Raw genomic sequence first — 57,671 nt, 5'->3', positions numbered from 1 at the left:
GCAGGTGCAGGTCACACGGGTGACCACGTACTCGGGGTGAACGTTGGACTTCAAGGGGTTCTCCTAGGTTTCGGGAGGGCGCCGGGTCGGCGGCTGGAGCGCCGCACGTGAACCGGGACCGACGGACCAGTCTGCCAGGACCGGCCGCATCTTCCCAAACCGGGTCGCGTTCCGGGATATTCCGGGCGCCCCTCAGTGCGCCGTTCCGGCCTTCGGGGTGGCCTTCCCGGTGTCCCGTGCGGCCGTCGAGGGGGCCGCCGAGGGGGCGGCCGTGGGAGCCGCCTGGGCGGGGTTCTCCGGCTGCGCGGAGACGACCGCCGGCGGGAACGCCTGGTCGGCCTTGAGCGCCCCCCAGACCTGCCCGGCCTGCGGCTGCTGCTCGACCACCCGGTTCGGGTCGCTGGGCGCCGTCTCCACCGGCAGGGTGACCATGCTCAGCTGGTCCGGGCCTATCCCCTTGAGCTCCTGGGCGAGCCCGACCAGCGAGTTCACCGAGCCGAGCGCGGAGTCGGTGGTGATGCTCCTGGTCACGGTGTCGCCGATCGACCACAGCTTGACCGGGTTGGTGAGCATCCCGTTCCCCCCGACCTGCTGCAGCAGCGACTTCACCATCTGCTTCTGGAGCTCGATCCGGCCGAGGTCGCTGCCGTCGCCGACGCCGTGCCGGGTGCGCACGAAGGCCAGCGCCTGCCGGCCGTCCAGGTGGTGCTCGCCGGGCGGCAGGTCGAGCCCGCTGTCCTGGTCGTGGATGGCCACCGCGGTGGTCACGGTGGCCCCGCCCATCGCGTCCACGACCCGGGCGAAGCCGGCGAAGTCGATCTGCAGGTAGTGGTCCATCCGCAGCCCGGTGAGCTGCTCGGTGGTCCTGACGGCGCAGACCGCGCCGCCGCTCTCGAAGGCGCTGTTGTACATCGCGCGCTTGGCGCCGGGCACGGTCCGGCCGCTCGGGTCGGTGCAGTCGGGGCGGGTGACCAGGGTGTCGCGCGGGATCGAGACGACCTGGGCGCGGGAGTGGTCCTGGTTGATGTGCACCACCATCGCGGTGTCCGAGCGGGCGGTGTCGCCGGTGTCCCCGCCCGCGATCGAGCCGTTGTCGCCGCCGCGCGAGTCGGAGCCGAGCACCAGGATGTTGAAGGAGCCGTCGGTGGCGGCCGGCGGCCGGGCGTCGCCGAGCCGGGCGTCGATGTCGACGCTCTTGATGTTGCCGTTGAGCCTGAACCAGGCGAAGAGGGCCGCGCCGGCGCCGAGGACGACGAGCGCGACGAACGCGCAGGCGGCCGTCCGCAGGACTCTGCGGCGGCGCCCTGGAACCCTCTTGTGTTCGGCCATACGGTCCAGAGTAAATCGGACAACATGATCCAAACGCCCTCAAGTTGTCCCGACTCTGGAACAAACCGGGCCGGACGCACGGAACCCCGGACCGCTCGCGCGATCCGGGGTTCCGTGCTCGGACAACCGTCCGGCTACGGTCAGTCGTTGGAGCCGGGGGTGGTCTTGGCGATCTGCATCAGGAACTCGGCATTGCTCTTGGTCTGCTTCATCTTGTCCAGGAGCAGCTCGATCGCCTGCTGCGAGTCGAGCGCGTGCAGCACCCGGCGCAGCTTCCAGACGATGGCCAACTCCTCGCTGCCGAGCAGGATCTCCTCCTTGCGGGTGCTGGAGGCGTCCACGTCGACGGCCGGGAAGATGCGCTTGTCCGAGAGCTTCCGGTCGAGCTTGAGCTCCATGTTGCCGGTGCCCTTGAACTCCTCGAAGATCACCTCGTCCATGCGCGAGCCGGTCTCGACCAGCGCGGTGGCCAGGATGGTCAGCGAGCCGCCGTTCTCGATGTTGCGCGCGGCACCGAAGAACTTCTTCGGCGGGTACAGCGCGGTCGAGTCGACACCACCGGACAGGATGCGGCCGGAGGCCGGCGCGGCCAGGTTGTAGGCGCGGCCGAGACGGGTGATCGAGTCCAGCAGGATGACCACGTCGTGGCCCAGCTCGACCAGGCGCTTGGCGCGCTCGATGGCCAGCTCGGCGACGGTGGTGTGGTCCTCGGCCGGGCGGTCGAAGGTCGAGGAGATGACCTCGCCCTTCACCGACCGCTGCATGTCGGTGACCTCTTCCGGACGCTCGTCGACCAGGACGACCATCAGGTGGCACTCGGGGTTGTTGTGGGTGATCGCGTTGGCGACCGCCTGGAGCACCATGGTCTTGCCGGTCTTCGGCGGCGCGACGATCAGACCGCGCTGGCCCTTGCCGATCGGCGACACCAGGTCGATGATCCGGGTGGTCAGCACACCCGGGTCGGTCTCCAGGCGCAGCCGCTCCTGCGGGTAGAGCGGGGTGAGCTTGTTGAACTCGGGGCGGCCGCGGCCGCTCTCCGGGTCCATGCCGTTGACGGAGTCCAGCCGCACCATGGCGTTGAACTTCTCGCGGCGCTCGCCGTCCTTGGGCTGGCGCACCGCGCCGGTGATGGCGTCGCCCTTGCGCAGGCCGTTCTTGCGGACCTGGGCGAGCGAGACGTAGACGTCGTTCTGGCCCGGCAGGTAGCCGGAGGTGCGCACGAACGCGTAGTTGTCGAGGATGTCGAGGATGCCCGCGACCGGGATCAGGACGTCGTCCTCGCCGATCTGCGGCTCGGCGGGGCCGGCCTCGAAGCCGTCGCGGCCGCGACGGCCACGGCGGTCGCGGTAGCGCCCGCGCCGGCCACGGCGGCCATCGCCGAACTCGTCGTCCTCGTAGCCGCCCTGCTGGATCTGCGGCTGCTGGGCCTGCTGGGTCTGGCGGCCCTGCTGGTCGGCCTGGCCGCCCTGCTGCTGGCCGCCGCCCTGCTGGGACTGGCGGTCGGTGCGGTCGGTGCGGTCGGTGCGGTCGGTGCGCTCGCGGCGGTTGCGGCGGTCGCGGCGCGACTCGCGGCTGTCGGCGTCCTGGGCCTCGCCGGCCTCCTGGCGCTCGGTGCGCTCCGTACGCTCGGTGCGCTCGCCGCCCTCGCGGCGCTCACGCCGCTCACGGCGGTCGCGACGGCTCTCACGGCCGTCCTCACGGCCCTCGAAGCCGCGGGTCTCGGCCGGGCGGGCCTCGGCCTGCTTCGGCTCGGCGACCGCGACGGTGGCGGCCTCGGCCGGGGCCTCCGCGACCGGGGCGGTGGGCGCGCCGGCCGCCGAGGTGGCCCGGCGGCGGGTGCGCTCGGTACGGGCGGGCGCGGCGGTCTCGGCGGCGGCCTGGACCGGGATCTCGATCTGGGCCTGCGGCTCGGCGGCGGCCGGAGCCTCGGCCGTCTTGGCGGCGGCCTTGGTACGGCGGGCCGGCTTCTCGGCCGGGGCCTCGGCGTCCGCCTTGGCGGCGGTGCGCTTGGCGGCCGGGGCGGCGCCACCGGCGGCGAGCAGCGGGTCCCCGCCGCTCTTCTCCTTGATGGTCTCGATCAGCTGGCTCTTGCGCATGCGTCCGGTACCGGTGATGCCAAGGTCCGCGGCGAGCTTCTGCAGCTCGGCCAGGACCATGCCGTCCAGGCCCGCGGCGGCGCTGCGGCGGCGCCGGGCCGGGGCAGCGGGGGCGGCGGCTGCGTCCGACGCCTCGGCGTCCGGGCGCGCGCCCATCAGATCGGTGGAGTCGCTCACTAAGGGTCCTTCCCTGGAGCGGACGTCGGCCTGTCTGGCTCGGCGACCGGTTGTGCTGTCCTGACCAACGCTCGACTGCGTCGGTCCGAGGCGGTGATCCCTCGAATGGCGGGAGCCCGTCGAGGGAGAGCTACGTACGAGGTGCGGTGCTTGAAGCACGGTGGTGCTGAGTGGCGCGTGGGCCGGTCGTGTGTCGACCTCCCCTGAGGGCGTAACCCCCACGCTCCCTGCGAATCCCGGGCCCCCGTCGCGTGACGGTGGCCCGCGCTCCGCCCGTCCTGGCCTCAAGGTGGGAGGCCGCGGGTGGGAGTCAGGTGCCGTCACGGCTTCGGGATGCGGCCGCGTGTCGCGCAGGCAGGCTGCGTACGCGCTGCGGTGGGCTCCCGGAGAATCGTCGCCCCGTGCATCGCCGGGACTCCACTGCCGTGGAGTGCTGGGATCGGGACGCGGCGCACCTAGCCCCGGAGGGCACCTGGTGCAGCAATGAGGTTAACACTACCGACCCCCTCAGACATTCCCCAGCCTTGCGCTTGCCAATCGTGTCCGCCGGACCCGGCTCGGCAGGGTGCCGGCGCCGGGTCCCGAGCGGCCCGTTCGGGCTGCTCAGACGTCCAGCGGGAGCACGACGGCCCCGGTGCGGTCGACGTCCAGCCGGTGCGCGGCGAACGCCGGGTCGCCGCCGTGGCCGTGGTGCCCGGCGAAGGAGAGCACCTTGTCGGCGCCCGCCTCGTCGGTCAGCGCCAGGACGGTCGGGCCGGCCCCGGAGATGACCGCGGGGACGCCCTCGGCGCGCAGCGCGCCGACCAGGGCGGCGCTGTCCGGCATCGCGGAGGCGCGGTAGTCCTGGTGCAGCCGGTCCTCGGTGGCGGCGAGGAGCAGCTCGGGGCGCCTGGTCAGCGCCTCCACCAGCAGTGCGGAGCGGCCGGCGTTGACGGCCGCGTCGGCCAGCGGGACGGTCCTCGGCAGCAGTCCGCGCGCGGTCTCGGTGAGCACTTCGCCGGCCGGTACGAACACCACCGGGACGACCTGCTCGGACGGCTCCAGCGCGACCGCCTTGGCCGACTCCTCGTCGGTCCAGGCGATGGTGAAGTTGCCGCGCAGGCAGGCCGCGACGTTGTCCGGGTGGCCCTCCAGCTCGGAGGCGAGGGCCAGCAGCGCGTCGTCGTCCAGCGCGGACGGGCCGCCGATGGTCACGGCGCGGGCGGCCACGATGCCGGCGCAGATGGCGGCCGAGGAGGAGCCGAGGCCGCGGCCGTGCGGTATCCGGTTGGCGCAGACCACTTCGAGGCCCCGCGGCTGGCCGCCGAGCCGGTCGAAGGCGGCGCGCATCGAGCGGACCAGCAGGTGGCGCTCGTCGCGCGGCAGCGTGTCGGAGCCCTCACCGGCGATGTCGACGGAGAGGCCGGAGTCGGCGACCCGGACGACGACGTCGTCGTAGAGACCCAGCGCGAGCCCGAAGGCGTCGAAGCCCGGGCCGAGGTTGGCGCTGGTCGCGGGAACCCTGACCCGGACGGCGGCGGCACGGAACGCAGGACCGGCCATGCGGTGGACTCTCCTGGGGAAATCGGGCGGCGCGGAGCGCGTCGTCGGTGCGAGGGTGGGGAACGGACCGCGGCCCCTCGGGGGGCGGGCGGTCGCGACGGTCGGCGCGGCCCGGACCCGCCGGGCCCGGGGCATGTGCCGCACGGCCGAGGCCAGAGTATCGAAGAGAGGTTCCCCAGCGGTACACCCCGTGGGCCTTCGATCTGGTGTGTTGCCGGTTCTGGCCGGAATGCACACCCCCCTCCGTCAGAGGGAGGGCTGGAAACGGATCGCAATGCGCAGCCCAATTGACACAAAAGTGTCAGTCGAGAACTCCGACGGGCCGACCCCCGAAAGGGTCGGCCCGTCGACGTGCCGGCGCCCGTTACCGGTCGAGCAGTCCGAGGCTGCGGGCGGCCGCCTCCGGGTCGATCGGGACGATCTGCGGCTGCGGCGCGCCGGCCACCGCCCAGTCCGGGTCCTTCAGGCCGTTGCCGGTCACGGTGCAGACGATCCGCTGGCCCGGGTCGACCAGGCCGGCCTCCGCCTTGGCCAGCAGACCGGCCACCGAGGCGGCCGAGGCCGGCTCCACGAAGACGCCCTCCTGCGAGGCCAACAGCCGGTAGGCGGACAGGATCTGACGGTCCGTCACCTTGTCGATGAGGCCGCCGGACTCGTCCCGCGCGGCGAGCGCGAAGTCCCAGGAGGCCGGGTTGCCGATCCGGATCGCGGTGGCGATGGTCTGCGGCTTGAGCACCGGCGCGCCGTCCACGATCGGGGCCGAGCCGGAGGCCTGGAAGCCCCACATCCGCGGGGTGCGGGTGGCGAGGCCGTCCGCGGCGTACTCGCGGTAGCCCTTCCAGTACGCGGTGATGTTGCCCGCGTTGCCGACCGGCAGGACGTGGATGTCCGGGGCGTCGCCGAGCATGTCGACGATCTCGAAGGCCGCGGTCTTCTGGCCCTCGATCCGCACCGGGTTGACCGAGTTGACCAGCGCCACCGGGTACTTCTCGGACAGTTCGCGCGCGAGGGTGAGGCAGTCGTCGAAGTTCCCGTCGACCTGCAGGATCCTGGCGCCGTGCACCAGCGCCTGGCCCATCTTGCCGAGGGCGATCTTGCCCTGCGGGACGAGCACCGCGCAGACCATCCCGGCCCGCACCGCGTACGCGGCGGCGGAGGCCGAGGTGTTGCCGGTGGACGCGCAGATGACCGCCTGCGCGCCCTCCTCCTTGGCCTTGGAGATGGCCATCGTCATCCCGCGGTCCTTGAAGGAACCGGTCGGGTTGGCGCCCTCGACCTTGAGGTAGACCTCGCAGCCCGTGCGCTCGGAGAGCACCTGGGCGGGGACCAGGGGCGTGCCGCCCTCCAGCAGGGTGACCACCGGGGTGGCCGCGGTGACCGGCAGGCGGTCCCGGTACTCCTCGATCAGGCCGCGCCACTGGTGGGTGTGCGCGCCTCGGACGACGTTCTCGGCAACGGCGTTCATGGCTGGTTCCTTATTCCCCTTCGACCCTCATGATGCTGGCCACGTCCCGCACGCTGTCCAGCGCGCGGAGCTTGTCGACCGTCGCCGACAGCGCGGCGTCGGTGGCACGGTGGGTGACCACGACGAGCGAGGCGTCGCCGTCGCGGCCCTGCTGGCGCACGGTGTCGATGGACACGCCGTGCTCGGCGAAGACGGACGCGACCTGCGCGAGCACGCCCGCGCGGTCGTCCACGTCCAGGCTGACGTGGTAGCGGGTGACCACCTCGTCCATCGGCTTGGCCGGCAGCCGGGTGTACACCGAGTCACCGGGACCGGTGGCGCCGGCCAGCTTGTTGCGGCAGACCGCGACCAGGTCGCCGAGCACCGCGGAGGCGGTCGGCGAACCGCCCGCGCCCGGGCCGTAGAACATCAGCCGGCCGGCCGCCTCGGCCTCGACGAACACCGCGTTGTACGCCTCGCGGACGGAGGCCAGCGGGTGCGACAGCGGGATCATCGCCGGGTGGACGCGCGCGGTGACGGACTCGCCGTCCGCGGCCCGCTCGCAGATCGCGAGCAGCTTGACCACGCAGCCCATCTCCTTGGCGGAGGCGATGTCGGCCGCGGTCACCTCGGTGATGCCCTCGCGGTAGACGTCCGCCGCGGTGACCTTGGTGTGGAAGGCGATGCCGGCCAGGATCGCGGCCTTGGCGGCGGCGTCGAAGCCCTCGACGTCGGCCGTCGGGTCGGCCTCGGCGTAGCCCAGCGCGGTGGCCTCCTCCAGCGCCTCCGAGTAGCCGGCGCCGGTGGTGTCCATCTTGTCGAGGATGAAGTTGGTGGTGCCGTTGACGATGCCCAGCACCCGGTTGACCTTGTCACCCGCGAGGGACTCGCGCAGCGGACGCAGCAGCGGGATCGCGCCCGCCACCGCGGCCTCGTAGTACAGGTCCACCCCGGCCGCGGCGGCCGCGGCGTGCAGCTCGGTGCCGTCCTTGGCGAGCAGCGCCTTGTTGGCGCTGACCACCGAGGCGCCCTGCCCGAAGGCGGACAGGATCAGCGATTTGGACGGCTCGATGCCGCCCACCACCTCGACCACCACGTCGATGTCGCCCCGGTTGACCAGGGCCTCGGCGTCGGTGGTGATCAGGTGCTCGGGGACGCCCGGGCGGGTCCGCCCGGCGCGGCGGACCGCGATCCCGGCCAGCTCGACCGGAGCACCGATGCGAGCGGCGAGGTCGTCGGCCGTCGTCGTCATGATGCGCGCCACCTCGGAGCCCACCACACCACAACCCAGCAACGCCACCTTCAGCGGGCGCGTACGCATCATCCGACTCCGCTCTGCATTCATCAGCTTCGGTAATTTCCGGCGGGTTTTCCTGGACCGCCGGGAACTTCGGTCCGTACCAGTCTCCGGGACTTTCCGTACGGATCTACGGTCGTTCCATGATCTGAGACAAGGATTTCGTCATCCGATATCCAGACGCAGGAGATCCTCCTCCGTCTCGCGCCGGACGATCACCCGCGCCGCACCGTCCTTGACGGCGAGCACGGGGGGCTTGAGGGCGTGGTTGTAATTGCTCGCCATCGAACGGCAGTAGGCGCCGGTGGCGGGCACCGCGATCAGGTCGCCGGCGGTCAGGTCGGCCGGCAGGAAGGCGTCCCGGACGACGATGTCGCCGGACTCGCAGTGCTTGCCGACCACCCGCACCAGCATCGGCTCGGCGTCGCTGGTGCGCGACACCAGGGCCACCGAGTACTCGGCGTCGTACAGCGCGGTGCGGATGTTGTCGGACATCCCGCCGTCCACGCTGACGTAGGTGCGCAGGCCCTCCAGCGGCTTGACGGTGCCGACCTCGTACAGCGTGAACGCCGTCGGGCCCACGATCGCCCGGCCCGGCTCCACGCTCAGCCGGGGGGTGTCCAGGTTCGCGGCGGCGCACTCGCGGCGGACGATGTCGGCCAGCGCGGCCGCGATCTCGGCCGGCTCGCGCGGGTCGTCCTCGCTGGTGTACGCGATGCCGAGGCCGCCGCCGAGGTCGATCTCGGGCAGCTCGACGCCGTGCTCGTCGCGGATCCCGGCCAGCAGGCCGACCACCCGGCGGGCGGCCACCTCGAAGCCGGCCATGTCGAAGATCTGCGAGCCGATGTGCGAGTGGATGCCGCGCAGCTCCAGGCTGTCGTGGCCGAGCACCCGGCGCACCGCCTCGGCGGCCGCGCCCCCGGTGAGGGACAGGCCGAACTTCTGGTCCTCGTGCGCGGTGGCGATGAACTCGTGGGTGTGCGCCTCGACGCCGACGGTGATCCGGATCAGCACCTGCTGGCGCACGCCCTGGCGGGCGGCGATCGCGGCCAGGCGCTCGATCTCGTCGTAGGAGTCGACCACGATGTGCCCGACGCCGGTCCTCACCGCGTGTTCGAGCTCGTCCGCCGACTTGTTGTTGCCGTGCAGCGCGATCCGCCGCGGCGGCATCCCGGCGGCCAGCGCGACCGCCAGCTCGCCCGCGCTGCACACGTCGAGGTTGAGGCCCTCCTCGTGCAGCCAGCGCACGACGGCCTTGGAGAGGAACGCCTTGCCGGCGTAGTAGACGTCCGCCTCGGTGCCGAAGGCGTCCCGCCAGGCGCGCGCCCGGGAGCGGAAGTCCTCCTCGTCCAGCACGTAGGCGGGGGTGCCGAACTCGGCGGCCAGCCGCTTGACGTCGACGCCGCCGACGGTGGCCACGCCCTCGGCGTCGCGGGCGACGGTGCGCGACCAGACCTTGGGGTCGAGCGCGTTCAGGTCGGCGGGCGGGGCCTGGTAGTGGCCCTCGGGCAGGACGTCGCCGTGGCGGGGGCCTGCCGGGTGTGCGGAGCGGCTCATCTTCGTAGATCCTTCGAGACCTATGGCGAGGGGCGGCGACGGTCCCCGTTGACCGTCAGCCGCCCCCGCTGTGCGCTTGGGGGTGGTGCCTACATCCGCTCGGGCGCCGTCACGCCCAGGAGCGTGAGGCCGTTGGCGAGCACGGTGCGCGTCGCCTCGACCAGCCAGAGGCGGGCGCGGTGCGTGTCGTTGAGCTCCTCGTCGCCCTTGGGCAGGAACATGCAGTTCTCGTACAGGCGGTGGTATTTGCCCGCGAGCTTCTCCAGGTACACGGCGACCCGGTGCGGCTCGCGCAGCTCGCCGGCCGTGGCCAGCACCCGCGGGAACTCCGCGAGGTGGCCGAGCACGTCGGACTCCCATTCGGTGGCGAGCAGCTCGGGCTTGAACTGCTCGACCGTGCCCTTGTCCACGCCCAGCTCGGCGGCCTTGCGCGCCACGCCGCACATCCGGGTGTGCGCGTACTGGACGTAGAAGACCGGGTTCTCGTTGGTCTGGCTGGTCAGCAGGTTGATGTCCAGCGTGATCGTCGAGTCCGTGGAGGAGCGCGCCAGGGTGTAGCGGGCGGCGTCCACGCCGATCCACTCGACCACGTCGTCGATCGTGATGATGTTGCCGGCCCGCTTGGACATGCGGACCTCTTCGCCGTCGCGAAGCATCTTCACGAACTGGCCGATCTTCACCTCGATGTTGTGGTTCATGTCGTCGCCCGCGCAGGCCGAGATGGCCTTGAGGCGGTTGACGTAGCCGTGATGGTCGGCGCCCAGCATGTAGAGCGCGACCTCGGCGCCGCGGTCCCGCTTGGACAGGTAGTACGCGGCGTCGGCGGCGAAGTAGGTCTTGTCGCCGTCGGCCTTGATCAGGACGCGGTCCTTGTCGTCACCGAAGTCGGTGGTGCGCAGGAAGACCGCGCCGTCCTGCTCGAAGACGTGGCCCTGCTCGCGCAGCCGGTCGATGGCCTTCTCGACCGCGCCGGAGTCGTGCAGCGTCTTCTCCGAGAACCACACGTCGAAGTGGGTGCCGAACTCGTCCATCGAGCGCTGGATCTCGGACACCATGAGCTTGAGGCCCTCGGTGCGGAAGACCTGCAGCTGCTCGTCCTCGGGCAGGTCGAGCACGCCCGGGACCGCGTCGGTGAGCGCCTTGGCGATGTCGACGATGTACTCGCCGACGTACCCGCCCTCGGGCACCTCGCGGCCGTTCGCGGCGGCCTGCAGCGAGGCGGCGAACTTGGTGATCTGCACACCGGCGTCGTTGAGGTAGTACTCGGTGGTGACGTCGGCACCGGAGGCCCGCAGCACGCGCGCCAGCGAGTCGCCGACGGCGGCCCAGCGGACGCCGCCGATGTGGATCGGGCCGGTCGGGTTGGCGGAGACGAACTCCAGGTTGATCTTCAGGCCGCCGAGGGCGTCGTTGCGGCCGTAGGCCTCGCCCGCCTCGACGATGGTGCGCGCCAGCGCACCGGCGGTGGCGGTGTCCAGGGTGATGTTCAGGAAGCCCGGACCGGCGATGTCGACCTTGGCGACGCCGGTGATCCCTCGCAGTCGCTCGACCAGCAGCTCGGCAACGGCTCGCGGCGGCTTGCCGGCCGCCTTGGCGAGCTGGAGGGCCACGTTCGTCGCGTAGTCGCCGTGGTCCCGGTTCTTGGGCCGGTCGACCGTCACGTGCTCGGGCACGGCGACGGCCAGCTCGCCCGCCTCGACGGCGGAGCTCACTGCGGCCTGGATTGCCTGGGAAAGGTCTGCGGGGGTCACGACGCCAAGCGTAGGCGAGACGGGGTGCCCGCCCGCCACTCGGTTTACCGGTTGAGACGCCGGGGTGCCGTCGTTACGGGGTCTCAGCCGCGATCGGTGCGCCCTGTTCGCTCAGGGCGAACTGCGGCGGCGGCTTCACCGGCCCTGTCGCCGGCCTGCTCGCCGCCCTCCTCGCCGGCCTCTTCGCCGGGCGGCCCGCCGGGGTGCCCGGTGAGCCGCATCAGACGTCGCACCAGGTCCACCAGGTCGGCCGGATCGAAGGGCTTGCCGAGGTAGCCGTCCACCCCGACCGTCTCCCCCAGGTCGAGGTCCGCCGGGGTGCAGGCGCTCACGATCGCGATCGGCAGCCGGCTGGTGTCCGGGGTCGCGCGCAGCCGGGCCGCCGTCCGCAGGCCGTCAAGCCGCGGCATCACCACGTCCAGCGTCACCACGTCCGGCTGCACCCGGCGGATGACCTCCAGGCACTCGGCGCCGTCGGCGGCGGTCACCACCTCGAAGCCTTCGAGCTCCAGGTTGACCCTGATCAGCTGGCGGATCACCTCGCTGTCGTCCACCACGAGGACCCGCCCGGACACTCCCGACACCTCACCGAGGGTATCGGCGGCCCCGCCGCCCCGTCCGGCCTTTGGGCACTTCCGCTCCCCCGCCCGCCGGGCCGCCGCGACGATCTTCGGGGAAACCCGTGCACGGGCCGCGTCCGAAGCCTGGTAGTGTTCTCCACGTCGGAAGCGCGAGCGACCGACAGGCCAACAGGCCCCCGTAGCTCAGGGGATAGAGCACCGCCCTCCGGAGGCGGGTGCGTAGGTTCGAATCCTACCGGGGGCACTCACGCAGTGATGGCGAGAGTGTAATCAGGGCCCAGATCAGTGGAGTTGATCCACGATCTGGGCCTTTGTCGTGTTCCGGGCCCGGTGGGGCCGGACGGGGCCCGGCGCGGAACCGGGCCCGACGGGCTCAGGAGGCGGCCGCCTCCGCCTGGGCGTACAGGTCCGCGATGGTGTGGTCGAAGTAGGCGCTGTAGGAGATGTCGTCGGTGTCGCCGCCCTGCTGATAGCCGCCGATCGCGCCGATCACGTCGCCGGTGGCCGTGTTGATCCAGGGGCCGCCGCTGGTGCCGGACGGGTAGGCCGGGCAGTGCACCACCCGCTGGTAGGCGCTCTGCTGCCCGGTGCTGTTGGTGCACAGCAGGGGCGTCTCGGAGTCGGCGGGGTAGCCGTAGAGCCGGACGGTGGCGTCGAACGGCTCGTCGGCGCCCAGCCGGTTGCCGCCGACCACGTCCTCGACGTTGCGGCCGTTGCTGGGGGCCGTCTCCAGGATCGCGAAGTCCTCGTCCACGTCGCCCTTCCGGGCCCAGCCGGCGGTGGTGTGGATCGCGGTCACCTGCCAGGTGCCGTACGGGGCGGAGCCGTCGCGGTAGCCGGGGGCGAAGGTGACGCCGTCGGTGCTGCTGAGGCAGTGCGCGGCGGTCAGCAGCAGGTTGGCGGTGGCGCTGTGCAACACGCTGGCGGTGCAGAAGTGGTTGCCGGCCGCCAACGCGCCGCCGAACAGCGCACCGACGGTCCCGGCTTCACGGTCGCCGGCCGGGGCCGGGCCGGTGGTGCCGAGGGCGACGTCGGAGGCGGCGGGGGCGGCGGAGGTGGCGGCCGCGGTGGACGGGTCGACCGGCGGCGGGGCGGCGGTCGGGGTCGCGGGCGCGGGCGCGGGCGCGGAGGACGCGGGGGCCGCGACCTGGGTGGCCGCCGCCGGATCGGTGGCCGGGGCGGGCGCGGCGGCGGCACGGGTGCTGCGGGCCGCCTTCCCGGCGGCCGTCGCGTCCGACAGGTCCAGCCCGTGCGTCCCGCTCAGCAGGGCGGCGACCGCCACCGCGGACAGCACGGTGAACAGGGACGGGGCCAGGAGTCTGCGGCGGCGCGACCTCTGGCGGCTGTGCTTGCCCATGCCTGTTTCTCCTGCCGGGGCGATCGGGGGCGGCGTTCGGTCAACGACTATGCCGCCTCAGCCTGGTAGGGGCGTGACCGGCTCCTTGGAGCTCGATGAGAAACCCGCCACCCGGCCGCACCCCCCGGCGTCACGGCCCGGCGAGCACCGCATCCAGTTCGGCGGCTCCGACGAAGGCGGTGTGGGTCCCGGCGGCGGTGCAGGCGAAGGCCCCGGCCACCGTACCGGCCCGGGCGCAGTCCAGCGGCGAACGGCCCTGGAACCAGGCGTACAGGAAGCCCGACACGAAGGCGTCCCCGGCGCCGTTGCTGTCCACCACCGGGCGGCCCGGGTCGACGGCCGGCAGGTGGCGCGGCGCGGGGTCGTCCCGGGTGAGCAGGTGGCAGCCCTCGGCGCCGGCCGTGGCGACGACCACCCGCGCGCGCCCCTCGGCGAGGATCGCGCGCATCACCTCCTCGTGCCGGCCGGGGCAGCCGGCCGCGGAGAGGAAGACCAGGTCGGAGCCGAGCGCGTACGCACGGCGGTACGGGTCGACGCCGTCCCAGTCGTGCAGGTCGGTGGAGGTGGTGCGGCCGAGGCGGTGGAGGTCGCCGTACATGTCCCGGTTGACGCCGGTGATGGACAGGTGGACGTGCCGACTGCGCTCGGCGTACGGCAGGTAGAGGTCGCGCGGCAGCCGCAGGTCGGCGGGGTGGCGGGCGTCGAAGAAGGAGAACCGGCGGCCGGCCGCGTCCACCAGGTTGACCCCGCGCGGGGTGCCGTGCGGGCTCACCAGGTGCGCGAAGTGCAGGCCGTGGCGCGCGTAGTGGGCGCGGATCAGGTCGCCCTGGGCGTCGTCGCCGAGGAAGTCGATGAACGCGGTGCGCAGGCCGAGGTGGTGGGCGCCGAGGGCGACGCCGTTGCCGGTGTGGCCGACGTAGTCCCGCACCGGTTCGACGAGCTGCGAGTCGCCGGGCGGGACTTCCAGCCGCTCGACCCGGACGATGGTGTCCACGCCGGCGCCACCGACGACGAGCAGGTCGAACTCGGGCTGCGCGGCCCCGGACGGCACGTTCTCGGGCGGCACGTTCTCGGACAGCACGGCGGCGCCTCCTTGATCCCTGGACGGTGGCCAGGAGTCAAGCAGGCGCCGGAGGTTGACTGCAAGACCTTGCTGCAAATTTCAATCGATCGACGGCCGCTCCGCTCCGGTCTCCACCCCGGCCTCCGCCCGCCCCTCGCCCGCGGGGCGGACGTTGGCCCTGACATCGGCCGCGGCCGCCGCCCGCAGATCCGTCGGACGACCGTCCCCGGCCGGTACGGCCGCAGCCGGCGCCTCCGCCCCGGAGGCGCCGCCCTCGACGGCGGTGGCCTCACCGGGCGCCGGCCGGTGGTTGATCATCAGCACCGCGACCAGCGCGGCCGCCAGCAGGACGCCCGTCGCCACCCAGGTCGCGACCACGTAGCCGTGCACCGCGCCCTCGGCCCGCACCGCCGGGTCGGAGGCGATCCGGGTGGCCAGGAAGCTCGCGGTGGCACTCGCCGCGATCGTGTTCAGCAGCGCCGTGCCGACCGAGCCGCCCACCTGCTGGGCCGAGTTGATGGTGGCCGAGGCCGCGCCGGTCTCGTTCGGGGCGACCCCGAGGGTGGCCAGGCTCATCGCCGGCATGAACACCAGGCCCATGCCGAAGCCGAGCAGCAGCTCGGCGGGCAGCACCATGCCGGCCCACGCGCTGTCCACCCGCATCTGGGTCAGCCAGGCCATCCCGGCCGCGGCGAGCAGCAGCCCCGGGCCGATCAGGTTCCGGGACGGCACCCTGGTCATCAACCGGGCCGCGACGCCCGTCGAACTCAGCACGATGGCGGCCGTCATGGGCAGGAAGGACAGGCCGGACATGATCGGCGAGAAGTGCTTGATGGCCTGCAGGTAGTAGGTCAGGAACAGGAAGAGGCCGAACATGCCGACCATCGCCAGGCCCACCGAGAGCGCGCCGCCACCGCGGTTGCGGTCGGCGACGATGTGCAGCGGCAGCAGCGGGTGCGCGGTGCGCCGTTCGACCAGCACGAAGGCCGCGAGCAGCGCCACGCCCAGGACCAGCGAGCCGATCACCAGGCCGTCGCCCCAGCCCCGGCTCACGGCCTCGGAGGTGCCGTAGACGATCGCCAGCAGGCCGCCGCAGCCGAGCAGTGCCCCGGGCAGGTCCAGCGGCGTCCGGCGGCCCTTCCCGACGTGGTCGCGCTTCAGCACGTTGAACGCCGCGAAGGCGGTGACGACGGCGATCGGCACGTTGACGAACAGGCACCAGCGCCAGTTCAGGTACTCGGTCAGCAGCCCGCCGGCGATGAAGCCGATCGCGGAGCCTCCGGCGGCGATCGCACCGAAGATGCCGAAGGCCGTACTGCGTTCCCGTGGATCGGAGAAGGTGGTGGAGAGCAGCCCCAGCGCGGAGGGGGCGAGCAGGGCGCCGAACGCCCCCTGCAGGGCACGGGCGCCGAAGAGCATGGCCGGGCCGACCGCCGCGCCGCCGAGGGCGGAGGCGAGGGCGAAGCCCAGCAGACCGACGGTGAAGACGCGCTTGCGGCCGAAGAGGTCGCCCAGCCGGCCGCCGAGCAGCAGCAGACCGCCGAAGGCGAGCGTGTAGGCGGTGATCACCCACTGCCGGTCGGCGTCCGAGATGCCCAGGTCCCGCTGGGCGGACGGCAGTGCGATGTTCACGATGGTGATGTCGAGCACGATCATGAGCTGGGCGGTGGCGATGACGGCCAGCGCCCACCAGCGGCGGCGATCCGCGTCCTCATGACCGGTGACGGTTTGCGAAGTCACTGATCGAGCCTTCCGGAGTGGGGCGGAGAGGTCACGCAGTCGCCTTCCAGCCAAACTCCGCTCCGGACGGATGGCAAGGAAAAACCTCACCAAATCGGACTTGGGGGACAAAAGAACCAGGCCCCCGGGACTCCGGACCGAGTCCCGGGGGCCCGGTTCCCGGCCCCGCGGCCACCGCCGGCGCCGCGCCGTGCCCGACGCGCGCTCGACGGAGCACGGCCGTCAGAGCGCCGAGAGCTCCTCGACCAGGTCGTCCAGGCCCAGCGAGCCCTGCGAGAGCGCCGCCATGTGCCAGGCCTTGAGGTCGAACTCCTCGCCGCGCGCCTCGTGCGCCGCCTTCGCCGCCGCCCGTCCGCGCAGCCAGGCGCGCTCGCCGAGCTTGTAGCCGATCGCCTGGCCGGGCAGGCCCAGGTAGCGGACCAGCTCGCTGTCCAGGAAGTCGGCGGACAGGCCGCAGTACAGGCCGAAGAACTCCCGGGCGTTCTCCGGGGCGACCGGCTCGCCCGGCTTGTACGGGGAGTCCGCCGGGAAGTCCAGGCCCACGTGCATGCCGATGTCGACGATGACCCGCAGCGCGCGCATCATCTGCGCGTTGAGGTAGCCCAGGCGGTGGCCCGGGTCGGTCAGGTAGCCGAGCTCGTCCATCAGGCGCTCGGCGTACAGCGCCCAGCCCTCCAGGTTGGCGCTCACCCCGCCGAGGCTCACCTGGTAGGTGGAGAGCCGGTCGGCGACGTAGTTCCACTGCGCGAGCTGGAGGTGGTGGCCCGGCACGCCCTCGTGGTACCAGGTGGAGACCAGGTCCCAGACCGGGAAGCGGTCCCGGCCGACCAGCGGCAGCCAGGTCCGCCCGGGGCGGCTGAAGTCCAGCGAGGGCGCGGTGTAGTACGGCGCGGCGGCGCTGCCGGCCGGGGCGATCCTCGACTCGACCCGGGTCACCGGCTCGGCCAGGTCGAAGTGGGTGCCCTGGAGGTCCCGGACGGCCTGGTCCATCAGGCCCTGGAGGTACTCCCGGGTGGCCTCGGCGCCCTCGATGGCCGGGCCGTCGGTCTCCAGCCACTGCATCGCCGCCAGCGGGCCCGCGCCCGGCAAGACCTTCTCGGCCTCGACCTCCATCTGCGCCAGCAGGTCGTGGAACTCGCTCCACGCCCAGGCGTAGGCCTCGTCCAGGTCCAGGTCGGCACCGGTCCAGTAGCGCACCCAGCGGACGTAGCGCTCCCGGCCCGCGGTGTCCGGAGCACCGGCCGCGGCCGGGCCGTACACGTCGCGCAGCCAGTCGCGCAGCTCGGCCAGCGCCTCGGCGGCGGCCACCGCGTGCTTCGACAGCTCGGGCCGCAGGGCCTCCGGCGCCCCCTGGACGAACTGGCCGAACCAGGCACCGGGCACCCGCTCGTCGGCCGGCGTGTCCTCGCCCAGCCACTCGGCGAACTGCCCGAGCACCGTGGTCACCTGGCGCGGGCCGGACAGCAGGCCGCGCTCGACGCCCTCGGCCAGCGTCCGCCGGTACTGCTCGAACGCCACCGGGATCCTCGCCATGCGGCGGCCGACCACCTGCCACTCGGCCTCGGTGTCGGTCCCCATCAGGGTGAAGGACTCCCGCAGGTCGTGCACCGGGGAGCCGAGGTTGCGCAGCGAGCGGAAACTCTCCCCGGCCTCGTGGACGGCGAGTTCGGCGGACAGCCGCTCGCGCAGCAGCCGGGCGCAGCGGCGCTCGGCCTCGTCCTCGGCCGCGCCGGCCCGCTCGGCCTCGTCGAGCTTCGCCAGGGTGCGGCGGGCGAGGTCGGCCAGGGCCTCGGGGCCGGCCGGGGAGAGGTCGGGCAGCCGGTCGTCATCGAGGTTGAGGCCGAGGTACACCGCGGTCAGCGGGTCGAGCTCGGCCAGTTCGCGGACGTGGTCGTCGGCGATGCGGCGAGGGGTGGCGCCGTCGGCGGTGATCAGTTCTTCACGCATTCCGACATCATTTCGTGGCGCGGCCGCTTTGCAACCCCTTTGCGAGTGGGGTTCGCCTGCGAAAATCCGTTCGGCGCGACAGGATCGGATCGGCCCGACGCCCATTACGCTTGGCCGCCATGGAAGCCAGCCCCACCTCGGCAGGTCAGGCGCCCGTCCCGGCCGCGTCCGAGCCGCGTCCGCGCCGCACCGGCTACCGACGGCTGCCGGTCCAGCAGCGACGCGAGCAGCTGATCGCGGTCGCCCTGGAGCTGTTCGCCTCCCGGCCACCCGAGGAGGTGAGCCTCGACGACGTCGCCGAGGCCGCCGAGGCCTCCCGCCCACTGGTGTACCGCTACTTCGCGGGCGGCAAGCAGCAGTTGTACGAGGCCGCGCTGCGCACCGCGGCGGACGAGCTGACCAGCCGCTTCGCGGTGCCGCTGCGCGGGACGCCGTCCGAGCAGCTGTCGGCGGTGCTGGACGGCTACTTCGCCTTCGTGGCCGAGCACGACGCGGGCTACTCGGCGCTGCTGCGCGGCGGTTCGGTGGTGGAGACGGCCCGCACCTCGGCGATCGTGGACGACGTCCGGCGGGCGGCGCTGCGGCGCACGCTGCGGCACCTGGGCGTGCGGGAGGCCGGGCCGCGGCTGACGCTGCTGGTGCGCTCGTGGATCGCGGTGGTCGAGGGCGCGTCGCTGAGCTGGCTGGACGAGGGGCGCGCGCTGCCGGTGACGGAGCTGCGCGACTGGCTGGTGGACCAGTTCACCGCGATGGCCGCGGCGACGGCGCTGCACGACCCGCAGACGGCCGAGGTGCTGGCGGGGGTGCTCGCGCTGGAGGGGCCCCGGCCGCAGCGGGCGGAGCGGCTGCGGGCGGTCCTGGGCGGCGCTTCGTAGCTCGCGGTTCCGGGGCCGGACGCCCTCTCCGCTCCAGGGCCGCAGGACTTCAGGGCCGCACGACTTCGCGACCGCGGGTCGCGGCGGCCCTCCCGACCCCCGTGCCAAGGGTCGGGGCGGCCTCGGCCGTCAGAGCGTGCCCTAGGCCTTGCCGAGCACCTGGCGCTGGCGGCCGAGCCCGTCGATCTCGATCTCGACCACGTCGCCCGGGGCGAGGAACGGCGTGCCGGGGCGGCCCAGGGTGACCCCGGCCGGGGTGCCGGTGATGATCACGTCGCCGGGCTCCAGCACCATGAACCGGCTCGCGTAGCGGACCAGTTCGAGCACCGGGAAGACCATCTCCGCGGTGCTGCCGTGCTGCCGCCGCTCGCCGTTGACCCAGAGCCGCAGGGTCAGCGCCTGCGGGTCGGCCACCTCGTCGGCGGTGACCAGCCAGGGCCCGAGCGGGGTGAAGGTCTCCGCCGACTTTCCCTTGTCCCACTGGCCGCCGCGCTCGAACTGGAAGGCCCGCTCGGTGACGTCGTTGGCGATCGTGTAGCCGGCGATCACCCCGGCCGCCTCGGCGTGCGAGTCCAGGTAGCGGGCGGTGCGGCCGATCACGACGGCCAGTTCGGCCTCGTAGTCGGTCTTCTCGCCGCCGCGCGGCACCAGCACCTCGTCGTACGGGCCGACCACGGTGGAGCTCGGCTTGAGGAAGATCACCGGCTCGGCCGGGATCGCGGCCCCGGCCTCGGCCGCGTGGTCGCGGTAGTTGAGCCCGATGCCGACCACCTTGCCCGGCCGGGCCACCGGTGCGCCCACCCGCAGGCCGTCGAGGTCCACCACCGGCAGGAGGCCGGAGGCCGCCTCCCGGGCCAGCGCGGCCGGGTCCAGCCCGGCCAGGAAGGCCCCGTCGAGGTCGCGGGCCCGCCCCGAGAGGTCGTACGCGGTACCGTCCTCGCCCAGGACGACCGGGCGCTCGGCGCCCGCGGGTCCGACGCGCAGGAGCTTCATCGATCCGTCACCAGCCTTTCGTCGCAGCTCACCGGGGCGGCGCGGACGCCGCTCCCGTGTCCGGCAACGAGGTATACCAACGCGTCCGGGTCGCGGACCAGACCGTCCCGATGGGCGAAATCCTCCCGGTTCCCGCCCGGGCCGCGCGGGACGCCTCAGTCGCCCGGCGCGCCGCCGAGCAGCACCCCCAGGCTCAGCGCCCGCGGCCGGCCCGGGCCGAGCCGGGCGGCCTCCCGCTGCCAGTGCGCGAGGTCGCGCCGCGCGTCCGCCCGGGCCTCCGGGGTGGCGCCGGGCACCTGGGCCAGCTCGTCCAGCAGCGCGACGGCGGCGCCCGGGCTGCCGTCCCGGGCCAGCCAGAGGGCCAGGTCGTGGCAGGTGCGCAGGGTGCGCGGGTCGTCCGGTCCGCAGATCCGGGCGAAGTCGGGCACGAGCGCGGTGAGGATCTCGACCGCCTCCGCCGACTCGCCGGCCTCGCCGTGCCGCCAGGCCCGGTCGGCCCGCCGGCGCAGCTGCTCCGGGCTGGGGTCGTCCGGGCGCAGCATCCCGGGCCGGACGACGCGCAGCCGCTCCAGCACCTCGGCGGCTCCGGCGGGCCGCTGCTCGGGCCGCTTGGCGAGCAGTTCGGCGATCAGCGCGCCCAGCGCGGGGTCCTTGCTGCGGACCCGGGACGGGACCTCCTCCAGGTGCCGGTACATGTACTCGGCGGCCGAGGCGGCGCGGAACGGGCGCGCGCCGGTGCAGACCTCGTACAGCATGATGCCGAGCGCGTAGAGGTCGGCCCGGCCGTCCACCACGCCGCCGGACCAGCACTCGGGCGCCAGGTACGGGACGGTGCCGACCACGTTGCCGGTGGAGGTGAGCCGGACGGTCTGGGTGACCAGTCGGGCGATGCCGAAGTCCAGGACCTTGGCCCGCTCCCCGTCCTGCGCGATCATCACGTTCTCGGGCTTGATGTCCCGGTGGACGATCCCCGAGCGGTGCGCGGCGTCCAGCGCCTTGCACACGTGCCGTATCCAGCGCAGCGCCTGCTTGTGGTCCGGCCGGCCGTCCTTGAGCACCTCGGACAGCGCCCGGCCGCGGACCAGCTCCATCACCAGGTACGGGATCTTCCCGGAGCCGGTCTCCGTCCACCCGTAGTCGTACACGGTCACGATGTGCGGATTGTTGAGGCCGCCGGCCGTCCGGGCCTCGCGGACGAACCGGCTGACCGCCTCCCGGTCGGTGGCGTGCTCGGCGAGCAGCACCTTGACCGCGACCTCCCGGTCGATGGTCGTGTCGGTGGCCCGCCAGACCACGCCGAACCCGCCCCTGCCCAGCTTCTGCTCCAGCCGGAAGCGACCGCCGAGCACCTCGCCCTTCTCCATGCCCTCCCCCAACTCGACCGCGCCCGCCCGGCATTCGCCGTCGGGAGGGGGTCACCATAGCGGCGGGCGGGAACGAACGGGTGAACGTCCCCGGGCCGCCCTCCTACGGCTTGGGCCTGGGCAGCCCGGGCGGGTTGATCTCCGAGTTCGGCACGGCCTCGTTGTCCAGGCCCCAGCGCTTGAGCACCTGCCCGTACGTGCCGTTGCGGATCAGTTCGTCGATCGCCCCGTTCAGCGCCTTGACCAGCCCGTTGTCCTTCCGGGTGGTCGCCGCGATCTTGCCGAGGACGTCCGCGCCGCCGCCCGAGTAGGTGCCGACGACCTCGGTCTCGCCGGTCTGCACGGCGTGGAAGGCCAGGCTGGGGTTGGGGCCGGTGTAGACCTCGATCCGGCCGGAGGCGAGCGCCAGGTAGTACTCGGTGCCCTGGAAGTACTTGATGTCGATCGGCTTGAGCCCGTTCCTGACGTTCTCCTCGCTCCAGGAGACCAGCAGCTTCTCCTGGTTGGTGCCGGTGGCGACGCCGACCGCCTTGCCCGCGAGGTCCTTGGGGCCGGTGACCTTCAGGCCGCCGCCCTTCTTCGCCTCGAAGCCCAGGACGTCCAGCCGGTAGGTGGCGAAGTCGTACTTCTCCTTGCGCGCCTCGGTGACGGTGATGTTGGAGACGCCGACGTCGTACTTGCCGCTGTCCAGACCGACGAAGATGTTCTCCCAGGAGACCGGGTTGAACTCGACCTTGAGGCCCAGCACGTTGCCGATCAGGGAGGCGAGGTCCGGCTCGACGCCGATGATCGTCCTGTCGTCGTTGGCGTAGAAGTCCAGCGGCGGGGTGGTGCCGATCGAGTCGACGACGGTCAGCGTCCCCTTCTTCCTGATCTCCTCCGGGACCAGCGCGGCGATCGCGTCGACTTTGGGCGTGGTGACCCGGTTCTGGTCCGGCGAGAGGTTCACCACCGTGCCGTCCGGCGCGGTGCTGCCCCTGGCCGGGGCGAGTTCCGCCGACGCGCCCGTGGCGGAGCCGCCGCAGCCGGCCAGGGCGAGGGCGGCGGCGAGCGCGCCGGCGGCGGTCACGAGGGCGCGACGGGGTAGGGACATGGCGGAACTCCTGCTCGGCGAAGGGGTGTTGGGGGAAGGGAGGGTCAGAGGACCTTGGCCAGGAAGGCCCGGGTGCGCTCGTGCCGCGGCCGGTCCAGGACCTCGGCGGGCGGGCCCTGCTCGACCACCACGCCGCCGTCCATGAAGACCACGGTGTCGGCGACCTCGCGGGCGAAGCCGATCTCGTGGGTGACCACGATCATCGTGGTGCCGCTGCGGGCGAGGTCCTTGATGACGTCCAGCACCTCGCCGACCAGCTCCGGGTCGAGCGCCGAGGTGGGCTCGTCGAACAGCAGCACCTTGGGCTCCAGCGCCAGCGCCCGGGCGATCGCCACCCGCTGCTGCTGCCCGCCGGACAGCTGCCGGGGGTAGGCGGCGGCCTTGTCGGCCAGCCCGACCCGCTCCAGCAGCGCCAGCGCCGCCGCCCTGGCCCCGGCCTTCGGGCGGCGCAGCGCGGCGACCGGCGCCTCGACCAGGTTCTCCAGCACGGTGAGGTGCGGGAACAGGTTGAAGTTCTGGAACACGAAGCCGATGCCGGTGCGCTGGCGCAGCACCTCGCGCTCCTTGAGCTCGTACAGCCGGTCGCCGGAGCGGCGGTAGCCGATCAGCTCGCCGTCGATGGCGACGTGGCCGCGGTCCAGCTTCTCCAGGTGGTTGATCGCCCGCAGCAGGGTGGACTTGCCGGAGCCGGACGGGCCGAGCACCACGGTCACCGAGCCGGCCGGGACGTCCAGGTCGACCCCGCGCAGCACCTCCAGCCGGCCGAAGCTCTTGTGCAGGCCGCGGACCCGCACCATCGGGGCGGCCGGGGCCGGGCCGGGAGGGTTCGGATCGGGCTTCGTCAGCGTGGTCACGACTGTCCTCCGGGGGTACGGGCGGCGGCGGGCCGGGTGCGGTCCGGCAGGCTCCGGGCGAAGGCCCGGACGCGCTGCCACGGGGTGGGCGGCGGGGTGCGCTCGGCGCCGCGGGCGAAGTGGCGCTCGACGTAGTACTGGCCGATCGAGAGGGCGGTGGTCAGCAGCACGTACCAGACGGTGGCGACCATCAGCAGCGGCACCACCCGGCCGGTGCGGCCGTAGACCACCTGGGCCTGGTAGAAGAGTTCGCCGATCGCCATCACGTAGACCACCGAGGTGCCCTTGAGCAGGGAGATCACCTCGTTGGCGGCGGCCGGGAGGATGCCGCGCATCGCCTGCGGCAGCACGATCCGCCAGCCCTGCCGCCAGCGCGGGATGCCGAGCGCGGCGGCGGCCTCCCGCTGGCCGGCGTCCACCGCGATGATGCCGCCGCGGATGATCTCGGCGGCGAACGCGGCCTGGTGCAGCCCCAGGCCGAGCACCGCCGCACCGAGCGCGCTGAGCACCCCGACCGTCTCGACCTCGCCGAAGGTCGGGCCGAACGGGATGCCGATCCCGAACCGCTTGTACAGGTAGGAGAGGTTGAACCAGAACACCAGCTGGACGATCAGCGGGATCGAGCGGAACACCCACACGTAGGCCCAGGCGATGGAGCGCAGGATCGCGCTGCGGGACAGCCGCATCGCGGCCACCGCGGTGCCCAGCACGAAGCCCAGCACCGTGCCGTAGGCGGTGAGTTCGAGGGTCCGTCCGATCGCCCGGAGGATGGTGTCGGCGGTGAAGTAGAGCCGGAACGTGGCCCAGTCCCAGCCGGGGTTGGTGGCCAGGCCGTGGGCGAACTGGGCGAGCACGACCAGCGCGGCGAGCCCGGCGGCCCAGCGCCAGGGGTGGCGGGCGGGGACGGTCCGCAGGCCGGCCAGTGCGTCGAGGTCGGGGGCAGCCGGGGCCTGGGCCGGGGCCGGCCGGGTCCCGGTGGTGACGGTGGTGACGGTGGTGGTGACGGTCATCGGAGGTCTCCTCGGTGGCCGGCGCTCAGGCGTGCTCGGGCGGGCTGATCCGCGATTCCTCGATCGCCGACTCGGCGACCCCCCACTTGCGCAGGATCCGCTCGTACGTCCCGTCCTTGATCAGCTGGTTGACCGCCGCCTGGAGGGCCGGGGCGAGCTTCGAGCCCTTCTTCAGGGCGAAGCCGACGTCGAGGCGGTGGAACTCGTTGAGGAAGCGGGTCCCGGAGGCCTCCTGCGCGGCCTGGTGGCGCAGCCCGTTGATGGTGGACATCTCGATGTCCACCCGGCCCTGCTGGAGGCTGGTCAGCAGGGCGCCGCTCTCGCCGAACGCCTTGACCTCGTACGGCTTCTTCCCGGCGTCGGCGCAGACGTTCTTCCGGCTGTTGAGGGTGGTCTCGAAGGTGGTGCCGGCGCCGGTGCCGATGGTCAGTCCGCACAGCTGGAGCAGGTCGGTGACCGGCTGGACCGCGGTGTTGTCCTTCTTCACCGCGAAGCCCTGGCCGTCGTCGATGTAGGTGACGAAGTCGATGGTCCTCAGCCGGGCCGCGGTGACCCCGAAGTTGCCGGTGCCGACGTCGTACTTCCCGCTGTCCAGGGCGGGCAGGATGGTCTCGAAGGCGGCCTGCTCGCGCTGCACGGTCAGGCCGAGCAGCCTGGCCACCGCGTCGGTGAAGTCCACGTCGATCCCGGCCGGCTTCTTGTCGGCCTGGTCGGTGTAGAACGCGCTGGGCGGCGCGCCGAAGGCCGAGCCGAACTTCAGCGTGCCGGCCCTGCGGACCTCCTCGGGCAGCAGCGCGGCGGCGGACTCCGAGGTCCTGAGGCCGGAGACGAGGTCCTCGGTGGCGGTGGCGGCCGGACCGCCCGCCGCCGCGCCCGCGATCTTCGGGTCCGAACCGCAGGCGGCCAGGACCAGGACCGGCAGCAGGACGGCGGTCGCGAGCAGGCGGCGGACGGTGGTGGTTCTCACGAGGGGGCCTTTCAGGAGGTCGTGGTCAGAACGGGCAGGTGCTTCTCGAAGGGGAGCGGCCCGATGGTCAGGGGGTCGGCGGAGACGTCGAACAGCGGGGTGTAGCCGGCCGCCAGGTAGAGGTTCCTGGCCTCGGGCTGGCGCGGGCCGGTGGTGAGGTGGAAGCGGGTGTAGCCGGCCGCGGCCGCCGTCCGCTCCAGCTCGGCCAGCACCCGGCGGGCCAGGCCCCGGCGCCGGTGCGCGGAGTGCGTCCACATCCGCTTCACCTCGGCGGTGCGGTCGTCGTAGCGCTTGTACGCGCCGCCGGCCACCGGTTCGCCGTCCTCCAGCAGGAGCAGCAGCACGCCGTGCGGCTCGGCGAAGTCCCCGGCCGGGTAGCGGGTCATCTCCTGGTGCGCCTCGGGGCCGTACCGGGTGACGTACTCGTGGGTGAGCTCGCGCAGCAGCGGCTCGACCAGCGGATCGTCGATCGTGACCCGGCGGAACTCCCACCCGTCGGCCGGGCCCGCGCCCGCGCTCACGCCTGCACCGCGATCAGCTGGTGGCGGTCGCGCTCGGCCCGCTCGGCCTTGGCGGCCTTGGCGGCCTTGGCGGCCCTGGCGGCGTCCCGCTTGGCGACCTCCTCGCGGACGATCGGGATGACGTACCGGCCGAAGTCGATCGCGTCGTCCAGCAGGTGGTAGCCGCGCGCGGAGAGGATGTCCACGCCGAGGTCGTAGTAGTCGAGCAGCGCCTGGGCGACCGTCTCCGGGGTGCCGACCAGCGCGTTGGAGTTGCCCGCCCCGCCGGTGGCCGCGGCGGTCGGGGTCCACAGGGCGCGGTCGTAGCGCTCGCCGGCCTCGGCGATCTCGATCAGCCGCTGGGAGCCGACGTTCTCGGGTGCCGCGGTCTCGCGCGTCCCGGCCTCGCGCGTCCCGGTCGCCGGGTTCGTCCCCGCCCGGTCGGTGCCCCGACGGTCCCGGATCGCGGCCACCGTCCGGTGCGCCTTCTCCCAGGCCAGCTCCTCGGTCGGCGCGATGATCGGCCGGAACGCCACCTGGATCCGCGGCACGTCGGTGCGCCCGGCCGCCCGGGCCGCCTCCTTCACCCGCTCGATCTGCTCGGCGGTGCGGGCCAGCGGCTCGCCCCAGAGGCAGTAGACGTCCGCCTCGGCGCCGCCGGCCGCGTAGGCCGCGTCGGAGGAGCCGCCGAAGGAGACCCCCGGGCGCGGCTGCTGCACGGGGAAGACGTCCGAGACGAAGTCGTTGAAGCGGTAGTGCGGGCCCTCGTGGTCGAAGGGCTCCCGGCTGGTCCAGGCCTTCTTGACGATGCCGATGTACTCCCGGGTGCGCTCGTAGCGCTGGTCCTTGGTCAGGAAGTCGCCCTCGCGCTGCTGCTCGTGGTCGTTGCCGCCGGTGATGAAGTGCACGGTCAGCCGGCCGTCGCTGATCCGGTCGAGGGTCGCGAAGGTCTTGGCCGCGAAGGTCGGGTAGGAGACGTTCGGCCGGTGCGCCAGCAGGATCTGGAGGCGCTCCAGGTGCGAGGCGAGGAAGGCCGCCGCGGCCGACGGCTCCGGGGCGCCGGCCCCGTAGGCGAAGAGCACCCGGTCCCAGCCGTGGTCCTCGTGCGCCCGGGCCAGCCGCAGGGTGTAGTCGCGGTCGAAGGCGGCGGTGGTGCGGGCGGTGGTCTCCGAACCGTCTCCGGTGGCGGCGATACCGAGGAATTCGACGGGCATGGCGGAACCTTTCGGGTGGGCGGGACTCCGGTGGACTGCGGGTGGGCAGGGGGTGCCGCCCGGCCGAAGGCGGGGGGCGCCGGAGGCGGCCGCGGCGGGGCGGCCGTCGAACACGTGACGGTGGACGTGCCGGTGAAGAGGGGGGACGGGAGGGAACTGCCGGAGTGCGGGAGGACCGGAGTGCGGAAGGGCCGGAGCGCAGTGCGAAGTCGACGGCGGCAGCGAAGGCCTGACGCGTCGCCGGTCGCCGACGACGGATCCGGGCCGCGACGGGGCGAACCGAGGGAGGGCTCCCCGCCGGGAGATCAGGCCGGACGGACGGCCCGCTGCCGGGTCAGCCGCGACACGCCGCGGACCACACCCGACCGAAGTCGATGTGGTCGCGGCTGACCAGGGGCTGCTCGGCGTACATGGCCTCAAGTTGAGCAGTCGGCCGATCGGTACGTCAACCATCCATCATTGCCGCACTGTTGCGATCTCCTGTCGCTTTTCCGACGCGCCCCGGCCGGGCCCTCCGCCGTCCCGATCACCCTTGACAGCCGTCGATCGCGCATGCGTACGATCGGCGCGGAGTGCAGTGCCATGCGCCGGCCGTGTTGAGGGACACGGGCCGCGCCCGCGTACGTGACCACCGCCGTACATCTCCCCGCCCGCACTCCGCCCAGGAGCCGCCGCCATGGCCACCCCGCAGGACGTCCTGCCCGCCCCCTCCCCACTCGACCGCCCCGCCGCGCCGCCCGCCGCCGAGGCCCGGATCGTCGCCCGCCGCAGGCCCGGCCAGTGGGCCGCCGCCGCCGTCGCCCTGCTGCTGGCCGCGATGGCGGTCAACTCGGTGATCCGCAACAAGGCCTTCCAGTGGAGCGTGGTCGCCGACTGGTTCACCGCCCGGTCCGTGCTCGACGGACTCGCCCTGACCCTCTGGCTGACGGCCGTCACCCTCGCCCTCGGCTTCGTGCTCGGCACCCTCCTCGCCACCATGCGGCTGTCCGCCAACCCGGTGCTGCGCACGCTGAGCTGGGTCTACATCTGGGTGTTCCGCTCCACCCCGCCGCTGGTGCAGCTGCTGTTCTTCTTCAACATCGGCGCGCTCTACCCCACCCTCGGCCTCGGCGTCCCGTTCGGCCCCGAGTTCGTCACGGTCAGGACCGTCAACCTGATGGGCCCCACCCTGACCGCCGTCATCGGCCTCACCCTGCTGGAGACCGCGTACGCCGCCGAGGTGATCCGCGGCGGCATCCTGTCCGTCGACCGCGGCCAGCTGGAGGCGGCGTCCGCACTCGGGCTCGGCCGGTGGCGGGTGCTGCGCCGGATCGTGGTGCCGCAGGCGATGCGGGCGATCGTGCCGACCGCCGGGAACATGCTGATCGGCGCGCTCAAGGGCACCAGCATCGTCAGCGTGCTGGCCGTCTCCGACCTGCTCTACTCGGTGCAGCTGGTCTACCTCCAGTCGTACCGGGTCATCCCGATGCTGATGGTCGCCACCATCTGGTACCTGGTGGTCACCACCCTGCTGTCCGTCGGCCAGTACTACGTGGAACGGCACTTCGCCCGGGGCGCCACCCGCGACGGCCTGCCGCCCACCCCGCTGCAGCGGGCCCGCGCGGCCTTCGTGAAGGTGGTGCGGGCATGACGGCGCTGGTCATCGTCGGCGCCGGCCCGCGCGGCACCGGGCTGCTGGAGCGGATCGCCGCCAATGCGGCCGAACTCCTGCCCGAAGACCGCCCGTTGGCGATCCACCTGGTCGACCCGTACCCGCCGGGCGCGGGCCGGATCTGGCGCCACGACCAGTCCCCGCTGCTGCGGATGAACTCCATGGCCGAGGACGTCACCATGTTCACCGACGAGCGCTCCACCCTCGAAGGGCCGGTCCGCCCCGGCCCCTCGCTCGCCGAATGGGCCGCGCGGCAGGAGGAGTTCGCGCCCTACCGGGAGGTCGCCGACCCGGCCGTCCGGGCCGAGCTGCGCACCCTCGCGCCCGCGGACTTCCCCACCCGCCGGGCCCAGAGCGCCTACCTGGACTGGGTGTTCCGCCGCGCCGTCGCCGAACTGCCGGCGCACATCGCGGTCACCGTCCACCGCGACACCGTCCGGCGGATCGAGGGCCCGGCCGACGGCCCGCAGAGCGTCCACCTCACCGACCGGACGCTCACCGCCGACCACGTCGTGCTCACCCTCGGCCACCTCGACTCGGCCCCGCACCCGCGCTTCGCCGCCGACGCCGCCTTCGCCGCCCGGCACGGCCGCTTCCACCTCCCGCCCGCCCACTCCGCCGACGTGACCGCCGAACTGGCCGCCCTCGCCCCCGGCGAGCAGGTGGTGCTGCGCGGCCTCGGCCTCGCCTCGGTGGACCTGGTCACGCTGCTCACCGAGGGCCGCGGCGGCCGCTTCGAGCCGATCGGGGACGGGCCCGCGCTGCGCTACCTGCCGTCCGGCCGCGAGCCGGTGCTCCACCTCGGCTCCCGGCGCGGCGTCCCGTACCACTCCAAGACCGGCTACCGGCTCCAGGGGCCGCCCGCCCCGCTCCCCCGGTACTTCGACGAGACCGCCGTGAACACCGTGCTCACCACCGGCGGACAGCTCGAACTGCGGCGCGACTTCTGGCCGTTGATGGCCAAGGAGATCGCCTTCGGGCACTACCACGAGCTGTTCCACGCCCACCCCGGGCGCACCGCCCTGCCCTGGCCGGAGTTCCTCCACCGCTACGACCGGCACCACTGGTACGGCCCCGAACTCGCCGCCCTGATCGCCGAGGCCGTCCCCGACCCGGCCGACCGGATCGACTTCGAACGGCTCGACCACCCGCTGGCCGGGCTCGAACTCGGCACCGACGAGGAGCTCCAGGCGCACCTGCGCGGGTACGTCACCGCCGACGCCGACCGCCGCGCCGACCCGGCGCACAGCGCCGACCTCGGCGCCTTCCTCGGCCTGCTCTCGCTGTTCGGCCAGCTCCCCCGGGTGATGGCGAGCGGCCGGCTCACCGCCCGGTCGATCGCCGAGGAGGTGGACGGGTGGTTCTTCGGCTACTTCAGCTTCCTCGCCTCCGGCCCGCCCGGCTTCCGGCTGCGCCAGCTGCTCGCCCTCTCCGAGGCCGGGGTGGTGCGCTTCCTCGGCGCGGACGTGCGGATCGAACGGGACGAGGCGAGCGGCACCTGGCGGGCCGGCGGCGCCACCGTGCCCGGCCACCGGGTCACCGCCACGGCGCTGGTCGAGGCGTACCTGCCCAAGCACGCGCTGGCCCGAACCCTGGACCCGGTGCTGCGCGACCTGCACCGCACCGGACGGATCGTCGAGGAGGTGGTCACCGACCCCGACTACACCCACCGCTCCGGCCTGGTCACCATCACCCCCGCGGACAGCCGGCTGCTCGACCCGGCCCTCGGCGGCGCCCCACACCCCCGCCGCACCGCCCTCGGCCCGCACACCAGCCTGCGCGCGGCCGCCGCCTTCGCCCGCCCGCGCACCAACGCCCCGGGCTTCCGGCAGAACGACGCCGCCGCCCGCGCCCTGCTCCACGCCCTGGCCGCCCTTCCGGCGCCGGCCCTGGCGGGCTGAGCGCCGTGGCGGCGGCGCTCAGGCCCCGAAGATCTCCTCCACCAGGTCCTCGTCCGAGACGTGGTCCGGTGCGTCGAACACCACGTCCGCGACGCCCTTCAGGCCGATCCCCCGGTCCAGCGCGTCCATGCAGGCCCGGGCCTCCTCGTCGGTGGCGAAGTCCCACAGCCGCAGCCGCCGCACCAGCACCAGCGCCTCCATCGGGCTCATCCGCGGCGTGCGGCGGCGCTGCCCCGGCCCCTTGCGGCCGGCCTGGGCCAGCTGCTGCTGGTAGCCGGCCAGGTCCCGCCAGGCCTGCACGGTGCTCGGGTGGTGCTCGCCCAGCACCCGGGCGAGGTCCGGCAGCAGCCCGTGCAGCTGGAGCACCGCGCCCTGCGGGTCGCCCCGGTTGGCCCGGTGCAGCGCGAGGTCGTGCCGGGCCTTCAGGACCCGCGGGTCGTACGGGCCCCAGGCGGCGTGCAGGTCGGGCAGCAGCTCGTTCATCAGCCGGATCGCGGTGACCGGCGCACCGCTCTCGCCGACGCACCAGACCAGGTGGTAGCGGGCGCCGAGGGTGTCCGGGTCGACCGGGCCGAGCGCCGAGCGCATGTCGTCCACCAGGGCGGTCAACAGCCGGACCGCGCCGTTCAGGTCCCCGGTCCGGCTGAGGTACCAGGCGAAGTCCCGCCAGGTGCACAGGGTGTCCCGGTCGCTCCGGCCGAGCACCGTCACGCACTCCTGGGCGAGCGTCTGCAGCAGCATCGCCGACTCGCCGGCCGTCGCCGCCCGGTAGGCGGCGGACCGGCGCTCGCGCAGTGCGGCCCGGACGGACTCGGCCGGCGGCGTGGCCGTCACCGGCGGCGTGGTCAGCGGGGGCAGCACCGACGGGACGGCGGGCGGCGCGGCGGGCACGGGCGCGGGCGGCAGGGCAGGCGCAGGCGCGGGCGCGGGCGCGGGGACGACCGGCGGGGCGCTCGGCGGCGGTGGCGCCACCGGCCCCGGACGCTCCACCACGGTCGGCGCCGGCGGCCGCGCCGAGGCCGCCCGGCCGCCCGGCCAGTCGGCCGGCTCGGCCAGCTCGGCGAGCCGCCGCTCGACCGTACGGGCGTCGGCCGGCCGGTCCGCCGGATCCTTCGCCAGCAGCTCCGCGACCAGCCCGGCCACCTGCGGCGGCAGCCCGAACTGCGCCGGGTCCAGCGGCGCCGGCGCCTCGTTGAGGTGCTGGTACATCAGCACCGGCGTCGAGTCCCCGCCGAACGGCCGTGCCCCGGTGAAGAGTTCGATCAGGACGCAGCCCAGCGCGTAGAGGTCGGCCCGCCCGTCCACCCGGCCGCCGGTCCAGCGCTCCGGCGCCATGTACGCCGGGCTGCCGACGATCGTCCCGGTGGTGGTCAGCCCGCCCGCGCCGGTGTCCAGCTGGGCGATGCCGAAGTCCAGCACCTTCAGCTGCCCGGCGTCGGTGATCATCACGTTGTCCGGCTTGATGTCCCGGTGCACCATGCCCGCGTCGTGCGCGGCCGCCAGCGCTCCGCCGATCTGCCGCCCCCAGCGCAGGCTGAGCGCGGGCTCCGGCACCCCCGCCCGCAGCACCTCGGTGAGGGTGCGGCCGGTGAGCAGCTCCATCACCAGGTAGGTGACCTCCTCGCCGCCGAGCTCGCACTGCCCCAGGTCGTGCACCGTGACGATGTGCGGGTGCGAGAGGTTGCCGGCCGCACCGGCCTCCCGGACGAACCGCAGCGCGGCCTTCGCCCGGTCACCGCCGTGGTGCCCGATGACCTTGACCGCCACCGGCCGCCCCATCCGGGTGTCCCGGGCCCGCCACACCACCCCGAACCCGCCTTGCCCGAGCTTCTCCACCAGCTCGTACCGGCCGTCCAGGACGTCCCCGACTCGCACGCGCCCTCCCCTCCCGCCATGACGCCCAGACTCTACCGACGCCGCCCACCGCCCTTCCCCCCGCCGTCGCCCTCCCCTCCGCCTCTCCCCCGGGCCCCGGCCAGGTGGAAGGATGGAATCGAATCCCCGCGCGAACGCGGCGGTGCGAACCCAGCAGAGCCCGAGGAGAGCGGCCATGGCCAAGCAGGCCCCGCAGAGCGACCCGGCGCAGGACGCCCCCGAGGTGTCCACGCCCCAGCACGCGGCCGCCGGACTGCCCGCCGTCGGCCACAGCCTGCGGATGGCCGCCGAGCAGATGGGCGCCCGCCGCACCCTGGCCACCCTGCGCAAGGTCAACCAGCAGAACGGCTTCGACTGCCCCGGCTGCGCCTGGCCGGAGCCGGACAAGCCGCACACCGCCGAGTTCTGCGAGAACGGCGCCAAGGCCGTCGCCGAGGAGGCCACCGAGCGGCGCGTCCACGCCGACTTCTTCGCCGCCCACCCGGTCGCCGACCTGGCCGGGCGTTCCGGCTACTGGCTGGGCCAGCAGGGCCGGCTCACCGCGCCGATGCTGCTCGACGAGGGCGCCACCCACTACACGCCGGTCTCCTGGGACGACGCCTTCGCGCTGATCGCCGAGGAGCTGAGGGCCCTGGACACCCCGGACGGCGCCGCCTTCTACACCTCCGGCCGGACCAGCAACGAGGCCGCCTTCGCCTACCAGCTGTTCGCCCGCCGGCTCGGCACCAACAACCTGCCGGACTGCTCCAACATGTGCCACGAGTCCTCCGGCTCGGCGCTCACCGAGACGCTCGGCGTCGGCAAGGGCAGCGTCAGCCTGAAGGACCTCTACCAGGCCGACCTGATCATCGTGGCCGGTCAGAACCCGGGCACCAACCACCCCCGGATGCTCTCCGCGCTGGAGCGCGCCAAGCGGGCCGGCGCCACGATCGTCAGCGTCAACCCGCTGCCGGAGGCGGGCCTGGAGCGGTTCAAGAACCCCCAGCACGCGCGCGGCCTGGCCGGCCAGGGCACCAAGCTGACCGACCTCTTCCTGCAGATCCGCCTCGGCGGCGACCTCGCGCTGTTTCGCGCGCTGAACCGGATCGTCCTGGAGCGGGACGGCGTCGACCGCGACTTCGTCGCCGAACACTGCTACGGCTTCGAGGAGTTCGAGGCCCAGGCGCGCGGGACCGACCGCGAAGAGGTGCTCGCCGCGACCGGACTGCCCTGGGAGCAGATAGAAGAGCTCGGCGAGCTGGTGCTGAAGTCCGAGAAGATCATCGTCTGCTGGGCGATGGGCCTCACCCAGCACAAGCACGCCGTGCCGACCATCCGCGAGGTCGTCAACTTCCTGCTGCTGCGCGGCAACGTCGGCCGCCCCGGCGCCGGGGTCTGCCCGGTGCGCGGGCACAGCAACGTCCAGGGCGACCGGACGATGGGCATCTTCGAACGCCCCACCGCCGCCTTCCTGGACGCGCTGGGCGAGGAGTTCCGCTTCGAGCCGCCGCGCGAGCACGGCCTCGACTCGGTGGACACCATCCGCGCGATGCGCGACGGCAGGGTCGGGGTCTTCTTCGCGATGGGCGGCAACTTCGTCGCGGCCACCCCGGACACCGAGGTCACCGAGGCCGCGATGCGCCGCTGCCGGCTGACCGTCCACGTCTCCACCAAGCTCAACCGCTCGCACGTGGTCACCGGCGCCCGCGCCCTGATCCTGCCCACCCTGGGGCGCACCGACCGGGACGTCACCGCGCGCGGCGCCCAGTTCGTCAGCGTCGAGGACTCGATGGGCCAGGTGCACGCCTCGCGCGGCGGCCTGCGCCCGCCCGCCCCCGGACTGCTCTCCGAGACCGCGATCGTCTGCCGGCTCGCCCGCGCCGTGCTCGGGCCGCAGGACACCGTGCCGTGGGAGGACTTCGCCGCCGACTACGACACCCTGCGGGACCGGATCGCCCGCGTCGTGCCGGGCTTCGCGGACTACAACGAGAAGGTCCGCCGCCCCGGCGGCTTCACCCTGCCGCACGGCCCCCGGGACACCCGCACCTTCCCGACCGCGACCGGCAGGGCCAACTTCTCCGTCAACCCGCTGACCGCCCCCGAGGTCCCGCCGGGCCGGCTGCTGCTCCAGACGCTGCGCTCGCACGACCAGTACAACACCACCGTCTACGGCCTCGACGACCGCTACCGCGGCATCAAGGGCGGCCGCCGGGTGGTCCTGGTCAACCCCGCGGACGCCGACGAGCTCGGGCTCACCGACGGCGGGTACGTCGACCTGGTCGGCGAGTGGAGCGACGGCGTGGAGCGCCGCGCCCCGCACTTCCGGGTCGTCCACTACCCCGTCGCCCGCGGCGGCGCGGCGGCCTACTACCCCGAGACCAACGTCCTGGTGCCGCTCGACTCCACCGCCGACATCAGCAACACGCCGACCTCCAAGGCCGTCGTGATCCGCTTCGCCCCCGACAGCGGCGCGTAGCCGCCGGCCGCCCCGGGCGGCACAGCACGCAGGCCGCCCCACGTCCGGTGACGTGGGGCGGCCTGCGTGTCGCGGTGTCAGTGCCGCGGTGTCAGTACCGCGGTGTCAGTGCGTCGGCGTGCCCAGCGGCAGCGTGGCCGTCGCGCTGCCCGGGGCCGAGGCGGTCGCCGAGCCGGTGCCGCTCGGGCTCCCCGTCGGGGTGCCCGTCCCCGTCGGGGTGGGCGTGCCGGTCCCGCTCGGGGTGCCGGTCCCGCTCGGGGTGCCCGGCCCGGTCGGCGTTCCGGTCGGCGTGCCGGTCGGGGTCGAGGTGGGCGTGCCGCCGGACGGCGTCCCCGGGTCGGTCGGCGTACCGGTGCCGCCCGGCGTGGTCGGCGTCCCGCCCGGCGTCTGCGGCACGGCCGGCGGCGTCACCTCGCCGCCGGGGGCCGGCGTGGCCGGCAGCTGGTGGGCCGGGCTCGGCGCTATCGGCGTGACGGCGTCCCAGCCCGACGGGAGGTCGGGCACCTTCCAGGCGCCGCCGGCGTCGTCCGCCGCGCCGGACGGGTCGGGACGGACGGCCCCGAGGATCGGCATCGAACCGATCGGCGAGATCTTGATGAACGCGCCGGGCCGCGGCGCCTGCACGATCAGCCCGCCGCCGATGTACATCCCGATGTGCGAGGCGTCCTGGAAGTACACCACCAGGTCGCCGGGCCGCAGCTGGTTGAGCGCCACGTGCGGCAGCTGCGCCCACTGCTCCTGGCTGGTGCGCGGGATCGGCTTGCCCGCGTGCAGCCAGGCCTGCGAGGTGAGGCCCGAGCAGTCGTAGGCGTCCGGGCCGGTACCGCCCCACAGGTACGGCTTGCTCACCTGCGCCAGCGCGAAGGCGATGGCCGCGCGCCCCTGCTGGGAGGGCGTGCGCTCGCCCTTGCCGAGCGCCCCGGAGGCGAGGAAGGCGAGCTGCGCCTCGTCCGCCTTGGCCTTCTCCAGCTGCTCCAGCTCGGTCCGCTGGGCGCCGGTCAGCGAGGAGACCATCTGCTCGACCGCCGTGAGGTCGGCGGACGCCTTGGCCTTGGCCGCGTCCTGCTGGGCGACCAGCGTCCGGGCGGTCGCCAGCGCCTCCTCGGTCTGCTTCTTCAGCCCGTCCAGCGCGTCCCGGTCGCTCTTCAGCTTGTCCAGGAACTCCGACTGCGAGCGGCTGGCCGAGGCGAGCAGCTCGGCGATGACGACCGCCTCGTACGGGTCCTTGGAGAGCAGCAGCTCCGCGTAGGCCGACGCGGCCCCGTTGCGGTACTGCGCGGCGGCGAGCTGCGAGGCGATGTCGGTGCCCGCGTCGACCTGCTTCTGCTGGCGGTCCAGCCGGCCCTGGAGGTCGGTGAGCGCGGTCTGCTGGTCCGCCGCCTTGGCGACGGCGCCGTTGTACTGCTCGGTGGCGGCCTCGGCGCTCTGGTAGAGCCCGTGCAGCCGGTCGAGCAGCGGGCCGAGGGTGGCCTTGGCGGCGGCGAGCGGGTCGGCGTCGGCGGCGATCCGGCCGGCTCCCGGGTCGGGCGCGGCCCAGGCGGCCTGGGCGCCCACCGGCAGTGCGAGCGCCGCGGCCGCGAGGACGGCTCCGCAGCGCAGCGCCGCCCGCACCCAGGGCCGTACGCGTGCCGTCTCCGCTCTCTGTCCCGCCCCGCCCATGGCCTGGTCCTCCCCGCCGCGCACTGCCCCTGTCCCGGCTTCCCGGATCCCGCAGATCCTCCCACGGGTTACTCGCCGGAAACAGGGCGCATGCGGACCGGGAGGTTAATTCTCGATGGACCTGTGAGACAGCTCTCAGCAAACCGGGTCGAACCGGCGCGTTCTTCGCTAATGTCCAGTTCAGCGCGCCGTATGTCACCTCGATGAAATCCAGTGGTCACTGCGAGTCAACCATCGGAACCACGATTCCCGGCCCAGTTCACCTTCCGTTTACCAAGCAGACCTACGGTCGCGACGTCACCAACGTCCGTGCGACAACTACGACGATTGTTTGGGTATGGAACACATCTCGTTCCTGGTAGCCGTTGTGATCATCACGGCGCTCGCCTTCGACTTCACCAACGGGTTCCACGACACCGCCAACGCGGCCGCCACCGCGATCGCGACCGGAGCTCTTCGCCCGAAGGTCGCGGTCACCATCGCGGCCCTGCTCAACTTCGCGGGCGCGTTCCTGTCCGTGAAGGTCGCCACCACCATCTCCGGCGGCATCGTCAACGAGAAGGCCGGCGTCCATCCCGAGATCATCTTCGCGGCCCTGGCCGGCGCCATCCTCTGGAACCTGCTGACCTGGCTGCGCGGACTGCCGTCCAGTTCCTCGCACGCGCTGTACGGCGGCCTGATCGGCGCCACGATCGTCGGCGTCGGCATGAACGGCGTCAACTTCGACACCGTGGTGACCAAGATCCTCATCCCCGCGGTCGCCTCCCCGTTCGTCGCCGGCCTGGCCTCCTGGGGCGCCACCAAGCTGGCGTACGTGATCACCCGCAAGGGCGACTCCGCGACCACCGAGAAGGGCTTCAAGACCGGCCAGATCTTCTCCTCCTCGCTGATCTCGCTCGCCCACGGCACCAATGACGCCCAGAAGACGATGGGCATCATCACCCTGACCCTGGTCTCGGTCGGCGCCCTGCCGCACGGCGCGCTGCCGCCCACCTGGGTGATCGTCTCCGCCGGCGCCGCGATCGCGCTCGGCACCTACATGGGCGGCTGGCGGATCATCCGCTCGATGGGCAAGGGCCTGGCGGACATCCGCCCGCCGCAGGGCTTCGCCTCCGAGTCGGCCGCCGCGACCGTCATCCTGACCTCCTCGCACATGGGCTTCGGCCTCTCCACCACCCAGGTCTGCTCCGGCGGCATCATGGGCGCCGGCCTCGGCGGCCCGAAGGGCGAGCTGCGCTGGAGCCTGGTCCGCCGCATGGTCTACACCTGGGGCCTGACCCTGCCGGCCGCCGCCGTGGTCTCCGGCGGCGCCGCCCTGCTGGCCGAGCAGGGCAGCTGGGGCGTCGCCCTGGTCGGCGTCGTGCTGGTGGCCGGCGCGGGCGCGATGTGGGTGATCTCCCGCCGCCAGCCGGTCGGCGCGGACAACGTCAACGACGTCGACGTCACCCCGGTCGAGGTCGCACCGGCCGGCGCCGCCGCGAACACCCCCACCCCCGCCTCGACCACGGTCGCGGCCTGAGCGCCGCAGGCCCAGGGCGTGTCTTGCGGGTCCTTGCCGGGTCCGCGGCGTTGGGGCACACACCTCGCCGCGTTGTCGTCGGTCGCCAATACTCCGCAGTGGCTCCCTCCTCCGCCTTGCGATGCACGCACCCCAACGCCGCGCCCTGATCCGACAAAACCCACAAGACACGCCCCGGAGCACTCACCATGCACATCAAGTGGAACGCCCTGGCCCAGACCGCCGGATTCAGCTTCGGCATCACCGTCGCCGTCGTCTGCGTCTTCGCGCTCGGCATCCTGGCGCTGTCCCGCCGCGAGGCCGCCCTGGTCGCCGCCCGTGAGGGCGGGGGCGCCGGGGCCGCGGGCGGCGGCAGGCTCGCCCTGGCCGGCGCCTGCGTCTGCTTCGCGCTGTGCGGCGGGGCCGTCCTCTACGGGCTGTCGCTGATCGCCGGCAAGTAGCCGCACCCGGCACGACGGGCCGGGGAGTGCCTTCGCACTCCCCGGCCCGTTCGCGTATCCCGGCGGCCGGTCAGCTCTCCTGGGTGGTGGTCCTCAGCGCGGTCTCCCGGATGAACAGCACGGTGACGAAGGCCAGTGCCGCGAACGGGGCGGCGCACAGGAAGATGGTGCCGACGCCGTGGCCGAAGGCGTCCGTCACCAGCGGCACGATCGGGGCGGGCAGCTTGGCCAGGTCCGGGATGCCGCCGCCGGAGGCCGCGGGCGACGCCGGGACGTGCGCCGCGGCCAGGTTCTCGGCCAGGTAGTGGGAGACCTTGTTGGACATCAGCGCGCCGAGCGCGGAGACGCCCATCGCACCGCCCATGGTGCGGAAGAAGGTGACCACCGAGCTGGCCGCGCCGAGCTCGTTGCGGGGCACCGTGTTCTGCACCGCGAGCACCAGGTTCTGGCTGGTCAGGCCGAGGCCGACGCCGGTGATCGCCATGTAGACGGAGAGCAGCACGTAGCTGGTGTCGGCCCGGGCGGTGCCGAGCAGCGCGAAGCCGACGGCGAGCAGCGCGGTGCCGGAGACCAGGTAGGCCTTCCACTTGCCGTACTTGGTGATCAGCCGGCCGACGACCGCGGAGGAGACGGCCAGGCCGAGGATCATCGGCAGGGTCATCAGGCCGGCCATGGTCGGGGACTTGGCGCGGGCCAGCTGGAAGTACTGGCTGAGGAAGGTGGTCGCGCCGTACATCCCGACGCCGACCAGCACGCTGGCCAGCGCGGCCAGGGTGACGGTGCGGTGCTTGAAGAGGCTCGGCGGGATGATCGGCTCGGCGGCGCGGCGCTCGATCACGACGGCCAGGGCGCCCAGCAGCACGCCGCCGCCGACCATGGCCGCGGTCTGCCAGGAGAGCCAGGCGTAGTTCTTGCCGGCCAGGGTGATCCAGATCATCAGCAGGCTGACCGAGCCGGTGATGACCAGGGCGCCCAGGTAGTCGATCTTCGCCTTGCGCTTGACCACCGGAAGCTTGAGGGTGCGCTGCACCACCAGGATCGCGACCAGCGCGAACGGGATGCCGACGTAGAAGCACCAGCGCCAGCCGAGCCAGGAGGTGTCCACGATGACGCCGCCGATCAGCGGTCCGCCGATGGTGGCGAGGGCGAAGACCGCGCCGAAGTAGCCGCTGTAGCGGCCGCGCTCGCGCGCCGGGACCATCGCGGCCAGGCAGATCTGGCCGAGCGCCACCACACCGCCGGCGCCGATGCCCTGGAGCGCGCGGCAGGCGATCAGCTCGCCGGTGTTCTGCGAGAGGCCGGCCAGCGCCGAGGTGCCGATGTAGATCAGCAGGGCGATCTGGAGCAGCAGCTTCTTGCTGACGAGGTCGGAGAGCTTGCCCCAGATCGGGGTGGAGGCGGTGAGGGTGAGCAGGGCCGCGGTGATCACCCAGGTGTACGCGGACTGGCCGCCGTGCAGGTCGGCGAGGATGTGCGGCAGGGCGTTGGAGACGACGGTCGAGGAGAGCACGGCCACGAAGAGGCCGAGCAGCAGGCCGGAGAGCGCCTCCATCACCTGACGGTGCGTCATCTGTTGACTGTCGGCCGCTGCGGCGGTTCCGCTCGCGGCCTCGGTGGTCACGGTCATCTGGGTCCTTCGGCGAGCGCGCGGGATACGCGGATCATGAAATTTCGTTGCCGTAAGCAACCATAAGACTGGATGGTTGAATTAGGCAACTTTCTTCAAGGGAAAGTAAAGCCCTCGCCCACGGGCCCCGGAGGCCTGCGCGACCACCGCCGGTCACTCGGCCGGCGGCTCCCCCAGCACGTCGTTGAAGCGGTGCAGCAGCTCCGCGAAGCGGGTCACGTCCTCCGGCGACCAGCCGTCCATCACCTCGCGCACCCGCCGCATCCGGACGCCCTGCGCGGCCAGGTAGCGCCGCCGCCCGTCCTCGGTGAGCGAGACCAGCGCGGACCGGCGGTCCAGCGGGTCCGTCTCCCGGGCCACCAGGCCCAGCTCCTCCAGCGTCCGGATCTGCCGGCTCACCGTCGCCTTGCCGATCGAGAAGTGCACGCCGACGTCGGTCACCCGCACCGGCCCGGCCTGCTCGACGTAGCCGAGCAGGCTGTACGCCATCCCCTCCAGTCCGGGGTGCACCCGCCGTGAGAGTTCCGCCACTCTGGCCCGGCCCCGCCGGAACATCAGCGCGACCTCGCGCTCCACCGCCACCAGGGCATCCTCGTCGCTCACCGCGCCAGTATCGCGCAGCGGCACCGGCCGCGGCCCGGCGCGGGAGGTACGACAAGCCAACTACTTCATGGTATGAAGTATCGGTTCTGGAAGTACCGTTTTTCCCCGTTACGCAAGGAGATGTGGATGGCAGCCCCGGGGCAGGGTTTCCTCGCCGAACTGAAGAGTGCGGTCACCCCGCGCGCGGCACTGCTCGTGATCGGCGTGCTGCTGCTCCAGCTCGGCTTCATCACCTCGTACATCGGGGCGCTGCACAAGCCGGCCCCGCAGAACCTCTCCATCGCGGTGGTCGCCCCGCCGCAGGTCGCCCCCCAGCTGGTCGGGGCGCTGGAGTCGGTGCCGAACGACGCCGTCAAGGCCCTCACCGCGCCGGACGCCGAGACGGCGACCCAGCAGATCAAGGACCAGAAGATCTACGCGGCGCTGGTCGTGGACCCGACCGGCACCCAGGACACCCTGCTGGTCGGCGGCGCCCGCGGCCCGTCCGCGGCCAAGGCCGCCGAGACCATCACCACCGCGATCGACCAGAGCCAGGGCCGCACCGTGAAGGTCCAGGACGTGGTGCCGCTCGCCAAGGGCGACACCAACGGCCTCTCCGCCTTCTACCTGGTGATCGGCTGGTGCGTCGGCGGCTACCTGGTCGCCTCCATCCTGGGCATCAGCGCGGGCTCCAAGCCGGCCAACGTCCACCGCCTGGTGATCCGCCTCGGCGTGCTCGCGCTGTACTCGATCGGCGCCGGCGTGCTCGGCACGGTGATCGCCGGGCCGGTGCTGGACGCGCTGCCGGGCTCGATCCTCGGCCTGAGCGCCGTCGGTGCGCTGGTGGTGTTCTCGGTCGGCGCCTTCACCATGGCGCTCCAGTGCCTGTTCGACATCATCGGCATCGGCATCGCGGTGCTGATCTTCGTGGTGCTCGGCAACCCGAGCGCGGGCGGGGTCTACCCGGCGCCGATGATGCCGCCGTTCTGGCGGGCGATCAGCTCGTGGATCCCGAACGGCGCCGGCACCAGCGCGGCCAAGTCGGTCGCCTACTTCGACTCCACCAACCTGGGGCTGCCGATCCTGGTCCTGGTGGTCTGGGCACTGATCGGCATCGGCGTCGCCCTGCTGGCCGTCCTGCGCGGCCCGCGCTCCGGCGGCCGCGCGCTGGTCCCCACCGAGGACTGAGCCGCCCGCTCCCGACCCGTCACCGGGCCCCCGGCCACCACGGCCGGGGGCCCGGCGCGTGTTCCGGGGCCCGGCGCGCCCCGCGGGGTCGGCCGGGTCGGCCACGACGGCCCGGCCGCCTCTCACCCCGCCCCGAGCGGCCCCGGGTCGGCCACGATGGCCCGGACGACCCGCGCCGCCGCGCCCAGCAGCGGGCCCCGGCGGCCCAGCCGGGAGACCGTCAGCCGGTCCTCCGACCAGGGCCGCACCGTCACCCGGGCGGCCAGTTCGGCCCGCATCGCGGGCAGCAGCCAGGGCGCCAGCCGGGCGTAGCCGCCGCCCAGCACCACCTCGGCCGGGTCCAGCAGGTTGACCGCGCCGGCGGCCGCGGTGCCGAGCGCGGCACCGGCCCCGGCCAGCGCCGTGAGGGCGGACCGCTCCCCGGCCCCGGCCCGGTCGGCGAGCAGCGCCACCCAGTCGCCCCGGGCTCCGGTCAGACCGGCCGCCCGCAGCACCGCCGCCTCGCCCGCGTACTGCTCCAGGCAGCCGTTCGCCCCGCAGGCGCAGCGCGGCCCGTCGGGGTGGACCGGCACGTGGCCGAACTCGCCGGCGAAGCCGCCGGCCCCGCGCAGCAGCCGGCCGCCGACCACGATCGCCGCGCCCACCCCGGCCTCGGCGGAGACGTACAGGAAGTCGTCCGGGCCCGCGCCCAGCCAGCGCTCGGCCAGTCCGCCGAGGTTGGCCTCGTTGTCCGCCTCGATCGGCAGCCCGGCCAGGCCGCCGCCGGCGGTCCGCAGCGCCGGGCGCAGTGCGGCGGCCAGCGGGACGTCCTGCCAGTCCAGGTTGGCGGCCCGCTGGAGCACCCCGCCGGAGCCGCCGACCAGCCCGGGCACGGCCAGGGTGAGCCCGGCCGGGCGCAGCCCCGACTCGGTGACGGCCTCGTGCAGCAGGTGGGCGAGGTCGGCCATCACGGCGGCGGGCTCGCGCCCGTGGTTGGAGACCTCCCGGCGCCGCCAGGCGCGGACCTCCCCGCGCAGGTCCACCACGCAGGCGCCCAGGTGGCGCACCCCGATCTCGGCGCCGAGGCCGCCGGGCCCGTCCGGGTTGAGGCCGAGCGCGGTGCCGGGACGGCCGACCTTGCCGCTGGGCGCGGCGGGGCCCTCCTCGACCACCAGGCCGGCGGCGATCAGCTGTTCGGCGAGCGAGGAGACGGCGGCCCTGGTCAGGCCGGTCCCGGCGGCCACCTCCGCGCGCGAGCGCGGTCCGCCCGCGATCGTCCCGAGCACCAGGGCCAGGTTGGCCCGGCGCATCCCCTGCTGGCTGGCGGGCCCGGTCCGGACCGGGTCCGGCTCACGCATAAGGCTCACCTCGTCCCTTTACGGCACATCCGGTGGCATCCCGGGTGCAGCGTAGTCGGGTTCCGGGGGCACCGTCGTCGGCACCGGGACGGGCTCGGCCCGGGTCCGCCCGGCGGGCGGGACGAAGACCCACCGGCGCATCGCCCGGTAGCGGAACAGCATCGCCACGAAGGTGCCGACGACCATCCCGCTGAGGAAGTCCGCGACCTCCTGCTCGAAGGGCCCGATGTACGGCTCGCGCAGGTCCAGGAGGTAGCGGGAGACCACCAGCGGCACGTCGTTGACGGCGATCGCCACGGCGCTGACCAGGACGAACATCAGCACCTCGCGCTTGTGGCCGGCGGCCCGGAAGGCCCAGCGGCGGTTCAGCACGTACGAGACGACGGTGCCGATCACGGTCGCCACGGTCAGCGCGACCACCGGTTTGTGCTCCAGCACCGTGAACTTGAGCTCGAAGTCGATCACCGTGGTGAGCACGAAGCAGCCGCTCCCGACCAGCAGGAACTTCACCAGCCGGCGGTGGCGCACCAGGAAGGGGCGCAGCCGGTCGGGCACCCGGGCCAGGGCGCGCTGCGTGGGGGACGGCATCTCCGCAGTCTCGCACGCGGGGGTGCCGCCGGCCCTTCAGATCGCCGGTGGCCCGTTCGGGTCGCCGGCGGCCGTCGGACCGGCGGCTCCCGGAGCGCCGGCGCGTGGCCCGGGCCGCCGGTGCGGGCGGCCCGGGCCGGCGGTCAGGCGGCCACCAGCACCGTGGCCCCGGCCGGCTCCAGCGCCAGCTCCAGCACCTCCCGCACGTCCGCCACCGGGTGGACGGTGAGCCGCTCCAGCACCTCGGCCGGGACGTCGTCCAGGTCGGCCTCGTTGCGCCTGGGGATGATCACCGTGGTGACCCCGGCCCGGTCGGCGGCGAGCAGCTTCTGCTTCACCCCGCCGATCGGCAGCACCCGCCCGGTCAGCGACACCTCGCCGGTCATCGCCACGTCGGTGCGCACCCTGCGGCCCGAGAGCAGCGAGGCCAGCGCCGTGGTCATGGTGATGCCGGCGCTCGGCCCGTCCTTGGGGACGGCCCCGGCCGGGATGTGCAGGTGCACGCCGCGGTCCCGCAGCGAGGTGACCGGCAGCTCCAGCTCGGCGCCGCGCGAGCGCAGGTAGGAGAGCGCGATGTGCGCGGACTCCTTCATCACGTCGCCCAGCTGTCCGGTGAGGGTCAGCCCGGTGCCGCCGGTCTCGGCGTCGGCCAGCGAGGCCTCGATGTAGAGGACGTCGCCGCCGGCGCCGGTCACCGCGAGGCCGGTGGCCACGCCGGGGACGGCGGTGCGGCGCTCGGCCGGCTCCTGGGCGGACTCCGGCACGTGGTGCGGCCGGCCGATCAGGGCGCGCAGGTCCTGCGGGCCGACCTGGGCGGGCAGCTCGCGCTCGCCCAGTTCGGCCTGCGCGGCGATCCTGCGCAGCACCCGGGCGATCGAGCGCTCCAGGGTGCGCACGCCCGCCTCCCGGGTGTACTCCCCGGCGAGGCTGCGCAGCGCCGATTCGTCCACGGTGACCTGCCCGCCGCCGAGACCCGCCTTCTCCAGCTGGCGCGGGAGCAGGTGGTCGCGGGCGATGGCGACCTTCTCGTCCTCGGTGTAGCCGTCCAGCCGGACCAGCTCCATCCGGTCGAGCAGCGGCTCGGGGATGGCCTCCAGCACGTTGGCGGTGGCGAGGAAGACGACGTCGGAGAGGTCGAGCTCGACCTCCAGGTAGTGGTCCCGGAAGGTGTGGTTCTGCGCCGGGTCCAGCACCTCCAGCAGGGCGGCGGCCGGGTCGCCCCGGTAATCGGAGCCGACCTTGTCGATCTCGTCGAGCAGGACGACCGGGTTCATCGAGCCGGCCTCCTTGATCGCCCGCACCAGCCGGCCGGGCAGCGCGCCGACGTAGGTGCGCCGGTGGCCGCGGATCTCCGCCTCGTCCCGGACGCCGCCGAGCGCGACCCGGACGAACTTGCGGCCCATGGCGCGGGCCACCGACTCGCCGAGCGAGGTCTTGCCGACGCCGGGCGGGCCGACCAGGGCCAGCACCGCGCCGCCCGCCCGTCGCCCACCGGTACCGCTCGTGGGAAGCGCTCCGCGCTGCCCGTCCCGCGGGCCGCCGACCGGCCCGAGCCCCTGGTCGGCCCGGCGCTTGCGGACGGCCAGGTACTCGACGATGCGGTCCTTCACGTCGTCGAGGCCCGTGTGGTCGGCGTCCAGCACCGCGCGGGCGCCGGCGATGTCGTACTCGTCCTCGGTGCGCTCGCTCCAGGGCAGTTCCAGGACGGTGTCCAGCCAGGTCCGGATCCAGGAGCCCTCGGGCGACTGGTCGGAGGAGCGCTCCAGCTTGTCGACCTCCTTGAGCGCGGCCTCGCGGACCTTCTCGGGCAGGTCGGCGGCCTCGACCCGGGCGCGGTAGTCGCCCTCCTCGTCGGCCGCCTCGCCGTTCAGCTCGGCCAGTTCCTTGCGGACGGCCTCCAGCTGGCGGCGGAGCAGGAACTCCTTCTGCTGCTTGGCCACGCCCTCCTCGACGTCCTTGCGGATGGTGTCGTTGACCTCCTCCTCGGCGAGGTGGTCGCGCAGCAGGGTGAGCGCGTACTCCAGTCGGGCGACCTGGTCGGCCTCCAGCAGCACCTTGAGCTTCTGCTCGGCGGTGGCGAAGGGCGCGTAGCCGATGTTGTCGGCGAGCTCGCCGACGCCCTCGATCTGCGCCACCCGGTCGACGATCTGCCAGGCGCCGCGCTTGCGCAGCCACTGGGTGGACAGCGCCTTGTACTCCTTGACCAGCTCGGCGGCCCGGCCGGCCACCGGAGTGCCCACCGAGGACTCCCGGAACGGCGTGGTCTCCACCCAGAGGGCGGCGCCGGGGCCGGTGGTGCCGGCGCCGATCCGGACCCGGCGCACGGCGCGCACCAGCGCCGCCGGATCGCCGTCCGCCAGCCGGCCGACCTGCTCCACGGTGGCCAGGGTGCCGGCCGCCGCGTACGAGCCGTCCACCCGCGGGACCAGCAGGACCTGCGGCTTGGCGGTGCCGGTGGCGGCGGCCCGGGCGGCCTCGACCGCGGCGCGCACCTCGGCGTCCTTCAGGTCCAGCGGCACGACCATGCCCGGCAGGACGACCTCGTCGTCGAGCGGCAGCACGGGCAGGGTGAGCGGTGTGGACGTCGATGCCATGATCTCTCCCCAGTCAGTGAACTTGAGTCGACCTGACTAAGGCTTGGCGGCCGCCGGATGTTCCCGGCCCTCTGTTCGCCGTGAGCGAACACGCATCGGGCCGGGAAGCCCGCGCCCGACTCCGTCAAGAGAGGGGTGGGCGCACCTCGGGGAATCCCGGCACGAGGCCCCCGGGGCCCGGACGGCCCCGGCCGGCCGGCGGCGTCAACGCGCCGTCCACACCCGCGCGGGCGCACCGCCGGCGGCCGCCGCGACGGCCGGACGCGGCCGGGGCGGGCGCCGCTCGACCCGGCGCAGCCAGCGCCACAGCGCGACCCCGGTGAGCACCGCGGCCGGGTGCCCCACCCCCGTGATCACGTCCTTGTCGGTGGCGATCTGCTGGGCGATCATCAGCCCCGCGCCGCCCAGCGCGAGCAGCCGCCCGCGCCAGGAGAGCAGCCCGGCCACCGCGCCCAGGCAGGCGAGCACGCCGTAGCTGACCCCGATGTCCAGGTGGTCCATCGCCTCGGGCGCCATCCGCCCGGTCTCCACCGCGGTGATCACCACTCCCTGGGAGAGCAGCGTGGCCGCGACGTGCCCGACCGCGAACACCGCCGCCGCCCGGGCCGGACCGACCCTGCGCTCCAGCGGGGCGAGGGTGAGGGCGAATCCCCACAGGTAGGGCATCCACACCTCGCCGGCCACCCAGAATCCGCTCAGCACAAGAGCACGCAAAGGATGCTGGAGCAGGTTGTGCCCGTCCGAGCTGGAGGCCTCCTGCAGCCGCTGGACGAGTTCCGGGTCGGCGAGCCCGGCGAAGGTCGTGGTGGCGCCCACGACGGCGAGGTACCCGAGCGTGAAGGGCGTGCTCCGGGGTGTCGGCACCCGCTCCAGCAGCCACTGGAGGACGCCGGTGCGCAGCCCGAGGCGGAGCATTCCGTAGGGCGCTCCCGCGCCTCCGCACCCGTCGGCACTCCGTCCGAGTCCCGCCATGCCGCCTCCGCTCCACGCCGCAGCCACCGGCTCCCCGCCCGGGCCCAACGTACCGGCGCGCGCCGCGGGTTCCGCCCGGTCGGGTGTTGTCGTGGCCACGGTACGTCGAGGTTCTGAGAGGCACCTGGGAAAAGCCCGTGAAGAACACCGCCGTAGCGGACGGCGGGATTCCCGACATTGGTCCAGACCTTCTCCCCCGCAACGCGGCAGCAGGGCCTCTGACCGGCGACTTGGCGTCAACTGAACTGCATACGTACCGTTACGCAGTGAAAATTCGCCGGGTAAGGTATCGGCCCGTGCCCACTCGTGCAGTGGGTCCGAGGGCGGCCCGACAGCCGGCCCACGGGCCGGAAACGTCCGGTCCACCTGCCGGGAAGCATCCGCTGTCCGTACGCTGCGAAGTGCGCGGGAGAAGTGGGCGGCCGACCATCCGTCCTCGGCTCCCGATCGCGCGACGGGACGGCGGACCCGGCACAGTCCACGACGGAACAAGACTACGAGCGGAGCCCCGCCATCCCCACAGGTGGCCGGCCCGCAGCCCTGGGGGCGGTGGCGTGACCGTGACAGAAATTCAGCAGGACAACCACAACACCGGTGGCACTGTGAGCAGCCAGCGCAGAGTCCTGGTGGTGGAGGACGAGCCCACGATCGCCGAGTCGATCGCCGCCCGGCTGGGCGCCGAGGGCTTCAAGGTCGCCGTGGCCCACGACGGCCCCGGCGCGGTCGACGGGTTCCACACCTGGCAGCCGGACCTGGTGGTCCTCGACATCATGCTGCCCGGCTTCGACGGGCTGGAGGTGTGCCGCCGGATCCAGGCCCAGCGCCCGGTGCCGGTGCTCATGCTGACCGCCCGCGACGACGAGACGGACCTGCTGGTCGGCCTCGGCGTGGGCGCGGACGACTACATGACCAAGCCGTTCTCGATGCGCGAACTGGCCGCCCGCGTCAACGTCCTGCTGCGCCGCGTCGAGCGCGCCCAGCAGGCCGCCCGCACGCCCGCACTGGGCAGCCTGCGGTTCGGCGAGCTGGAGATCGACCACGTGCAGCGCCGGGTCCGGCTGGCCTCGGGCGACGTCCACCTGACGCCGACCGAGTTCGACCTGCTCGCCTGCCTGGCCGCCCAGCCGCGCGCCGTGCTCACCCGCGAGCAGCTGCTGGCCGAGGTCTGGGACTGGACCGACGCGTCCGGCACCCGCACGGTGGACAGCCACGTCAAGGCGCTGCGCCGGAAGATCGGCGCCAGCTGGATCCGCACCGTCCACGGAGTCGGCTACGCCCTGGAGGCCCCGCTCTCCTGACGGCATCGATCGGGCGACGGGCCACCGGGGGGCCCGTGTCCGGACGACGCCGTGCCACCACGCGGGGGGACGACGCGGGGACCACAGGGGACAATGACCTTTCCACAGCAACGCAACGGGGAATCCGACGGCACGCGGCAGCAGAACCTGGCCGCCCGCGCCGCCCGCCGGGTCTGGGCCGACATCCGGCCGCTCGATCCGGTCCGCTCGATCAAGGGCAAACTCACCCTGCTCGTGATCGTCTCCGTGTTCCTGGCCACCGGGATGGTGGTCGTGGCGATCCGGTCCGAGACCCAGATCCGGATCATCATGGTCTTCTCCATGATCGCCTCGCTGCTCTTCATGCAGTTCCTCGCGCACGGGCTCACCGCCCCCCTGCGCGAGATGACGGCCGCCGCCCGCGCGATGGCCTCCGGGGACTACACCCGCCGGGTCGAGGCGGGCTCGCGCGACGAGATCGGCGAGCTGGCGGCCGCGTTCAACGCCATGGCCGCCGACCTCCAGGCCGCCGACCGGCACCGCCGGGAGCTGGTCGCCAACGTGTCGCACGAACTGCGCACGCCGATCGCCGCGCTGCGCGCCGTCCTGGAGAACGTGGTGGACGGCGTCGTCCAGCCCAATCCGGCCACCCTGGGAGCGGCGCTGGAGCAGACCGAGCGGCTCGGCCGGCTGGTCACCCACCTGCTCGACCTCTCCAAGATCGACGACGGCGTGGTCGACCTGGACGCCCGCCCCTTCGAGGTGCGCGAGTTCCTGGACGGCGTGCTGCGCGGGGTCACCGTGGACGGCGCCACGGCCGGCGGCGCCTTCTCCCGGCGCGGGGACGTCCGGCTGGCCCTGGAGGTCAGCCCCACCGGCCTGACCGGCGTGGCGGACCCGGAACGGCTCCACCAGGTGGTCGCCAACCTGGTGGACAACGCCTGCAAGCACTCCCCGCCCGGCGGCACCGTGACGGTGCGGGCGAGACCGGAGGGCGAGGAGGGCGGCCTGCTGCTGGAGGTCGAGGACGAGGGCCCCGGCATCCCGCCGGCCGACCGCACCCGGGTCTTCGACCGGTTCAGCCGCACCGGCACCGCGACCGCCGCCGGACCGGGGGCGGACGGCGGCACCGGACTGGGTCTGGCCATCGCCCGCTGGGCGGTGGACCTGCACGGCGGGCGGATCGCGGTGGCCGAGTCCCCGCGCGGCTGCCGGATCGAGGTCCGGCTGCCCGGACCGCGCCCAGGTGACGGTCGGGACATTTGTCACAGATCCGACACAGAGGCATACGAAGATCGTTAGAGGATTCGGCCGAGTTTTTGTCCGGTTTGGTCCTACTATGCCCACGGATCGGCATCGATCGGTTCCCCTCAGATACGGCTTTCTAACGCACTTTTTCAGCCAAAGTGCAGGTCAGCACTGTGATCTGGGCGACGCCTGGGCCCCGGGGACTGCGCGATCACTGGTCAGGGGCGTAGCCTTAATCCCCGCTGTCCAAACATCCCAAAAGGAAGCGGAAGAGGGCGGTTGCCGCCGTGTCGCCACAGTCCCCTGAAACCCCCAACAGCTCGGCAAGCTCCACTGGCTTCGGCCCCAATGAGTGGCTCGTCGACGAGATCTACCAGCAGTACCTCCAGGACCCGAACTCGGTCGACCGAGCCTGGTGGGACTTTTTCGCCGACTACAAGCCCGGTACCGAGGTGACCCCAGTGACCCAGGCCGCGACCCAGGCCGGCTCCGCGCCGACCCCTGCCGCTGCCCCCGCGCCCGCTGCTGCTCCGGCCGCGCCCGCCGCGGCTGCCGCTCCGGCCGCGCCCGCCGCCGCCCCGGCTGCTCCGGCCGCCCCGGCCCCGGCCGCCGCTCCGGCTCCGCTCGCCGCCGCGCCCGCCGCGCCCCCGGCTCCCAAGGCCGCCGCCCCGGCGCCGGCCGCGGCCGCCGCCACCGCCGGCCCCGAGCTGATCCAGCTGCGCGGCCCGGCGAAGGCCGTCGCCACCAACATGGACGCCTCGCTGGAGGTGCCGACCGCGACCTCGGTCCGCGCCGTGCCGGCGAAGCTGTTGATCGACAACCGCATCGTCATCAACAACCACCTGCAGCGCGCCCGCGGCGGCAAGGTCTCGTTCACCCACCTGATCGGCTACGCCCTGGTCCAGGCCATCAAGGCCGCCCCGGGCATGAACTACAGCTACAAGGTGGAGAACGGCAAGGCCTTCCTGGTCAAGCCGGAGCACGTCAACCTCGGTCTGGCCATCGACCTGGTCAAGCCGAACGGCGACCGCCAGCTGGTCGTCGCGGCCATCAAGAAGGCCGAGACGCTCGACTTCTTCGGCTTCTGGCAGGCCTACGAGGACATCGTCCGCCGGGCCCGCGCCAACAAGCTGACCATGGACGACTTCACCGGCGTCACGGTCTCGCTGACCAACCCCGGCGGCATCGGCACCGTGCACTCCGTGCCGCGCCTGATGCAGAACCAGGGCACCATCGTCGGCGTCGGCGCCATGGAGTACCCGGCCGAGTTCCAGGGCTCCGCCCCGGAGACCCTGTCCCGCCTGGGCGTCTCCAAGATCATGACGCTGACCTCGACCTACGACCACCGCGTCATCCAGGGCGCGGCGTCCGGCGAGTTCCTGCGCGAGATCCACCGCCTGCTGCTCGGCGAGAACGGTTTCTACGACGAGATCTTCGAGTCGCTGCGGATCCCGTACGAGCCGGTCCGCTGGGCGACCGACGTCGCCACCACCCACGACGACGAGGTCAACAAGACCGCCCGCGTCATGGAGCTGATCCACTCCTACCGGGTCCGCGGCCACCTGATGGCCGACACCGACCCGCTGGAGTACAAGCAGCGCAAGCACCCCGACCTGGACGTCACCACCCACGGCCTCACCCTGTGGGACCTGGAGCGCGAGTTCGCGGTCGGCGGTTTCGGCAGCCAGAAGATGATGAAGCTCCGCGACATCCTCGGCCTGCTGCGCAACACCTACTGCCGCACCGTCGGCATCGAGTACATGCACATCCAGGACCCGAAGCAGCGCAAGTGGCTGCAGGAGCGCCTGGAGAAGCCGTACGCGAAGCCCGAGCGCGAGGAGCAGCTGCGGATCCTGCGCCGGCTGAACTCGGCCGAGGCCTTCGAGACCTTCCTGCAGACCAAGTACGTCGGGCAGAAGCGCTTCTCGCTGGAGGGCGGTGAGTCGCTGATCGCGCTGCTGGACGCGACCATCGACGCCGCCGCCGAGCACCGCCTCGACGAGGCCGTCATCGGCATGGCCCACCGCGGCCGCCTGAACGTGCTCGCCAACATCGTCGGCAAGCCGTACGGCAAGATCTTCGGCGAGTTCGAGGGCAACCTCGACCCGAAGTCGATGCACGGCTCCGGTGACGTCAAGTACCACCTGGGCTCCGAGGGCACCTTCACCGGCCTGGACGGCGAGACCATCAAGGTCTCGCTCGCCGCGAACCCCTCCCACCTGGAGACGGTCGACCCGGTCGTCGAGGGCATCGCCCGCGCCAAGCAGGACATCCTGGACCAGGGCGGCACCACCTTCCCGGTGCTGCCGATCCAGATCCACGGTGACGCGGCCTTCGCCGGCCAGGGCGTCGTCGCGGAGACCCTGAACATGTCGCAGCTGCGCGGCTACCGCACCGGCGGCACCGTGCACGTCGTGGTGAACAACCAGGTCGGCTTCACCGCCGCCCCGGCGTCCTCGCGTTCCTCGATGTACTGCACCGACGTGGCGCGCATGATCGAGGCCCCGATCTTCCACGTGAACGGCGACGACCCGGAGGCCGTGGTCCGCGTCGCGCGGCTCGCCTTCGAGTTCCGCCAGGAGTTCCACAAGGACGTGGTGATCGACCTCATCTGCTACCGCCGCCGCGGTCACAACGAGGCCGACAACCCGTCGTTCACCCAGCCGCTGATGTACGACCTGATCGACAAGAAGCGCTCGGTGCGCAAGCTGTACACCGAGGGCCTGATCGGTCGCGGCGACATCACCATGGAAGAGGCGGAGCAGGCGCTCCAGGACTTCCAGGGCCAGCTGGAGAAGGTCTTCGCCGAGGTCCGCGACGCGGCCCAGGCACCGGCCGACACCACCACGGGCAAGCCGGTCGCCGACTTCCCGGTCTCCATCCGGACCGGCATCTCCCAGGAGATGGTCAAGCGGATCGCCGCCTCCCAGGTCAACCACCCGGACTGGCTGACCGTCCACCCGCGCCTGCTGCCGCAGCTCCAGCGCCGCGCCGGCTCGGTCGAGGACAACACCATCGACTGGGCGATGGGCGAGACCCTCGCCATCGGCTCGCTGCTCATGGAGGGCCACCCGGTCCGCCTGGCCGGCCAGGACAGCCGCCGCGGCACCTTCGGCCAGCGGCACGCCGTCCTGATCGACCGCAAGACCGGCGAGGACTACACCCCGCTGCAGTACCTCACCGAGGACCAGGCCCGTTACACCGTCTACGACAGCCTGCTGTCGGAGTACGCGGCCATGGGCTTCGAGTACGGCTACTCGCTGACCCGCCCGAACGCGCTGGTCATGTGGGAGGCGCAGTTCGGCGACTTCGTCAACGGCGCGCAGACCGTGGTGGACGAGTACATCGCCTCCGCCGAGCAGAAGTGGGGCCAGCACTCCGGCGTCACCCTGCTGCTGCCGCACGGCTACGAGGGCCAGGGCCCGGACCACTCGTCCGCCCGCCCGGAGCGCTTCCTCCAGCTGTGCGCGCAGAACAACATGACGGTCGCCATGCCGACCCTGCCGTCGAACTACTTCCACCTGCTGCGCTGGCAGGCGCACAACCCGCACCACAAGCCGCTGGTCGTCTTCACCCCGAAGTCGATGCTGCGTCTGAAGGCCGCGGCGAGTGCGACCGAGGAGTTCCTGTCCGGCTCGTTCCGCCCGGTCATCGGCGACTCCACCGTCGACCCGGCGCAGGTCCGCAAGGTGGTCATCACCGCCGGCAAGTTCTACTACGACCTGGCGGCCGCCCGCACCGAGCGCGGCGTCACCGACACCGCGATCGTCCGGGTCGAGCGGCTCTACCCGCTGCCGGTGGCCGAGCTCCAGGAGGAGCTGGCCCGCTACGGCGACAACGTCCAGTTCGTCTGGGCGCAGGAGGAGCCGGCCAACCAGGGCGCCTGGCCGTTCATCGCGATGAACCTGGTGGACCACCTCCAGGTCGTCATCGGCCGCACCGGCGGCGACGCCCGGCTGCGCCGGGTCGCCCGCACGGCGGCCTCGTCCCCGGCGGTCGGCTCGGCCAAGCGGCACGCCGCCGAGCAGCAGGCACTGGTCGAGGAGGTCTTCGCGCTCTGACGCGCCGAAGCCCCGCGGTCCGAACGCGCCCGTGGCCCCGTCCTCCCCTTCGGGAGGGCGGGGCCACGGGCGTTGGTGCCCGCCGCCCGTTCGGTTCCAGCTCTGCAACCAATCCGGAGCCGCCGTGCGCGGACTCCTGACGGATCGATAGGTTATGGCTCGCCGTCCGGCGACCGGGCGCCCGTCCACGCGCCCCGGCCGCCGCGGCCGTACCGCCTCACCGCTCTCCCAGGGGGATCACCGCATGACCGCCGACACGCCTCGGGACGCCGGAAAGCTTCCTCCGGTCTTCCAGCCGCTCCTCCCGGACGACCCCCGGGAGGTCGGCGGCTACCGGCTGTTCGCCCGGCTGGGCGCCGGCGGCATGGGCCGGGTCTACCTCTCCTACACCCCGGGCGGGCGCCCGGTGGCACTCAAGGTGGTGCGCCCGGAGTTCGCCGAGGACGGCGAGTTCCGCCGCCGCTTCGCCCAGGAGGTCAGCAGCGCCCAGCGCATCCACGGGCTCTACACCGCGCAGGTGATCGACTCCGGCGGCCTGGACGGCGACGCCCCCTGGCTGGTCACCGCGTACGTCCCGGGGCCGTCCCTGCAGCAGGTGGTGCGCGAGAACGGCGCCCTGCCGGTGCGCACCGTACTGCTGCTGATGGGCGGCATCGCCGAGGCCCTCCAGGCGATCCACAGCGTCGAGGTGGTCCACCGCGACCTCAAGCCCGCCAATGTGCTGGTCGCCGGGGACGGCCCGCGGGTGATCGACTTCGGCATCGCCCGGGCCGCCGACGCCACCGCGCTGACCGGCACCGGCTACCGGATCGGCTCCCCCGCCTTCATGTCCCCCGAGCAGGCCCAGGGCCGCCCGGTCACCCCGGCCACCGACGTCTTCGCGCTCGGCGCCCTGGCCGCGTACGTGGCCGGCGGCACCGCGCCGTTCGGCGACGGCCCGGACACCGCGGTGCTCTACCGGGTGGTGCACGAGGAGGCGGACCTCACCGCCGTCCCGGCCGACCTGCGCGAACTGATCCAGCGCTGCCTGGCGAAGTCCCCGGAGGACCGCCCCACGCCCGCCGAGATCATCCAGGTCGCCCGCAACCACCCGGAGGTCGGCGGCCAGCTGCGGTTCGGCGACGACTGGCTGCCGCGCGAGGTCAGCACCGAGATCACCCGCCGCTCGGACCTCCCCAGGACCCCGCCGACCCCGCTGCCGGCCGCGCCCGCCACCCCGCCGACCCCGCTGCCCGCGATGCCGGCCGTTCCCCCGCCGCCCGCCGGCGCGCCGACCCACCCGGCCACCGCGGCCCACCCGCAGCAGCCGGCGACGCCCCCGTCCGGCTTCGCGCCGCCGCCGGTCGGCTCGTACGGCGCCCCGCAGCCGCCCACCGAGTCGCCGACCGCACCGGTGCTGCCCACCCCGCCGACCGTCGGGTTCCACCGGCCGGAGCCGCCGTCCCACGACACCCCGCCGCCCGGCCCGGCGGTGACCGCCGCCCCGGCGCCCGTGCCCGCACCGGAGCCCGCGCCCGCGCCCGCGCGCAAGGGCGGGGTGTCCTGGAAGGTGCTGCTCACCGTCGCCCTGGTGATGGCGGTCGGCGGCACCGCGGGCGGTGTGGTGCTGATGAAGAAGCTGGACGACGGCAAGGCGTCGAACGCCAAGCCGGCCCCCGCGGTCACCGTCACCCAGGGCCCGGGCCCGGACCCGGCCCGGTCGGCCGCCGCCTCCCCGAGCGCCTCCACCTCCTCCTCCGGCGATTCGGTGACGGCCGCGCCCTCGAAGTCCGGCCAGAGCACCGTCTCCGCCCCGGCCCGGCCGACCGGCTACTCCCCGATGCTGGACAAGAAGTCGCTGTCGATCCCCGCCGCCGAGTACTCCAGCGACGCCTACCGGATCGACCTGAACGCGGGCACCGTGGTGCCCCGCTCCACCGACCTGAAGTGGGGTCTGGGGGTCACCAACAACGGCAGCGGCAGCAAGGCCAACGCCTTCGACACCTACGGGGACGACAAGTCGGACTTCGCGGTGATCACCGAGCCGTCCGTCACCGCCGAGCAGTGCGCCGCCGCGATCGACTCCCGGCCGGACACCGACCTCTCGTACAACCGGGTCGCCCCGGGCCGACTGCTGTGCGTCCGCGACCGGATCACCCGCAACATCGCCATCGCGGTGATCGAGCAGGCGGACCCGACCACCGGGGCCGCCAGGGTCACCGTCAGCACCTGGCGCGCGAGCTGACCCGACTATCCTGACCAGGTCAATCCCCATCGGACCGGAGCGAACCGTGTACTTCACCGACCGAGGCATCGAGGAACTGGAGAACCGGCGCGGCGAGGAGGAGGTCACCCTGGGGTGGCTGGCCGAGCAGCTGCGCGCGTTCGTCGACCTCAACCCGGACTTCGAGGTCCCGGTCGAGCGGCTGGCCACCTGGCTGGCGCGGCTCGACGACGAGGACGACGAGTGACCCGGTGACGGCCGCCGCGAGGCCCGGGAGGCAACCGCCTCCCGGGCCTCGCGCGTGTTCGGGTACGGAGCCCCGCCGTCCCCGTAGGGGAGGTCTCGGGGACGGATCGGGGTCGGGATCGGGGGCCGGCACGCTTGACTCTGCCAGCACGCGATATATCGTCTTTAAAAGAGAACGCGATACATCGCGATCCGCGACGGGAGGCGGCAGAGATGAGCCAGTGGACGGTCGAGGGCACCGAGAGGATCACCTTCGACGAGTCGGTGCGCACGCTGCACGTGCGGACCATCGAGGGCACGGTGAACGTGGTCGCGGCCGAGGGCCCGGCCCGCCTGGAGGTCACCGAGCTGGTCGGCGACCCCCTGCACGTGACCCTGGTGGACGGCGTCCTGACGGTCACCTACAAGGACATCAACAGCTGGGGCGAGTTCGGCGACTGGCTCAAGTCGGTCGGCTCGGTGAAGAACTTCTTCGGCTCCTTCAAGCGCAAGCGGATCGCCGGCGTGACCGTGACCGTCCCGGCCGACGTCGAGGTCAAGGTCGGGACCGTGTCGGCGCACGCCACCGTCAGCGGCGTCAGCGGGCACGTCTCGGTGCAGAGCGCCAACGGCGACACCACCCTCGCCGGGGTGACCGGCCGGATCGAGGCCAGTACCGTCACCGGCGACGTGGACGCCCAGGCGGTCGGCGGCCAGCTCAAGGTCAACACCGTCTCCGGGCAGCTCACCGTGATCGCCGGCACCGCCGACCGGATCCAGGCCAACACCGTCACCGGGGCCGTCACCCTGGACCTCGACGTGGCGGGTGAGACCGACGTCAAGGTCAACACCGTCAGCGGCGCGGTCGTGGTCCGGATCCCCTCGCTGGCCGACGCCACCGTCGAGGCCGGCTCCACCAGCGGCGACGTCTCCAGCACCTTCGAGGAACTCCAGATGAGCAGCACCTGGGGCGCCAAGAAGATCTCCGGCCGGCTCGGCGAGGGCCGCGGCAGCCTCAACGTCACCACCGTCTCCGGCGCGGTCACCGTGCTGCGCCGCCCCGACTCGGAGGAGGACGGCCCGGTGGTGGTCAAGGAACTCCCGGCCGGCCCCGGCACCCCGAACCTCACCAAGGAGGCCTGAGATGACCCCCGTGTTCGGCCACGGCCGGCTCCGCCTCTACCTGCTGAAGCTGCTGGACGAGGCCCCGCGGCACGGCTACGAGGTCATCCGGCTGCTGGAGGAGCGGTTCCAGGGCCTGTACGCCCCTTCGGCCGGGACGGTCTACCCGCGGCTGGCCAAGCTGGAGCAGGAGGGCCTGGTCGCCCACAGCACCGAGGGCGGCCGCAAGGTGTACCGGCTGACCGACGCCGGACGCGCCGAACTCGAAGCCCGTCAGGTCGAGTTGGAGGAGCTGGAGGTGGAGATCCACGACTCCGTGGCCCAGCTCGCCGGGGCGATCCGCGAGGACGTCCGGGACAGCGCCAAGGACCTGCGCGAGGAGCTGTGGAACGCCGC

General features: G+C 73.2%; 43 protein-coding genes and 1 tRNA gene (2 of these 44 only partly in view). 15 read left to right on the top strand and 29 right to left on the bottom strand.

Annotated elements, in window-relative coordinates:
• From rpmE to ACZ6EM_RS11125, 9 genes are all read right to left on the bottom strand, one after another.
• On the bottom strand, window positions 1-54 hold the beginning of the coding sequence (gene rpmE / locus ACZ6EM_RS11165) for a 50S ribosomal protein L31 (RefSeq protein ID WP_030235761.1). It extends 168 nt beyond the left edge of the window; 54 of the gene's 222 nt are visible here — the first part of the coding sequence; its start codon is at window positions 52-54; its stop codon lies off the left edge, out of view.
• Window positions 55-192: 138 nt separating this feature from the next.
• On the bottom strand, window positions 193-1,329 hold the full coding sequence (locus ACZ6EM_RS11160; RefSeq protein WP_465772266.1) for an LCP family protein: 1,137 nt from the start codon (window positions 1,327-1,329) through the stop codon (window positions 193-195).
• A gap of 140 nt (window positions 1,330-1,469) precedes the next feature.
• Window positions 1,470-3,602 carry a transcription termination factor Rho gene (rho, locus tag ACZ6EM_RS11155; RefSeq protein ID WP_465772265.1) on the bottom strand — a complete coding sequence of 711 codons (2,133 nt, stop codon included), beginning with the start codon at window positions 3,600-3,602 and terminating at the stop codon, window positions 1,470-1,472.
• A 603-nt stretch (window positions 3,603-4,205) separates the two neighbouring features.
• The gene (thrB, locus tag ACZ6EM_RS11150) at window positions 4,206-5,144 is read right to left on the bottom strand and encodes a homoserine kinase (protein WP_359899979.1); all 939 of its coding nucleotides are present in this window, start codon (window positions 5,142-5,144) and stop codon (window positions 4,206-4,208) included.
• 364 nt (window positions 5,145-5,508) lie between these two features.
• On the bottom strand, window positions 5,509-6,609 hold the full coding sequence (gene thrC, locus ACZ6EM_RS11145) for a threonine synthase (protein ID WP_452177027.1): 1,101 nt from the start codon (window positions 6,607-6,609) through the stop codon (window positions 5,509-5,511).
• A 10-nt stretch (window positions 6,610-6,619) separates the two neighbouring features.
• Entirely contained in the window at window positions 6,620-7,912 is a 1,293-nt protein-coding gene (locus ACZ6EM_RS11140) for a homoserine dehydrogenase (protein WP_401051477.1), read from the bottom strand.
• A 138-nt stretch (window positions 7,913-8,050) separates the two neighbouring features.
• Window positions 8,051-9,442 carry a diaminopimelate decarboxylase gene (gene lysA, locus ACZ6EM_RS11135; RefSeq protein ID WP_401051479.1) on the bottom strand — a complete coding sequence of 464 codons (1,392 nt, stop codon included), beginning with the start codon at window positions 9,440-9,442 and terminating at the stop codon, window positions 8,051-8,053.
• 89 nt (window positions 9,443-9,531) lie between these two features.
• Window positions 9,532-11,193, bottom strand: a complete 1,662-nt coding sequence (gene argS / locus ACZ6EM_RS11130; protein WP_401051481.1) for an arginine--tRNA ligase — start codon at window positions 11,191-11,193, stop codon at window positions 9,532-9,534.
• Between the two features lie 83 nt (window positions 11,194-11,276).
• The gene (locus ACZ6EM_RS11125; protein WP_465772303.1) at window positions 11,277-11,768 is read right to left on the bottom strand and encodes a response regulator; all 492 of its coding nucleotides are present in this window, start codon (window positions 11,766-11,768) and stop codon (window positions 11,277-11,279) included.
• Between the two features lie 178 nt (window positions 11,769-11,946).
• Here ACZ6EM_RS11125 and ACZ6EM_RS11120 point away from each other — a divergent pair.
• A tRNA-Arg gene (locus ACZ6EM_RS11120) sits at window positions 11,947-12,018 on the top strand.
• Window positions 12,019-12,147: 129 nt separating this feature from the next.
• Here ACZ6EM_RS11120 and ACZ6EM_RS11115 read toward each other — a convergent pair.
• The 4 genes from ACZ6EM_RS11115 to ACZ6EM_RS11100 form a co-directional block, all read right to left on the bottom strand.
• The gene (locus ACZ6EM_RS11115; protein ID WP_465772264.1) at window positions 12,148-13,131 is read right to left on the bottom strand and encodes a trypsin-like serine peptidase; all 984 of its coding nucleotides are present in this window, start codon (window positions 13,129-13,131) and stop codon (window positions 12,148-12,150) included.
• Window positions 13,132-13,261: 130 nt separating this feature from the next.
• Window positions 13,262-14,212, bottom strand: a complete 951-nt coding sequence (locus ACZ6EM_RS11110; RefSeq protein WP_401054780.1) for a carbohydrate kinase family protein — start codon at window positions 14,210-14,212, stop codon at window positions 13,262-13,264.
• Window positions 14,213-14,293: 81 nt separating this feature from the next.
• Window positions 14,294-15,934, bottom strand: a complete 1,641-nt coding sequence (locus ACZ6EM_RS11105; protein WP_465772263.1) for an MFS transporter — start codon at window positions 15,932-15,934, stop codon at window positions 14,294-14,296.
• 222 nt (window positions 15,935-16,156) lie between these two features.
• Window positions 16,157-17,881, bottom strand: a complete 1,725-nt coding sequence (locus ACZ6EM_RS11100) for a DUF885 domain-containing protein (RefSeq protein WP_401044424.1) — start codon at window positions 17,879-17,881, stop codon at window positions 16,157-16,159.
• Between the two features lie 119 nt (window positions 17,882-18,000).
• On the opposite strand from ACZ6EM_RS11100, the gene ACZ6EM_RS11095 reads away from it, so the two are divergent.
• Window positions 18,001-18,756: a TetR/AcrR family transcriptional regulator gene (locus tag ACZ6EM_RS11095; protein WP_401044426.1), complete on the top strand. Its 756-nt coding sequence runs from the start codon at window positions 18,001-18,003 to the stop codon at window positions 18,754-18,756.
• Window positions 18,757-18,897: 141 nt separating this feature from the next.
• Here the strand turns inward: ACZ6EM_RS11095 and ACZ6EM_RS11090 are convergent, their stop codons facing one another.
• The 8 genes from ACZ6EM_RS11090 to ACZ6EM_RS11055 all read right to left on the bottom strand — a co-directional run bounded on the left by ACZ6EM_RS11090 (window position 18,898) and on the right by ACZ6EM_RS11055 (window position 26,751).
• Window positions 18,898-19,749, bottom strand: a complete 852-nt coding sequence (locus ACZ6EM_RS11090) for a fumarylacetoacetate hydrolase family protein (RefSeq protein ID WP_465772262.1) — start codon at window positions 19,747-19,749, stop codon at window positions 18,898-18,900.
• Between the two features lie 155 nt (window positions 19,750-19,904).
• Window positions 19,905-21,113 carry a serine/threonine-protein kinase gene (locus ACZ6EM_RS11085; RefSeq protein ID WP_380538250.1) on the bottom strand — a complete coding sequence of 403 codons (1,209 nt, stop codon included), beginning with the start codon at window positions 21,111-21,113 and terminating at the stop codon, window positions 19,905-19,907.
• A gap of 103 nt (window positions 21,114-21,216) precedes the next feature.
• Entirely contained in the window at window positions 21,217-22,206 is a 990-nt protein-coding gene (locus ACZ6EM_RS11080) for an ABC transporter substrate-binding protein (protein ID WP_380538252.1), read from the bottom strand.
• A gap of 44 nt (window positions 22,207-22,250) precedes the next feature.
• Window positions 22,251-23,003, bottom strand: coding sequence for an amino acid ABC transporter ATP-binding protein (locus ACZ6EM_RS11075; protein ID WP_359900028.1), 753 nt, complete (start codon window positions 23,001-23,003; stop codon window positions 22,251-22,253).
• A 53-nt stretch (window positions 23,004-23,056) separates the two neighbouring features.
• Window positions 23,057-24,070 carry an amino acid ABC transporter permease gene (locus tag ACZ6EM_RS11070; protein ID WP_401044432.1) on the bottom strand — a complete coding sequence of 338 codons (1,014 nt, stop codon included), beginning with the start codon at window positions 24,068-24,070 and terminating at the stop codon, window positions 23,057-23,059.
• Between the two features lie 25 nt (window positions 24,071-24,095).
• Window positions 24,096-25,037 (bottom strand): ABC transporter substrate-binding protein, encoded by a 942-nt coding sequence (locus ACZ6EM_RS11065; RefSeq protein ID WP_465772261.1) that lies wholly within the window; start codon window positions 25,035-25,037, stop codon window positions 24,096-24,098.
• 11 nt (window positions 25,038-25,048) lie between these two features.
• Window positions 25,049-25,558, bottom strand: coding sequence for a GNAT family N-acetyltransferase (locus ACZ6EM_RS11060; protein WP_359900006.1), 510 nt, complete (start codon window positions 25,556-25,558; stop codon window positions 25,049-25,051).
• Complete coding sequence (locus tag ACZ6EM_RS11055; RefSeq protein WP_465772260.1) at window positions 25,555-26,751, bottom strand: LLM class flavin-dependent oxidoreductase; 1,197 nt, start codon at window positions 26,749-26,751, stop codon at window positions 25,555-25,557. The genes ACZ6EM_RS11060 and ACZ6EM_RS11055 overlap by 4 nt, the downstream gene beginning before the upstream one ends.
• 676 nt (window positions 26,752-27,427) lie before the next feature.
• On the opposite strand from ACZ6EM_RS11055, the gene ACZ6EM_RS11050 reads away from it, so the two are divergent.
• Complete coding sequence (locus ACZ6EM_RS11050) at window positions 27,428-28,381, top strand: amino acid ABC transporter permease (RefSeq protein ID WP_401044441.1); 954 nt, start codon at window positions 27,428-27,430, stop codon at window positions 28,379-28,381.
• Window positions 28,378-30,303, top strand: a complete 1,926-nt coding sequence (locus ACZ6EM_RS11045; RefSeq protein WP_465772259.1) for an FAD/NAD(P)-binding protein — start codon at window positions 28,378-28,380, stop codon at window positions 30,301-30,303. Before ACZ6EM_RS11050 ends, ACZ6EM_RS11045 begins: the two co-directional genes overlap by 4 nt.
• Before the next feature lie 18 nt (window positions 30,304-30,321).
• On the opposite strand, the gene ACZ6EM_RS11040 is transcribed toward ACZ6EM_RS11045, so the two are convergent.
• On the bottom strand, window positions 30,322-32,178 hold the full coding sequence (locus ACZ6EM_RS11040) for a serine/threonine-protein kinase (RefSeq protein WP_465772258.1): 1,857 nt from the start codon (window positions 32,176-32,178) through the stop codon (window positions 30,322-30,324).
• Window positions 32,179-32,353: 175 nt separating this feature from the next.
• Here ACZ6EM_RS11040 and ACZ6EM_RS11035 point away from each other — a divergent pair, with 175 nt between their 5' ends.
• Window positions 32,354-34,633 carry an FdhF/YdeP family oxidoreductase gene (locus ACZ6EM_RS11035; RefSeq protein WP_465772257.1) on the top strand — a complete coding sequence of 760 codons (2,280 nt, stop codon included), beginning with the start codon at window positions 32,354-32,356 and terminating at the stop codon, window positions 34,631-34,633.
• Window positions 34,634-34,738: 105 nt separating this feature from the next.
• Here ACZ6EM_RS11035 and ACZ6EM_RS11030 read toward each other — a convergent pair whose 3' ends face one another.
• Window positions 34,739-36,292: a C40 family peptidase gene (locus ACZ6EM_RS11030; RefSeq protein WP_465772256.1), complete on the bottom strand. Its 1,554-nt coding sequence runs from the start codon at window positions 36,290-36,292 to the stop codon at window positions 34,739-34,741.
• A gap of 337 nt (window positions 36,293-36,629) precedes the next feature.
• Between ACZ6EM_RS11030 and ACZ6EM_RS11025 the strand changes: the two genes are divergently transcribed.
• Window positions 36,630-37,811, top strand: coding sequence for an inorganic phosphate transporter (locus ACZ6EM_RS11025; protein ID WP_359904449.1), 1,182 nt, complete (start codon window positions 36,630-36,632; stop codon window positions 37,809-37,811).
• A gap of 188 nt (window positions 37,812-37,999) precedes the next feature.
• The gene (locus ACZ6EM_RS11020; protein ID WP_359904451.1) at window positions 38,000-38,251 is read left to right on the top strand and encodes a hypothetical protein; all 252 of its coding nucleotides are present in this window, start codon (window positions 38,000-38,002) and stop codon (window positions 38,249-38,251) included.
• A gap of 70 nt (window positions 38,252-38,321) precedes the next feature.
• On the opposite strand, the gene ACZ6EM_RS11015 is transcribed toward ACZ6EM_RS11020, so the two are convergent.
• Together ACZ6EM_RS11015 and ACZ6EM_RS11010 are read right to left on the bottom strand one after the other, a co-directional pair.
• Window positions 38,322-39,821, bottom strand: coding sequence for an MDR family MFS transporter (locus tag ACZ6EM_RS11015; RefSeq protein WP_465772255.1), 1,500 nt, complete (start codon window positions 39,819-39,821; stop codon window positions 38,322-38,324).
• Between the two features lie 210 nt (window positions 39,822-40,031).
• The gene (locus ACZ6EM_RS11010) at window positions 40,032-40,481 is read right to left on the bottom strand and encodes a MarR family winged helix-turn-helix transcriptional regulator (protein WP_380550118.1); all 450 of its coding nucleotides are present in this window, start codon (window positions 40,479-40,481) and stop codon (window positions 40,032-40,034) included.
• 126 nt (window positions 40,482-40,607) lie between these two features.
• On the opposite strand from ACZ6EM_RS11010, the gene ACZ6EM_RS11005 reads away from it, so the two are divergent.
• A complete protein-coding gene (locus ACZ6EM_RS11005; protein ID WP_401047692.1) occupies window positions 40,608-41,648 on the top strand; it encodes a DUF3533 domain-containing protein in 1,041 nt (346 codons plus the stop codon).
• Window positions 41,649-41,770: 122 nt separating this feature from the next.
• Here the strand turns inward: ACZ6EM_RS11005 and ACZ6EM_RS11000 are convergent, their stop codons facing one another.
• From ACZ6EM_RS11000 to ACZ6EM_RS10985, 4 genes are all read right to left on the bottom strand, one after another.
• Window positions 41,771-42,985, bottom strand: a complete 1,215-nt coding sequence (locus ACZ6EM_RS11000; protein WP_452177035.1) for an ROK family transcriptional regulator — start codon at window positions 42,983-42,985, stop codon at window positions 41,771-41,773.
• Window positions 42,986-43,003: 18 nt separating this feature from the next.
• The gene (locus ACZ6EM_RS10995; protein WP_401044865.1) at window positions 43,004-43,573 is read right to left on the bottom strand and encodes a GtrA family protein; all 570 of its coding nucleotides are present in this window, start codon (window positions 43,571-43,573) and stop codon (window positions 43,004-43,006) included.
• 143 nt (window positions 43,574-43,716) lie between these two features.
• A complete protein-coding gene (lon, locus tag ACZ6EM_RS10990; RefSeq protein ID WP_401044868.1) occupies window positions 43,717-46,167 on the bottom strand; it encodes an endopeptidase La in 2,451 nt (816 codons plus the stop codon).
• 204 nt (window positions 46,168-46,371) lie between these two features.
• A complete protein-coding gene (locus tag ACZ6EM_RS10985; protein WP_401044871.1) occupies window positions 46,372-47,082 on the bottom strand; it encodes a rhomboid-like protein in 711 nt (236 codons plus the stop codon).
• Between the two features lie 617 nt (window positions 47,083-47,699).
• Here ACZ6EM_RS10985 and ACZ6EM_RS10980 point away from each other — a divergent pair.
• The 7 genes from ACZ6EM_RS10980 to ACZ6EM_RS10950 form a co-directional block, all read left to right on the top strand.
• Entirely contained in the window at window positions 47,700-48,437 is a 738-nt protein-coding gene (locus ACZ6EM_RS10980; protein WP_030057574.1) for a response regulator transcription factor, read from the top strand.
• Window positions 48,438-48,530: 93 nt separating this feature from the next.
• Window positions 48,531-49,718 carry a sensor histidine kinase gene (locus ACZ6EM_RS10975; protein ID WP_465772254.1) on the top strand — a complete coding sequence of 396 codons (1,188 nt, stop codon included), beginning with the start codon at window positions 48,531-48,533 and terminating at the stop codon, window positions 49,716-49,718.
• 233 nt (window positions 49,719-49,951) lie between these two features.
• Window positions 49,952-53,725, top strand: a complete 3,774-nt coding sequence (locus tag ACZ6EM_RS10970; protein WP_387729922.1) for a multifunctional oxoglutarate decarboxylase/oxoglutarate dehydrogenase thiamine pyrophosphate-binding subunit/dihydrolipoyllysine-residue succinyltransferase subunit — start codon at window positions 49,952-49,954, stop codon at window positions 53,723-53,725.
• 244 nt (window positions 53,726-53,969) lie between these two features.
• Entirely contained in the window at window positions 53,970-55,949 is a 1,980-nt protein-coding gene (locus ACZ6EM_RS10965) for a serine/threonine-protein kinase (RefSeq protein ID WP_465772253.1), read from the top strand.
• Between the two features lie 46 nt (window positions 55,950-55,995).
• On the top strand, window positions 55,996-56,175 hold the full coding sequence (locus ACZ6EM_RS10960) for a DUF6104 family protein (RefSeq protein ID WP_387695218.1): 180 nt from the start codon (window positions 55,996-55,998) through the stop codon (window positions 56,173-56,175).
• Between the two features lie 212 nt (window positions 56,176-56,387).
• Window positions 56,388-57,296, top strand: coding sequence for a DUF4097 family beta strand repeat-containing protein (locus ACZ6EM_RS10955; RefSeq protein WP_401055312.1), 909 nt, complete (start codon window positions 56,388-56,390; stop codon window positions 57,294-57,296).
• 1 nt (window position 57,297) lies between these two features.
• Window positions 57,298-57,671: the 5' end (the start) of a PadR family transcriptional regulator gene (locus tag ACZ6EM_RS10950; RefSeq protein WP_452180662.1), read on the top strand. 667 nt of this gene lie beyond the right edge of the window; 374 of the gene's 1,041 nt are visible here — the first part of the coding sequence; its start codon is at window positions 57,298-57,300; its stop codon lies off the right edge, out of view.

The sequence above is a fragment of the Kitasatospora sp. NPDC041917 genome, assembly GCF_055589745.1.
The sequence above is the reverse complement of the archived record's forward strand: the minus strand, read 5'-3'. Positions and strand labels throughout refer to the sequence as shown.

Coding starts and splice junctions, on each gene's coding strand:
- ACZ6EM_RS11015 (WP_465772255.1), bottom strand. CDS start 39,821: ATGACGCACCGTCAGGTGATGGAGGCGCTCTCCGGCCTGCTGCTCGGC.
- ACZ6EM_RS11090 (WP_465772262.1), bottom strand. CDS start 19,749: ATGAAGCTCCTGCGCGTCGGACCCGCGGGCGCCGAGCGCCCGGTCGTC.
- ACZ6EM_RS11000 (WP_452177035.1), bottom strand. CDS start 42,985: ATGCGTGAGCCGGACCCGGTCCGGACCGGGCCCGCCAGCCAGCAGGGG.
- ACZ6EM_RS11045 (WP_465772259.1), top strand. CDS start 28,378: ATGACGGCGCTGGTCATCGTCGGCGCCGGCCCGCGCGGCACCGGGCTG.
- ACZ6EM_RS11140 (WP_401051477.1), bottom strand. CDS start 7,912: ATGATGCGTACGCGCCCGCTGAAGGTGGCGTTGCTGGGTTGTGGTGTG.
- ACZ6EM_RS11075 (WP_359900028.1), bottom strand. CDS start 23,003: ATGGTGCGGGTCCGCGGCCTGCACAAGAGCTTCGGCCGGCTGGAGGTG.
- ACZ6EM_RS11100 (WP_401044424.1), bottom strand. CDS start 17,881: ATGCGTGAAGAACTGATCACCGCCGACGGCGCCACCCCTCGCCGCATC.
- ACZ6EM_RS11050 (WP_401044441.1), top strand. CDS start 27,428: ATGGCCACCCCGCAGGACGTCCTGCCCGCCCCCTCCCCACTCGACCGC.
- lysA (WP_401051479.1), bottom strand. CDS start 9,442: ATGAGCCGCTCCGCACACCCGGCAGGCCCCCGCCACGGCGACGTCCTG.
- ACZ6EM_RS10985 (WP_401044871.1), bottom strand. CDS start 47,082: ATGCTCCGCCTCGGGCTGCGCACCGGCGTCCTCCAGTGGCTGCTGGAG.
- thrC (WP_452177027.1), bottom strand. CDS start 6,609: ATGAACGCCGTTGCCGAGAACGTCGTCCGAGGCGCGCACACCCACCAG.
- ACZ6EM_RS11085 (WP_380538250.1), bottom strand. CDS start 21,113: ATGGAGAAGGGCGAGGTGCTCGGCGGTCGCTTCCGGCTGGAGCAGAAG.
- ACZ6EM_RS10975 (WP_465772254.1), top strand. CDS start 48,531: ATGACCTTTCCACAGCAACGCAACGGGGAATCCGACGGCACGCGGCAG.
- ACZ6EM_RS11035 (WP_465772257.1), top strand. CDS start 32,354: ATGGCCAAGCAGGCCCCGCAGAGCGACCCGGCGCAGGACGCCCCCGAG.
- ACZ6EM_RS11025 (WP_359904449.1), top strand. CDS start 36,630: ATGGAACACATCTCGTTCCTGGTAGCCGTTGTGATCATCACGGCGCTC.
- ACZ6EM_RS11020 (WP_359904451.1), top strand. CDS start 38,000: ATGCACATCAAGTGGAACGCCCTGGCCCAGACCGCCGGATTCAGCTTC.
- ACZ6EM_RS11080 (WP_380538252.1), bottom strand. CDS start 22,206: ATGTCCCTACCCCGTCGCGCCCTCGTGACCGCCGCCGGCGCGCTCGCC.
- ACZ6EM_RS11160 (WP_465772266.1), bottom strand. CDS start 1,329: ATGGCCGAACACAAGAGGGTTCCAGGGCGCCGCCGCAGAGTCCTGCGG.
- ACZ6EM_RS10995 (WP_401044865.1), bottom strand. CDS start 43,573: ATGCCGTCCCCCACGCAGCGCGCCCTGGCCCGGGTGCCCGACCGGCTG.
- ACZ6EM_RS11030 (WP_465772256.1), bottom strand. CDS start 36,292: ATGGGCGGGGCGGGACAGAGAGCGGAGACGGCACGCGTACGGCCCTGG.
- ACZ6EM_RS11095 (WP_401044426.1), top strand. CDS start 18,001: ATGGAAGCCAGCCCCACCTCGGCAGGTCAGGCGCCCGTCCCGGCCGCG.
- ACZ6EM_RS10955 (WP_401055312.1), top strand. CDS start 56,388: ATGAGCCAGTGGACGGTCGAGGGCACCGAGAGGATCACCTTCGACGAG.
- ACZ6EM_RS11115 (WP_465772264.1), bottom strand. CDS start 13,131: ATGGGCAAGCACAGCCGCCAGAGGTCGCGCCGCCGCAGACTCCTGGCC.
- ACZ6EM_RS11005 (WP_401047692.1), top strand. CDS start 40,608: ATGGCAGCCCCGGGGCAGGGTTTCCTCGCCGAACTGAAGAGTGCGGTC.
- ACZ6EM_RS11055 (WP_465772260.1), bottom strand. CDS start 26,751: ATGCCCGTCGAATTCCTCGGTATCGCCGCCACCGGAGACGGTTCGGAG.
- ACZ6EM_RS10965 (WP_465772253.1), top strand. CDS start 53,970: ATGACCGCCGACACGCCTCGGGACGCCGGAAAGCTTCCTCCGGTCTTC.
- ACZ6EM_RS11070 (WP_401044432.1), bottom strand. CDS start 24,070: ATGACCGTCACCACCACCGTCACCACCGTCACCACCGGGACCCGGCCG.
- lon (WP_401044868.1), bottom strand. CDS start 46,167: ATGGCATCGACGTCCACACCGCTCACCCTGCCCGTGCTGCCGCTCGAC.
- thrB (WP_359899979.1), bottom strand. CDS start 5,144: ATGGCCGGTCCTGCGTTCCGTGCCGCCGCCGTCCGGGTCAGGGTTCCC.